At 46.7% G+C, this 57,671-nt stretch carries 51 protein-coding genes and 1 pseudogene (1 of these 52 running past the window's edge); 20 read left to right on the top strand and 32 right to left on the bottom strand.

Annotation, left to right across the window (positions count from 1 at the left end; all coding sequences use genetic code 11):
* Positions 1–109 precede the first annotated feature (109 nt).
* The 9 genes from gnd to H3H32_RS25740 form a co-directional block, all read right to left on the bottom strand.
* Positions 110–1,006, bottom strand: a complete 897-nt coding sequence (gene gnd / locus H3H32_RS25780) for a phosphogluconate dehydrogenase (NAD(+)-dependent, decarboxylating) (RefSeq protein ID WP_182458630.1) — start codon at positions 1,004–1,006, stop codon at positions 110–112.
* Between the two features lie 173 nt (positions 1,007–1,179).
* Complete coding sequence (locus tag H3H32_RS25775) at positions 1,180–1,536, bottom strand: VanZ family protein (protein ID WP_182458629.1); 357 nt, start codon at positions 1,534–1,536, stop codon at positions 1,180–1,182.
* Positions 1,533–2,258, bottom strand: a complete 726-nt coding sequence (gene gldF / locus H3H32_RS25770) for a gliding motility-associated ABC transporter permease subunit GldF (RefSeq protein WP_182458628.1) — start codon at positions 2,256–2,258, stop codon at positions 1,533–1,535. Before gldF ends, H3H32_RS25775 begins: the two co-directional genes overlap by 4 nt.
* A gap of 102 nt (positions 2,259–2,360) precedes the next feature.
* Positions 2,361–2,882: a DUF4199 domain-containing protein gene (locus tag H3H32_RS25765; RefSeq protein ID WP_182458627.1), complete on the bottom strand. Its 522-nt coding sequence runs from the start codon at positions 2,880–2,882 to the stop codon at positions 2,361–2,363.
* A gap of 26 nt (positions 2,883–2,908) precedes the next feature.
* Positions 2,909–3,460: a DUF4199 domain-containing protein gene (locus tag H3H32_RS25760; RefSeq protein WP_182458626.1), complete on the bottom strand. Its 552-nt coding sequence runs from the start codon at positions 3,458–3,460 to the stop codon at positions 2,909–2,911.
* On the bottom strand, positions 3,457–4,779 hold the full coding sequence (locus H3H32_RS25755) for a dihydroorotase (protein ID WP_182458625.1): 1,323 nt from the start codon (positions 4,777–4,779) through the stop codon (positions 3,457–3,459). Before H3H32_RS25755 ends, H3H32_RS25760 begins: the two co-directional genes overlap by 4 nt.
* A 99-nt stretch (positions 4,780–4,878) precedes the next feature.
* A complete protein-coding gene (gene gcvH, locus H3H32_RS25750; RefSeq protein WP_182458624.1) occupies positions 4,879–5,262 on the bottom strand; it encodes a glycine cleavage system protein GcvH in 384 nt (127 codons plus the stop codon).
* A 111-nt stretch (positions 5,263–5,373) separates the two neighbouring features.
* Positions 5,374–6,432 carry an aldo/keto reductase gene (locus H3H32_RS25745; RefSeq protein WP_182458623.1) on the bottom strand — a complete coding sequence of 353 codons (1,059 nt, stop codon included), beginning with the start codon at positions 6,430–6,432 and terminating at the stop codon, positions 5,374–5,376.
* 124 nt (positions 6,433–6,556) lie between these two features.
* Positions 6,557–7,369, bottom strand: a complete 813-nt coding sequence (locus H3H32_RS25740) for an SDR family oxidoreductase (protein WP_182458622.1) — start codon at positions 7,367–7,369, stop codon at positions 6,557–6,559.
* A 36-nt stretch (positions 7,370–7,405) separates the two neighbouring features.
* Between H3H32_RS25740 and H3H32_RS25735 the strand changes: the two genes are divergently transcribed.
* A complete protein-coding gene (locus H3H32_RS25735) occupies positions 7,406–7,795 on the top strand; it encodes a MerR family transcriptional regulator (RefSeq protein WP_240543492.1) in 390 nt (129 codons plus the stop codon).
* 19 nt (positions 7,796–7,814) lie between these two features.
* Here the strand turns inward: H3H32_RS25735 and H3H32_RS38315 are convergent, their stop codons facing one another.
* The 4 genes from H3H32_RS38315 to sov form a co-directional block, all read right to left on the bottom strand.
* Positions 7,815–8,030, bottom strand: a complete 216-nt coding sequence (locus H3H32_RS38315) for a DUF6169 family protein (RefSeq protein WP_374191854.1) — start codon at positions 8,028–8,030, stop codon at positions 7,815–7,817.
* Positions 8,031–8,064: 34 nt separating this feature from the next.
* Positions 8,065–8,316: a hypothetical protein gene (locus tag H3H32_RS25730; protein ID WP_182458621.1), complete on the bottom strand. Its 252-nt coding sequence runs from the start codon at positions 8,314–8,316 to the stop codon at positions 8,065–8,067.
* Entirely contained in the window at positions 8,288–8,497 is a 210-nt protein-coding gene (locus tag H3H32_RS25725; RefSeq protein WP_182458620.1) for a hypothetical protein, read from the bottom strand. The genes H3H32_RS25730 and H3H32_RS25725 overlap by 29 nt, the downstream gene beginning before the upstream one ends.
* Positions 8,498–8,595: 98 nt before the next feature.
* Positions 8,596–16,200: a T9SS outer membrane translocon Sov/SprA gene (gene sov / locus H3H32_RS25720; protein WP_182458619.1), complete on the bottom strand. Its 7,605-nt coding sequence runs from the start codon at positions 16,198–16,200 to the stop codon at positions 8,596–8,598.
* Positions 16,201–16,540: 340 nt separating this feature from the next.
* Here sov and H3H32_RS25715 point away from each other — a divergent pair, with 340 nt between their 5' ends.
* The 3 genes from H3H32_RS25715 to H3H32_RS25705 all read left to right on the top strand — a co-directional run bounded on the left by H3H32_RS25715 (position 16,541) and on the right by H3H32_RS25705 (position 19,574).
* Entirely contained in the window at positions 16,541–17,341 is an 801-nt protein-coding gene (locus H3H32_RS25715; RefSeq protein ID WP_182458618.1) for a Rossmann-like and DUF2520 domain-containing protein, read from the top strand.
* Between the two features lie 60 nt (positions 17,342–17,401).
* A complete protein-coding gene (locus H3H32_RS25710) occupies positions 17,402–18,427 on the top strand; it encodes a WD40/YVTN/BNR-like repeat-containing protein (RefSeq protein ID WP_182458617.1) in 1,026 nt (341 codons plus the stop codon).
* A gap of 85 nt (positions 18,428–18,512) precedes the next feature.
* Positions 18,513–19,574 (top strand): M48 family metalloprotease, encoded by a 1,062-nt coding sequence (locus H3H32_RS25705; RefSeq protein WP_182458616.1) that lies wholly within the window; start codon positions 18,513–18,515, stop codon positions 19,572–19,574.
* Positions 19,575–19,629: 55 nt separating this feature from the next.
* Here the strand turns inward: H3H32_RS25705 and H3H32_RS25700 are convergent, their stop codons facing one another.
* Together H3H32_RS25700 and rocD are read right to left on the bottom strand one after the other, a co-directional pair.
* Positions 19,630–20,202, bottom strand: a complete 573-nt coding sequence (locus H3H32_RS25700) for a hypothetical protein (RefSeq protein WP_182458615.1) — start codon at positions 20,200–20,202, stop codon at positions 19,630–19,632.
* 73 nt (positions 20,203–20,275) lie between these two features.
* Positions 20,276–21,529: an ornithine--oxo-acid transaminase gene (rocD, locus tag H3H32_RS25695; RefSeq protein ID WP_182458614.1), complete on the bottom strand. Its 1,254-nt coding sequence runs from the start codon at positions 21,527–21,529 to the stop codon at positions 20,276–20,278.
* 88 nt (positions 21,530–21,617) lie between these two features.
* On the opposite strand from rocD, the gene H3H32_RS25690 reads away from it, so the two are divergent.
* The 3 genes from H3H32_RS25690 (at position 21,618) to H3H32_RS25680 (ending at position 22,958) form a co-directional block, all read left to right on the top strand.
* Positions 21,618–21,788: a C1orf53 family protein gene (locus H3H32_RS25690; protein ID WP_182458613.1), complete on the top strand. Its 171-nt coding sequence runs from the start codon at positions 21,618–21,620 to the stop codon at positions 21,786–21,788.
* Positions 21,789–21,848: 60 nt separating this feature from the next.
* Positions 21,849–22,088, top strand: coding sequence for a 50S ribosomal protein L28 (gene rpmB, locus H3H32_RS25685; RefSeq protein ID WP_111344536.1), 240 nt, complete (start codon positions 21,849–21,851; stop codon positions 22,086–22,088).
* A 147-nt stretch (positions 22,089–22,235) separates the two neighbouring features.
* A complete protein-coding gene (locus H3H32_RS25680) occupies positions 22,236–22,958 on the top strand; it encodes an RluA family pseudouridine synthase (protein WP_182458612.1) in 723 nt (240 codons plus the stop codon).
* An 88-nt stretch (positions 22,959–23,046) separates the two neighbouring features.
* Here H3H32_RS25680 and H3H32_RS25675 read toward each other — a convergent pair whose 3' ends face one another.
* The 3 genes from H3H32_RS25675 to H3H32_RS25665 all read right to left on the bottom strand — a co-directional run bounded on the left by H3H32_RS25675 (position 23,047) and on the right by H3H32_RS25665 (position 28,701).
* Positions 23,047–26,229, bottom strand: a complete 3,183-nt coding sequence (locus H3H32_RS25675; protein ID WP_182458611.1) for an efflux RND transporter permease subunit — start codon at positions 26,227–26,229, stop codon at positions 23,047–23,049.
* A gap of 140 nt (positions 26,230–26,369) precedes the next feature.
* A complete protein-coding gene (locus tag H3H32_RS25670) occupies positions 26,370–27,326 on the bottom strand; it encodes an efflux RND transporter periplasmic adaptor subunit (RefSeq protein WP_182458610.1) in 957 nt (318 codons plus the stop codon).
* Positions 27,327–27,417: 91 nt separating this feature from the next.
* Positions 27,418–28,701, bottom strand: a complete 1,284-nt coding sequence (locus tag H3H32_RS25665) for a TolC family protein (RefSeq protein WP_182458609.1) — start codon at positions 28,699–28,701, stop codon at positions 27,418–27,420.
* A 258-nt stretch (positions 28,702–28,959) separates the two neighbouring features.
* On the opposite strand from H3H32_RS25665, the gene H3H32_RS25660 reads away from it, so the two are divergent.
* From H3H32_RS25660 to H3H32_RS25650, 3 genes are all read left to right on the top strand, one after another.
* Positions 28,960–29,634 (top strand): peptidoglycan recognition protein family protein, encoded by a 675-nt coding sequence (locus H3H32_RS25660; protein WP_182458608.1) that lies wholly within the window; start codon positions 28,960–28,962, stop codon positions 29,632–29,634.
* Positions 29,635–29,711: 77 nt separating this feature from the next.
* Positions 29,712–30,200: a TlpA family protein disulfide reductase gene (locus tag H3H32_RS25655; RefSeq protein WP_182458607.1), complete on the top strand. Its 489-nt coding sequence runs from the start codon at positions 29,712–29,714 to the stop codon at positions 30,198–30,200.
* A 6-nt stretch (positions 30,201–30,206) separates the two neighbouring features.
* The gene (locus H3H32_RS25650) at positions 30,207–30,827 is read left to right on the top strand and encodes a thioredoxin family protein (RefSeq protein ID WP_182458606.1); all 621 of its coding nucleotides are present in this window, start codon (positions 30,207–30,209) and stop codon (positions 30,825–30,827) included.
* 176 nt (positions 30,828–31,003) lie between these two features.
* On the opposite strand, the pseudogene scpA reads toward H3H32_RS25650, so the two are convergent.
* Together scpA and H3H32_RS25640 are read right to left on the bottom strand one after the other, a co-directional pair.
* A pseudogene (gene scpA, locus H3H32_RS25645) lies at positions 31,004–33,200 on the bottom strand (methylmalonyl-CoA mutase).
* A gap of 12 nt (positions 33,201–33,212) precedes the next feature.
* Positions 33,213–34,556 (bottom strand): methylmalonyl-CoA mutase family protein, encoded by a 1,344-nt coding sequence (locus tag H3H32_RS25640; RefSeq protein WP_182458605.1) that lies wholly within the window; start codon positions 34,554–34,556, stop codon positions 33,213–33,215.
* A gap of 303 nt (positions 34,557–34,859) precedes the next feature.
* Between H3H32_RS25640 and dnaA the strand changes: the two genes are divergently transcribed.
* On the top strand, positions 34,860–36,269 hold the full coding sequence (dnaA, locus tag H3H32_RS25635; RefSeq protein ID WP_182458604.1) for a chromosomal replication initiator protein DnaA: 1,410 nt from the start codon (positions 34,860–34,862) through the stop codon (positions 36,267–36,269).
* Between the two features lie 83 nt (positions 36,270–36,352).
* Positions 36,353–37,342, top strand: a complete 990-nt coding sequence (locus H3H32_RS25630; protein WP_182458603.1) for a GNAT family N-acetyltransferase — start codon at positions 36,353–36,355, stop codon at positions 37,340–37,342.
* 474 nt (positions 37,343–37,816) lie between these two features.
* On the opposite strand, the gene H3H32_RS25625 is transcribed toward H3H32_RS25630, so the two are convergent.
* The gene (locus H3H32_RS25625; protein WP_182458602.1) at positions 37,817–38,608 is read right to left on the bottom strand and encodes a DUF3108 domain-containing protein; all 792 of its coding nucleotides are present in this window, start codon (positions 38,606–38,608) and stop codon (positions 37,817–37,819) included.
* A gap of 30 nt (positions 38,609–38,638) precedes the next feature.
* Positions 38,639–39,685, bottom strand: coding sequence for an aminopeptidase (locus H3H32_RS25620; protein ID WP_182458601.1), 1,047 nt, complete (start codon positions 39,683–39,685; stop codon positions 38,639–38,641).
* 599 nt (positions 39,686–40,284) lie between these two features.
* On the opposite strand from H3H32_RS25620, the gene H3H32_RS25615 reads away from it, so the two are divergent.
* Positions 40,285–40,716, top strand: coding sequence for a hypothetical protein (locus H3H32_RS25615; protein WP_182458600.1), 432 nt, complete (start codon positions 40,285–40,287; stop codon positions 40,714–40,716).
* Positions 40,717–40,843: 127 nt separating this feature from the next.
* Here the strand turns inward: H3H32_RS25615 and H3H32_RS25610 are convergent, their stop codons facing one another.
* From H3H32_RS25610 to H3H32_RS25580, 7 genes are all read right to left on the bottom strand, one after another.
* Positions 40,844–41,485 (bottom strand): cysteine hydrolase family protein, encoded by a 642-nt coding sequence (locus H3H32_RS25610; protein ID WP_182458599.1) that lies wholly within the window; start codon positions 41,483–41,485, stop codon positions 40,844–40,846.
* A gap of 53 nt (positions 41,486–41,538) precedes the next feature.
* On the bottom strand, positions 41,539–42,822 hold the full coding sequence (locus H3H32_RS25605; RefSeq protein ID WP_182458598.1) for a serine hydrolase domain-containing protein: 1,284 nt from the start codon (positions 42,820–42,822) through the stop codon (positions 41,539–41,541).
* Between the two features lie 89 nt (positions 42,823–42,911).
* Positions 42,912–43,472: a GNAT family N-acetyltransferase gene (locus H3H32_RS25600; protein WP_182458597.1), complete on the bottom strand. Its 561-nt coding sequence runs from the start codon at positions 43,470–43,472 to the stop codon at positions 42,912–42,914.
* Positions 43,473–43,553: 81 nt separating this feature from the next.
* Positions 43,554–44,654, bottom strand: a complete 1,101-nt coding sequence (locus H3H32_RS25595; protein ID WP_182458596.1) for a mandelate racemase/muconate lactonizing enzyme family protein — start codon at positions 44,652–44,654, stop codon at positions 43,554–43,556.
* Between the two features lie 96 nt (positions 44,655–44,750).
* The gene (locus tag H3H32_RS25590) at positions 44,751–45,884 is read right to left on the bottom strand and encodes an amidohydrolase family protein (protein ID WP_182458595.1); all 1,134 of its coding nucleotides are present in this window, start codon (positions 45,882–45,884) and stop codon (positions 44,751–44,753) included.
* A 174-nt stretch (positions 45,885–46,058) separates the two neighbouring features.
* Positions 46,059–46,538, bottom strand: a complete 480-nt coding sequence (ispF, locus tag H3H32_RS25585; protein ID WP_182458594.1) for a 2-C-methyl-D-erythritol 2,4-cyclodiphosphate synthase — start codon at positions 46,536–46,538, stop codon at positions 46,059–46,061.
* Positions 46,535–47,770: a M16 family metallopeptidase gene (locus H3H32_RS25580; RefSeq protein ID WP_182458593.1), complete on the bottom strand. Its 1,236-nt coding sequence runs from the start codon at positions 47,768–47,770 to the stop codon at positions 46,535–46,537. Before H3H32_RS25580 ends, ispF begins: the two co-directional genes overlap by 4 nt.
* Positions 47,771–47,914: 144 nt before the next feature.
* Here H3H32_RS25580 and H3H32_RS25575 point away from each other — a divergent pair, with 144 nt between their 5' ends.
* Positions 47,915–48,994, top strand: a complete 1,080-nt coding sequence (locus tag H3H32_RS25575) for a hypothetical protein (RefSeq protein WP_240543491.1) — start codon at positions 47,915–47,917, stop codon at positions 48,992–48,994.
* Positions 48,995–49,072: 78 nt separating this feature from the next.
* Here H3H32_RS25575 and H3H32_RS25570 read toward each other — a convergent pair whose 3' ends face one another.
* Positions 49,073–50,974 carry a DNA polymerase III subunit gamma/tau gene (locus H3H32_RS25570; RefSeq protein WP_182458591.1) on the bottom strand — a complete coding sequence of 634 codons (1,902 nt, stop codon included), beginning with the start codon at positions 50,972–50,974 and terminating at the stop codon, positions 49,073–49,075.
* Positions 50,975–51,108: 134 nt separating this feature from the next.
* Here H3H32_RS25570 and H3H32_RS38310 point away from each other — a divergent pair, with 134 nt between their 5' ends.
* Entirely contained in the window at positions 51,109–51,312 is a 204-nt protein-coding gene (locus H3H32_RS38310; RefSeq protein WP_182458590.1) for a four helix bundle protein, read from the top strand.
* Here H3H32_RS38310 and H3H32_RS25560 read toward each other — a convergent pair.
* The gene (locus H3H32_RS25560) at positions 51,272–52,069 is read right to left on the bottom strand and encodes an ion transporter (protein ID WP_182458589.1); all 798 of its coding nucleotides are present in this window, start codon (positions 52,067–52,069) and stop codon (positions 51,272–51,274) included. The two genes, H3H32_RS38310 and H3H32_RS25560, sit on opposite strands and share 41 nt — an antisense overlap.
* A 451-nt stretch (positions 52,070–52,520) precedes the next feature.
* On the opposite strand from H3H32_RS25560, the gene H3H32_RS25555 reads away from it, so the two are divergent.
* The 4 genes from H3H32_RS25555 (at position 52,521) to H3H32_RS25540 (ending at position 56,440) form a co-directional block, all read left to right on the top strand.
* Positions 52,521–53,231: a GNAT family N-acetyltransferase gene (locus H3H32_RS25555; RefSeq protein WP_182458588.1), complete on the top strand. Its 711-nt coding sequence runs from the start codon at positions 52,521–52,523 to the stop codon at positions 53,229–53,231.
* Between the two features lie 311 nt (positions 53,232–53,542).
* On the top strand, positions 53,543–54,133 hold the full coding sequence (locus tag H3H32_RS25550; RefSeq protein WP_182458587.1) for a GNAT family N-acetyltransferase: 591 nt from the start codon (positions 53,543–53,545) through the stop codon (positions 54,131–54,133).
* Between the two features lie 502 nt (positions 54,134–54,635).
* The gene (locus H3H32_RS25545; RefSeq protein WP_182458586.1) at positions 54,636–54,992 is read left to right on the top strand and encodes a hypothetical protein; all 357 of its coding nucleotides are present in this window, start codon (positions 54,636–54,638) and stop codon (positions 54,990–54,992) included.
* A 131-nt stretch (positions 54,993–55,123) separates the two neighbouring features.
* Positions 55,124–56,440 (top strand): cryptochrome/photolyase family protein, encoded by a 1,317-nt coding sequence (locus H3H32_RS25540; protein WP_182458585.1) that lies wholly within the window; start codon positions 55,124–55,126, stop codon positions 56,438–56,440.
* Positions 56,441–56,491: 51 nt separating this feature from the next.
* Here H3H32_RS25540 and H3H32_RS25535 read toward each other — a convergent pair whose 3' ends face one another.
* Complete coding sequence (locus tag H3H32_RS25535; protein WP_182458584.1) at positions 56,492–57,031, bottom strand: hypothetical protein; 540 nt, start codon at positions 57,029–57,031, stop codon at positions 56,492–56,494.
* Positions 57,032–57,417: 386 nt separating this feature from the next.
* On the opposite strand from H3H32_RS25535, the gene H3H32_RS25530 reads away from it, so the two are divergent.
* On the top strand, positions 57,418–57,671 hold the 5' portion of the coding sequence (locus tag H3H32_RS25530; RefSeq protein ID WP_240543490.1) for a cupin domain-containing protein. 286 nt of this gene lie beyond the right edge of the window; the window shows 254 of its 540 coding nt (coding positions 1–254); its start codon is at positions 57,418–57,420; the stop codon falls past the right edge of the window.

Genomic DNA, 57,671 nt, shown 5'->3' with positions numbered 1-57,671 from the left:
CGGGTCGTTTCAATTATCGTTCATAGCGAAATTGAAACGACCCGAACCTTTGTGTAATACTAACGAAAAAAAACAGAACTTTATTTAACTATTTATCGTTGGGACCTTTTTATTTTTTCTCGACGGCGTGGCCGCCGAACTCATTTCGCAAAGCTGCTACTACTTTCCCGGTGAAGGTATCATCCTGTAAGGAGCGATAACGGGTTAGTAAGGACATCGCGATTACGGGTGTTGGAACCCCCAGATCAAGGGCCGCGTCGAGCGTCCAGCGACCTTCGCCTGATGAGAACATCTTCCCTTTAATCGCATCCAGTTTAGGATCTTTCCGGAACGCGTCTTCCGTCAGTTCCATGAGCCAGCCACGAATCACTGAGCCATGACTCCACATTTTGGCAACGGCTTCAAAATCGAACGGGAATTGGCTTTTCTCTAATACTTCAAAGCCCTCGGCAATGGACTGCATCATGCCATACTCAATGCCGTTATGGACCATTTTGGTGAAGTGGCCACTTCCTGCAGGGCCTGTGTATAGATAGCCGTCTTCAACGGAAATGTCCTTAAAAACACCATGAAGTGGTTCAATTACGTCAGGATCGCCCCCTACCATAGTACAAGCGCCATTCAGGGCACCGCTAATACCGCCACTAGTTCCGCAATCGAGGAAACCAATGCCTTTCTCTTTCAAGTATTCATGCCGCCGGAGCGAATCCTTATAGTGCGAGTTTCCCCCGTCGATAACGACGTCGCCCGATTGCATAACCGCCAGCAATTGCTCAATTACCTTATCAACCAGATCCCCTGCCGGAATCATCAGCCACAAAACGCGTTTCTCGGGCAGCGCATTATAAAGGTCGGCTAACGTGTTAGCACCCTGGGCGCCTACCTTCTTAATCCCTTCAACCAACTCTGGGTTAATATCGAAGCCGACAACAGTGTGTTCATGCCTTACCAAGTTAGTAACGAGGTTGAACCCCATCTTGCCTAATCCTATGAATCCAATATGCATAACAGTTGATGATTTAAGCGGTCAAGTTGGTGATTTTTCCCTTACTCTTCTTTTTCCGCTCCGTTAGAATTCAATTAATCCTATTTTAAATTTCCCCCGGCGTATTATTTCCTATCAACTGGCTATTGCTGAAGGCACTCAATAAATATAAGCAGAAGAGATGCGTTATGATTTTATCCGGCTACGACCCCTGTTTTTTGGACAGCCCAGGCTAAGCCTATCCCAAGAAGGACACCCAATCCATCAGCGGCAAAGTCAATCCAGTCGGCACTACGATTAATCGGTAATATGTATTGTAGAACTTCAATGAGCCCTCCGAGCAGAATGCCCGCGATCAACGTATGACTCATGCGAACCCCAGCCAATATCCACAAGATGGAGAATGGAGCAAAAATGGCTGCATGTAGCATTTTATCGTTAAGCTCCACTAATTCACCAGGCAATTCCTCATGGGGAGTGAGGCACCCGATCAACATAACAATGGTCCAGGCAATGGCTAACCAACGAAATACGGTCGGATTAATTTTCATAGAGTTGATTTCAAGCGATTGGTTGTCAAAAGCAGGAAGAGGATAAGTAAGCTAAGCAGATAAATTACATTTCGGCTATCAATTACACCCCGGCCCAGCGCTCGGTATTGCTCATCCAGCGCCAATGAAGATAGGTAATACGATAAGCCACCCAACGCTGATAAGCCAGCCAGCGCGCTAAGACCCACATAGAGTAAAAAACAAAAAAAAGCACCCAGTACGAAGGCAACCACCTGATTGTCATTAAATGACGACGCCCACAAACCAATAGCCACAAACACACCGGCTAATAAGATCAGGCCAAGGTAAGAACCAAATACCCCCGCCGAATCGATATTCCCAACCGGCGAACCGAGTTTGTAAAGTGTAAAATAATAGATCAATGTGGGCAGCAGGGTTATAATAACCAGTAGCCAACTGGCCAGGAATTTCCCACTGATAATGCCCCATTTACTAACAGGCTTAGTCAGTAGCCATTCGAGGGTACCCGAACGTACTTCATCGGCCAGCGAACGCATGGTAATGGCCGGCACCAGAAATAACAATAAATAGGGCGTTAGATTAAAAAAGGTGCCCATATCGGCGTAGCCATTTTCGAGTAGGCTCGTGTCTGGAAATACCCAGAGCAGCAAGCCCATTGCCGTCAGGAATACGCCCATGATAATATAGGCGATGGGCGAGGAGAAGAATTGATTGATTTCTTTACGGAAAATAGCCAGCACGATGAAGGGGTTTGTAGTTTATAGTTTGAAGTTTATAGTTCCCCTGGTAGCTAACTACAGACGTCGAACCGCCGGGCATCTCCCGCACAAACTATAAACTCGTTATTCAAACGGATTGTCTTTGTTCCTGCGTATGAAAGCGGCTATAATCAGCGAGAAAATGACACCAATGAGTATGGTCATAAAGATACCCACGGCGAATGTTATTCCCGGACTCTGAAATTTCTGCATCATTTCGATACCCTGATCGATCTGTTCATCAGACATAGTCCCCTGATCTTCCATCTGCGTGCGCACCTGCTCGGTGATACGCTCCTGAAAACCTGGATCAATGATCTGGGTATAGAAAACCGTAAACAGCGACGACAGAAAGCCCGCAATAGCTGATACCAAAGTTCCTGTACTCATGCCCTCACCGTAACTCATGTAACCCTCGTTGGCAGTACGGTAGTCACGCATACTTAACACTAAACCCACAATCAGAATCAGGTAAATAACGAGGCTAAGCGAACGATTCGTCGTTTGATCGAGTGTGTACAGAATGATTGAATAGACCACTAAGGTTATGCCAGTTATCAGTCCCCATTTCAGGGCAACACGGGCGGTGGAGGTCTGATTATTCATAATCTTGGGCTAATAATTAGATCGGATTATCGCAAAACACTATAGTCCTGCTTTCGGAAAATAAGCGAAATAATGAGTACGGGCAGTACTGCTAACGCTGTTTTTTTCGTCAACTCATCGGGAAGCAGCACCGAAGGCTGCATATTGACAACTTTACTCCACTGTTCGGCAAAGGTTTCCGGGCCAAACTGATCGGTGAGTTGCTTTTTGCCATCTAATAAGAGCTTTTTAGAATTAACTACATATTCAGCAAACACGCCCGGATCAATTTGAGTAATAAACAGATAAATCAGCCAGCCGGTCACTAAGGCCGCAACTGTGTTCAAGACGTAACCAATGGTTAACCCTTCCCACAAATGCAGCCGACCATGGCCAATATATTTTCGGTAATACCAGACTGTAGCGGCCATCACAATAATATGAATGCCGAAATCCAGCACTCGAATGTTTCCTAACGGGGGAACACCAATGGCATACAGCGCCAGGAAATACAGGAAACACAAAACACCCGTTAGCAATCCAGCCAGAAGCGGGATTTTTAGCAACGGGTGATTAAAGTAATTCAGAATACTTTTCATTTAGCTGGCTTAAATTGGCCGTGATGTACAATACCGACTACGCGTCCGGTGAACGACTGACCTAGAAATGGAGAATTTTTCGACTTGGAGAACGTGCGTTCATAGTGCCACGTGCTAGTCGGATCAAAAAGCGTTAAACAGGACGACTGTCCTTCGGCAATGCTCAACGCAGGAAGTCGCAGAATTTGACGAGGGCGTGTGGTGAGTTTTTCAATGAGTTGTGCCCAGGACAATCTCCCCTGATTATGACTGGCCAAAATGGGGAAAACTGTTTCCAGACCAATTATGCCAAATTCCGCCTGATCGAACTCCAGGTTTTTACTTTCAGCATCCTGAGGAGCGTGATCTGATACAATGGCGTCAATCGTGCCATCGGCCAGACCCGCCCAGAGAGCAGCCACATCCGTTTCTGAACGGAATGGTGGATTCACTTTCAGATTTGTATCAAAACCCGATAAGGCTGTATCATTGAAAACAAGTTGATGAACTGCGACATCGCAACTAACAGGTAATCCCTGCGCCTTCGCCTGCCGAATCAACTCCACCGAACGGGCGGTCGAAATCGTTGAAAAGTGGAGGACTGTTTGTTGTTGACTCGATACAGCATCAGTCCTTTGCCTTTTCCCCTCTGCCCCTTGCTCTAAAACATAATCCAGCAACCGCAAATCGCGCTCTACGATGAGTTCTTCGGCGAGGGCTGGCATGCCTTTCAGACCGAGTAAGGTGCTTTGAATGCCCTCATGCATTTGACCGAACTGAGTCAGCAATTGCTCTTCTGGCCGATTCATGAGTAGTCCATTAACCGGTTGCAGATATTGTAACGTTTTGAGCAATAGATCAGGGTTCTGAAGCGGATGGGTACCATCAGAAAACGCAACAGCGCCTGCATGATGCAGGTCAAGCATTTCCGTAAAATCAACGCCAGCTGCTTTTTTCGTTATAGCAGCAATAACGTGGACATTTACGGGCTGCCCTTCGGCCATGCGTCGGACATAACCAAGCGTTCCTTTGTCGTCGATAACCGGCTGTGTGTTTGGTAGCACCGCAATGTCGGTAAAACCACCAACAGCGGCAGCCTTACAAACACTGTTCAGATCTTCCTTGTGCTCGTAGCCAGGGTCCTGCGCTAAGACCCGCATATCGACCCAGCCGGGTGACACATGCAAATTATCCGACTCGATGACCATGCTGCTGGCATCGGCAGACAAATTTTCGCCAACTTGACGAATCAGGCCGTTGTCAACCAAGATATCAACTACCTGCCCATTCAACGATGAAGCAGCATCAACAACACGGGCAGAACGGATTAGAAATTGCATAGAAAATTCCCCTCTCCCGTTTTTAGAAGAGGGCTGCATATGAAGTAATTATCGAAAAAAAGGCCCCTTTCGGAGCCTCCAATTAATCTATTCAGCGAATTAGGCACCTATCAACTCCCGGTAGGCATCGGCAGATAGTAAACCATCTTTTGCTCCGGCATCGACAGGTTTCAGGCGAATAATCCACCCTTCACCATATGGATCACTATTCAACAGTTCGGGGCTTTTTTCAATGGCAGGATTCAGTTCGAGAACTTCGCCTTCGACTGGTAAAAATAGGTCCGATACCGTTTTTACAGCTTCAACAGCACCAAAAACATCCCCTTTTCCGAGTGATTGACCGACCGTATTAACGTCAATGAAAATAATATCGCCCAATTCATTTTGTGCGAATTCAGTAATGCCAATTACGGCGGTACCATCATCTTCGATTCGAATCCACTCGTGATCCTCCGTATAACTTAGCTCTGCGGGAAAATTCATTGTAAAGGAGTCTTAATTTATACCCGCAAAATACGGCAGATGATGCCGTATTTGCAAACGGTAATACGGTTGGGAAGCCGCACTTTAGTTATAAACGGCTTCCCGACTGCATTACTTTGCCACTGTCGATTGATTGGGTGAGAAATTATAAGCCCCAAGCCGATCACTACTCTGTCGTTGAATCATCCATTGTGGATAGGGCTTCGTGGTTGAACTGACCTGATCGAGCTGCTCAAGTTGCTCGCTGGTCAGGCTTACTTCTACTGCTTTAATATTATCGGCAAGCTGGTCGGTGTTTTTGGCGCCAATAATAACGCTTGTCACACCAGGTTTGGCCAATACCCAAGCCAACGCAATCCGGGCGACCGAAACGCCGTGTGCTTCAGCAATGGTTTGCATTACCTCAATAATGTCGTAAGCACGCTCCTGATTGACAGGGGGAAAGTCGAACGCCAATCGACGCGAATCGCCTTCGGGTTTGTTTTCACGGGTATATTTTCCAGATAAGAAACCACCCGCCAATGGACTCCAGGGTAAAATAGCCATCTGCTGATCCTGTACCATTGGCACGATTTCATTTTCGAGATCACGACCAGCGATGGAATAATAATTCTGGGTCGACACAAACTTTGTCCAACCGTTTTTCTCCGCAATGCCATTGGCTTTCATCACTTGCCAGGCGGCCAGATTTGAGCAGCCAATGTAGCGCACTTTACCACTTCTGACCACATCTTCCAGTCCCCGCATGGTTTCTTCAAGCGGTGTTATTGGGTCAAATCCGTGAATCTGATACAGGTCGACATGATCAACCTGAAGGCGTTTCAGACTACCTTCAATCTGCTGCATGATTTGCAGACGACCTAGGCCAACTTGGTTCTTGCCTTCGCCCATACGTCCACGAACTTTCGTGGCAATCACCAGTTCATCGCGCGACACCCCAAGCGTTTTCAACGACTGCCCCAGCAATCGTTCCGATTCGCCGAAGGAGTAAACGTTGGCGGTATCAATGAAATTAATGCCACTATCCAGTGCGGCTTTTACAATATCGTTGACGGCATTCTGCTGAAGCTCGCCCATTGCTTTCCAATAGCCATTCCCTCCGAAGGTCATGGTACCCAGGCAGATTTCGGAAACTAATACGCCGGTATTTCCGAGATGGTTGTATTTCATACGTTCGTTTATTGGGGTTTGTTAAGTCAACCGGGATACTAGGCCGATTGTTGATCGAGACGCCCGGTATCAAGGTTACTAAATTGTGATGCAACGAATAGATAAGGCAGTAGCCTGTACGGCTTTACTCATTAAAAAACCGATCATCAACGGCTTTCCTGAATACTTCGTCGCCCACTTGTAAGCGTTGCGCATATAATGCTTTGGCATCTGCACCAGCCACGTACCGCAATTGATTTTTGCCATCCGTAGCCGCTTCATACACAACTTCAGCTATTTTTTCGGCAGTTGAGTAATTGGCACGGCGAGCCGGATCACTAAAGGCGGCAACTACTTTATTTAGTTGATCCGTGTAAGCCTCGTGCGATGTTCGCACAATGGAACGACCTGAAAAATCAGTTGTGATACCGCCCGGAGAAACTGTTTTGATACCAATACCAAACTTGGATAGCTCGAACGACATGCTTTCACTCCATCCTTCCAAGGCCCATTTGGTAGCATGATATACCGAGTTGAATGGGAAGGCCACTAAACCGCCAATTGACGTAGTGCTAATAAACAAACCGGCTTGTTTTGCTCTGAAATGTGGGATAAATGCCTGCGTAACCCGAATGACACCCAGCAGATTTGTTTCCAGCTGTTTCACAATCTGCACGTCGGTTGTGCCTTCTAAAGGGCCAACCAAACCGTAGCCAGCATTGTTGAATACTACATCTACCTCACTTGAGTCAATCACTTGCTGCACAGTAGATTGTATCTGTTCGAGGTTTGTGACGTCGAGCGGCAGGAGCTTAATGGCAGAGATTTGGGTAAGTTCCGTTTCATTTTCGGGATTGCGCATCGTGGCAATCACGTTCCAGCCCTTGTTCGCAAACAGAATCGCAGCAGCTTTGCCAAGACCACTGGACGCACCAGTGATGAAAATTGTTTTTGTCATTGTTGAGAATGGTTTCATATTCGTATAGCGAACAAATTGGAGTTAACTCCAGAATTCCCACAACGCTCATTTTTTTACGAAATGCACATCGGTGAACTAGCCAATCGAACAGGGGTAACGCCCGACACCATCCGATTTTACGAGAAGTTGAATTTACTACAAGGCAATCGCCATAGCCGACGGGGACATCGCCAATACGACGAATCGCACGTAGCGGGATTGCTGCAAATTAAGTTTATTAAAGCAATGGGCTTCACACTCAAGGATATACAGGAAAAGTTCGTCGACTGGCGAGCGGGCAAACTGACGAACTTAGAAAAACGAGCCATTCTGGAAGCCCAACTCCAGAAAATAGACGAAGCCGCTGCAGAAATTGAACAGGTCAGAGCGTATTTACGCAAAAAGATTGGCCTGTTTCCTGATTGATTGATTGTCAGAAAAGGAATTATTTCTCGCCGTTTGCTAAGTCCTCAAAAGCGGCAATGATAGCGTGACGGAAGGGGTTGTCGTATCGAAAAAATATTGACGCAAAGTATTGCTCAGGCCCACTAATTACTGACGGAAGGTCATATTTCTCAAACGGATGATTCCTGCTTCGGTTAAACCAGTTATCAAATTTACGCTTGCGAGCTAATTCGCGAGAGTCAGAGTCATCGCAGATATACAGAATAACCCGTTCGTGAACGGTGAAAAAATCAGAAATGATGGGCTACAATCGTTGGAAAAATGGCACGATCTGCAGGAATATGAGTAGGGTCAGGAGCAGATGCAACTTCAACAACTAGCTCATAAAAGTTATCCCGCCAGTATTCTCCGGGTAATACATAGTCCGCTCCAGGTTTAAATCGAACGCTATAAGAAATCTCATTAACGGTTTTAAAATTGTATCGGTTATCAAATCCTCCGGCAAAATCAAAATCATATGAACGGTGTTCCTCGTTCTGCATTTCTTTCTTTTAATCGTTTCATCGATTCTTTGTATTCTTCCGTCTTTGCATACTCGCGCATTTCGGCTTGTGTTTCGCGTTTGCGCTGCATTGCCTTCCGATAAAAAGCCAGCCATTTTTCCCGTTGTTCGGGCGTTAAATCCTCCGCTCGGATAGCTTTAACTTCTTTCTGCTTTTCCATGGTTTTTACTATTTAGTATACAAACGTAGCGATTCTCAGAAGTATAAACAATTAACGAACTGACTTGAGTTCTGTAAACCCTCGTTCTGACGAGCCTTCTACTCTGCCAGATTAAATTTCACCTGTACACCACCAGCGGTAGTCGCTCGCTTGAACGAGTTCGAAACGAGTGGGTCGTTGAACGTGCGGTCGAAGTAGAGGTTGAAATTCAGACGCTTGCTAACAATATAGCTAATCTGCGGACGCAACTGGAAGTTGACATTACCAGCGGTCACAATCTGCTCAGCATCTAATTTTCGCTGAATAGTTCGGGTATCCCGGAATGTCAACGCACAGGAGAACGTTAGGTCGTTTTTGAGTTTCTTATACGCTCCATTGATCCGGAATGGAATCCGGAAGTTCTGTCGCGTAAAGCCCATAGAGGCCGTTATGTCCTTATTGCTTAGCTCAGCAACCTGGGCATTCGACAAACTTAGCGCCACATCCCGACTCTGATTGAAGGCCAATTGTCCACTAATACGATTCTTCGTCTGGAACTGGACACCAATTAAAGGCGCAAATTTCTCCGACATCGTAATGGTACTCATCGCCACAATAGGCACAAATTGCCCTAACTGATTCGTCACCTGATCTACCCTTGGACCAAAGTCCTGTACCGCCAGGTTTACGTAAGCGGCTGTATAATCCAGATTCGAAATGAAGTTACCGACGCTGTAAGTCGATGAATAACTATGATTTAACGTAAATGAGGAGAATTTCTTTCGAATAAATCCTAGCCCCGACATACCGTTATAAGCGATCTGCCAGTTCGGTAATGGGAAATTATAGAACGGCGAGAACTTCGCTTTCTCTTTTTTCTGCCCACTATACGCGGCAAAGAATGAAGGAATCAGTACGTCTTGCGAATTGACATCATAGGTTCCCGCCCGATTTGCCTCGCCTGCTTTTTTATTCAATACGCCAGCAAAATAGGATCGATATTGCTCAAGACTATCAAATAAAACCGAACTATTGTCGGAGCGCAACCCTTTAAACGCCGTTCGGAACGACCAGAAAGACATGCTAAACTGGCCACTTCGCACGGGCGTCTGGGTTTCAAATGGGCCACCCTGCGAGCCGGGTCGATAGTATTCCTGATAAGCGTCGGTTCGATCGAGTCGCCAGTTGATCTGCATTCGGAAGTCTTTAAATGGCTCCAGCGTTGTACTAGCCGTAAACTTCTTGGTAATATTTTGCTGGAAGGCTGTATTCTGAACCGTACTGGGCGATAACCAGCCTTTCTGGGCAGCTTTATAGGCAATGCTATGGTCCTGGCTTCCCAACACGAAGCCCAAACCTGGTGCGTTTTCGGCACTTAGGCCAAAAAATTTCGGAGTTGGCAGGAAGCCGGGCAAAATCGTAGATTCCTGCAAGTTGTAGGAAAAGTTAATCCCGCGCACGGTCAATAAGGCGCGTGTAAAGTTTTTCAGGATTTTACTTTCTCCGCGCACAATATCTTCAATATCACCAGGGTTACGGGCAAAGTTTTTCCGTATTGGCGCGGGTGTATTGGCGAAGCGCAGGTAGCGAATTTTATTGTACAATCGAATTAAATCGACCCGGCCTGTAATACCCCGTTCGCGGTTGTTACGTAGGATGTTACCAAACGGTACCCCAAGCGAATCGACAATACCGAAGGAGTTGGCCTGGAACTGATAGCCTACTGCATAGCTGGCATCAGCGGCAATCCAGTCGAGTAGCGGAATCTTGTCTAGCGGCAGTCGATAGGTGGCCTTAATGTCCTGAACGAAGTTTTTCATCCGACCCAAATGCTTGATGCTGTTGATAATCGAGTCGCGTTTGGCTTGCGTATTGATATCACCTGCCGGTTCGTCGATAATTGCATTGGCCTGGGCGTGATAGGTCAAAATCAGGCTGCGCGTCAGATTCCAGGTCAGATCATAATAGCGATTGAACAGGAAATATTTCTCGAATTGCGGCAGAATCCCGTTCGTGGTCAGGTCAGATGATCGGAGTTGGGTTTTAATGAAACTCCGGTCCATATCGGTTCGAATCGAGACCAGCGACGGCAACAGCGTCAGGTTAAAATCTTTGAGCCAGCGCAGATACGGAGCCTCAAACGAAGCCACATTCCGGAACGGTTCAAACGGTTTGGGCTGTGCGCTATACGTATAGGAAATACCGCCCCGATTCTGCCGTTGTAGGTATTCCTGCGTCAGAATGTTCGTGCGCTTCATATCATTGAAGGCATAGGTAAACGCAAAGTTTTCGAAATCCCAGAAGTGAGATTTTGAATTTGGGGCGGTTTTTACCTTCCTCACATTCGAGAAATTGTAGCCTCGGCGTGTCGTATTATCCTGGACCAACTGACGATAACTGTCGCGCTCGGACTCCGGTTTGGTCGACAACGAGGTTTGGAGTGGCGTATCGGGGTCGAGCGGGTCGAAATGAGGGTCAACATTCCGATGGTCGTAATTGACGTAAAGCGGAATTTTCATGCCCCAACTGGCTGGCAAAAATTTATCGATTGCGAGTGCCGACGAGACGCCAAACTCAGTCGTTGTTTCGAGGGCTCGTTCGCCAATACGCGTCTGCACGCCACCGAACCCAAAGGTCGTAATTCGGCCTGATGCCGTAAGTGTACCCAGATCGGCGAGTTTCATGTTCAATGCACCAACGGCAGCCACCCCTGCATGTTGGTCATAACCGCTTGCCCGCAACTCATCGACCCAGATGGTAAAGGTCTTAGGCTGTTCTCCATCACCAAGCATTTTAGGGTTTCGCATCCCAATCATGATCGACTGCACTGAGCTCAAATCTGGGTTACCCACCACCGTAAGCAGGTAGTGTTTATCAGCCGATGGCTGTGTAAACGGCAGCGACGTTTTGCGGCCAAATTCCCGGTTCCGGTTCGCCTTGAGAGTAATCAGTTCGTTAAGCGCTATATCCAACGCATTGCCGTCGGGCCAGACTACCTCTGGCGCCTGATTACCAGCTGGCGTGGCGATCAGGCCAGGAATTTCAATTTCGTAATAGTTGTCTGTATAATCGGTACCAAGCCGAACAAAAGCAGACACTTTACCACTTTCCGTTTCATTGTTGTGCATGTGCACAAACATTTTGAGCCGCTCCCGGAACAACAGATTGTAATTCGTATTCTTAAATGCCCCCCGCGAATCACCATCTCGTAAACCCGTTACGCTCAACCGCATCGACTGCTCGTTTAGTTCAACGATGTTGGGTTGGGTATAGTCGCGGTCCCGAACATAGCCCGGCGGCACTGTATACTGATATTTGTCTCCTCCCGCCGTGGTGGTTTGGGTGCTGCTGTTTTCTTCAATGTTAACCGTCGATACCGTAAAGTTTGCATCGTAAGGTTCAGGCACTTCCTGCAAGCCATGCTGCGTCAGATCGCCCGTGTATTTACGATACTGGTTGGCCTCCATTTGCAACTCGGCAAACCGAAGCACAACAGGATCTGCAAAACCAGTTAGGTACATCCGCATAAACCGGATCGACTTATACCCGTTGATGTCGCCTACTTTTCGTAGAGGTTCCCGCACCGGAATCCGGAATTGATACCAGTTTACCGGCCCTCCTGGTGTACTGACGGTTACTTTATCGACAATATATTTCGTCTGACCAACTTCCAGTTTATCAGGCTGCAAGTCCATTTCGTACTCGTAATACGCTTCGTTATCGTTGATGGTATTGTCGATATTTAAATCTTCAATATCGGGCAAGGTTGTCGATGCAGGTGTCAGATACTGATTCGCGCTGGTATTTTCGGGCGAGTTATTCTCCATGCCCATGTATTTCTTATACCGGGCAATAATGTACTTCTGCTGATCGGCATCATCGCCCAGATAGAATTTAAAGTCATCGCCCGAAGGGTCCCCTTCAATCTCGTTATATGCATCGGCACTAATTTTCGGGCGGATGGCATTTAGGTAATTCTTGAAGAAATCCTTTTCAGCAGTAACGCCACTCGGAATGTTTGGCTGGCTACTTAAACCATCAAGACCAATATCCTGTTGCGCCCGTGAACCACTCTGGAAAGCATTCGTCACGAATTGCCGGGTTGGAGCCTTTCCCCAGGCTGTTGTTTCGGTACCAGGATTCCGCGTGCTTATGGCAGAATCGAGTGGGAAACCATTTTCGAATTCGTAACGACTATCCTTCACTACATCTTCCGAAACGTCGCCCAGGTTAAATACTAATTTCCCCCCACTTTTGCGAGTGCCTCCTTTTAAAACCTGATTGGCACCGGGTCCATACCGAATATCCCCGGCATCTCCTTTCACAAATGGGTCCATCAGCCAGAATGTGATGTTCTCCACGTTGGCATTGTCGAAATCAATGTCTGAGGCAATAGCCCGAGTTACCGCACCAAAGTTCTGAGTAGGGTTTGGCAGGAGCCCATTTGCATCCAGATTTGGGTTGTAGTTATACATGCCCCGTTCTGACGGGAAATACGCTACGTCCAGAATGTTTTCGGGCAACTGCACTGGCCTTGCCGACCGCCCTGGAAATAATTCCTGTGGTAAGAAAGGTCGTTCATACATGTGCTTGTTTGCATCCTCAACATCAATGTTCGACGATACACCCAGCAAACCCGTTGAACCAAAAATACTGGGATCGACCGTATAGACCGAAACCCGGGCACGGTTATAAGCAAACGGTAGCGGATCGGCAAACGACCCTTGTGGAAACTGTTGTGGTGTAGAGCCAAGCCGCCAGCGTGTGGGTTGACGCGTCAGGTCAAAAATTGTTCGAGCCGCTTCAAAATCATCCAGGTAACTTTCGTTTCTGGCCTTCTGGTTTGTACCTGGAAAGAGTTGCGCGACTTCACCATTGAACTGAACCGTCGACATTTCTTTGGTTTGTACGCCTGGCAAGGCGTCTAGTAACCGCGTAAGACCAGGCGCATCTTTGCGAATATTGGCGTTGATACCCAGAATCGTGTTATTGACAGGTTCGTTACCCAGCGCTACACGAGTCAGGAAACCGGCGGGGGTCTCTTTCATGTGCATGGCGGTTAAGCCAATGCTAACGTCCTTATTAACAACATAATCCAGGTGTGTACCAATAAGTGTTCGAATCTGGTTCTGGAACAGATCGGGTTGTTCGTAGCTAATCCGAATCTCACGGCCCGAATTGGTTACACTTTCGTTGATGATGCGCAGCTTACCAATCTGGGCCTCTAGTACGTAATCCGAGCCAGCTACCAGTGGCACACCACCCGCTGTTACCGTAACCGACTGTTCATTAACGCCGTATGGCAGTTGCACCTCGGCCCCGTTGCCCGATTGGAACGAGCCTTTCAGGTAAAATTTATCTTTGGCAGCAATCTGTTTTGCATCAGCCTGGGTTCCCCGGTATAGCTCACCAAAGACATATTTCGCCTTTAAATTGTCTTCGTCAGCATCGAATTGTTTCTCCAGATACGCCCCGAAAGGCTCCAGAACCGGGAATATGATTTTTCCATACCGGCTATCGATGGTGTAACTCTCAACGTAATCGAAATTACCATCGGGCTGGGCGTCTAGCTGCTGATTAAGCCGGTCCATGCCAAACAATTGCACCAGTGGGCGGTTCTGTGTCCGGCGTCCCTCCTGCAGGTTAGGGTTATCCATACCCGTCAGGTCATCTTTATAAATGACCCGTAGTTGGAAGCCCTGCCGGGTGATCTGCGATGAGTTCAGTCCGTAGATGTTCTTCATCATCAGGTTCCACATCGGTAACTGAAGGTTGTTGCGTATCGTGGACGATTTCAACAACTTCAGCACAATCACCTCGTCTCCTTTACGAGCCTGGTAATCTTCGGTCAATTCGCCCACTTTGTAGCGACGACCCTGATAGGTGTACTCGTAGGCAACGGCCAGAATTTCGTCGTTCCGCAGGGGAGTTACGAGCGAAATATAACCCAGATCGGCCTGAAGCCGGTACTCCCGATCGGTCAGGCGTTTGGCACCCCGAAGCAAGTCAAAATCACTCCCCTTCGTCAATTGAAAAGAGGTCGTCAACTGATCATTCGTCTGATCTACCTGCCGAAATCCACTTGTTGGATTCGCGGTTAGTTTGCTAAAAAGACCGTTAGAGGCATTGGCTGTAGGCGTCAGATTATTTTTTGTATTAGGCGACAAGTTCGGATTCGCCAGATTATAGGGGTTTCCTTCGCCCAAATCCTGAAAACCGGCAATATTCCGAAGCGATTCGGTGGTATTGGTTCGGTTCGTCACGTACACCTCAATCCGCGTTATGTTCACGCCCGACGTTACCTGTGGCATTGTTTTCAGCGAGGCTTCGTAGTTAGCCCGGAAAAATTGCGACAGGAAAAAGTGCTGGTTTTCGTCGTAACTATCTGCCCGGATCTCAAACGGTCGGTTCGATGTACCACCACGAAGTACAATTTCACTCTTGCGGGATCGCTGCTGAGAAGCCACCAAGGTAGCGTTCAACCGTCCGAAACGCAGCTGTGTTTTAATCCCAAATAGATTCTGTACACCCGGAATCAACTGGCTGTTGACCGCCCAACTAATATTACCGACTTCGAGTCCCTGCAAAATACTCTCGTTCTGAGGAGTGAATGCCGGTGCTCCGGGTGCGCTCATACCCGGTAGCGTAGGCGCTCCTGGTAACGTGGGGGCTTTCGGTAAGCCGGGTAACCCCTGGCCTGTACCAAAAGCAGGTAATCCGCCACCTGGCTTGTAGTTAAGTTTCAGCGCATTCTCAAAATTAAAACTGGCTTTGGTATCGAAGTTGGCGAGTACGCCTAGTTTCTCCCCAATTTTACCATTGAAGTTAATACTGATCTGCTCGTTGAAGAGAAAGTTCCCGCTACGACGCTGCCGAATCGGATAAGCCGGGTTGTCATTAAACTGATAGAGATACCCAAAATCGAGCGTTACAAATCCATTAGGCTTAAAATCGACCTGACTACCCCCAAAAAGTCGGTCAATAACGGGGGGTAATTCGAGTTTTGGAACCAAACCACGACCACTTAGTGCACTCTGCCCATCGCGTTTAGCCCCATATTCGCGCCAAACGCTTTGTTCTACACGCTGATTCTGAAGCTGATTATAGGTCGAATACGGAATTGTTTCGGCTGGTCGGTAGGGCAAGCCAAATTGTGAGGGAGGCAATATCGGGCTCGTAGCCGCGGGGGCACTTGTGCCCGCTGTAGGCGCACTCGTTTGGCCCTGCACTGAGTTGGGCGTAGGAGCGCCTGATAAGGAAACGCCTGTTCGAACGCGTTCGGTAACGCCAATACGCCCCTCGGGGTCCAGCCGGAAATCGGTCGAAACGCCTTTGGGATCGCGAAGAATAAAGGGCGACTTTGACGGTCGTTCCGAGAAACGCGTAGCTCGTCGGTCAGGCCAGTTTACGGTTGGTCGCCGATTTGCACTTCGTAACGCTCGAATACTATCGTTTCGATCTTGAATGGCCTGTTTAGCCGAGTCGGCTCGCATAATAGCTCGCCGACGTGCGTTGGCTCGTGCAGAATCGGCAGCAGCTTGTTGACGTCGTCCGGCAGCACCTTTCTTGGCGGGTGCTGGCTGGTTCTGGCCGAAGCTGATACCCAGCCCTAATAGCAGCCAACATCCCACTATGAGCCACCCGTTCGGAATGAACAAAAGTCTGCTAACGGGAATAATAACGTGACTGGCAACAGAACTGTGAACAAAGTAGTGGTTCACCATCGGGGGTACTTTCGGGTTCAGAATTAAGGAGCGAGGATACTTTCTTCTATCAAACGGCCAAAATTAGGCCATTCGTCTAATACAGCAATAGATTTTTTATAAGGCTCTTTTCTTTCATTTTAGTATAAGTAGGGGATAAAAATACACATTAAATCATCTTCATACGAATAAATAATAGTTCATTTCCTTATAGATAGGACGCCAAGCGACCTTACTGGAAGCCGTTCTACAATTACCGGGCCATATTTTCAGCGAATTAGATAATACGAGTCGCCACTAAATAAGAAGTCATACTTTATTTTATGGGTAACGATTCAAGTAAAATGTTTTATACTTGGCTATGGAAATTTCGTTTATCGGTGCCGGAAATCTCGCCTGGCACTTAGCGCCAGCGCTGGAGAATGCAGGGCACCACATTAATGAAGTGTACAGTCGTCAGCTTCAACACTCCCGCCAATTAGTCAGTAATTTGTACGATGCTCGTACGCATTCTGAATTAAATTTTGCCGACAGTCCTTCCCGACTGTTTGTTCTGGCAGTGTCCGATCAGGCACTTGAAGAGGTCTGTTCACGTCTGGTGCTTCCCGAAAATGCGATAGTTGTCCATACGTCTGGCGGGCAGTCGCTTCATTCATTAGCACATTGGCTGAGCATTTATAGCGATGTGCCCGTTCAAACAGGTGTTTTCTATGCGTTGCAAACTTTCACCAAGGGTCAGCCCTTTTTAGCCTTTGACGAAATTCCGCTGTGTATAGAAGCTTCTGATCCGACAACGGAAGAAATATTGGTTCAGCTAGGGCAGGAGATTAGTGATATCGTCTATTTAATAACCTCCGAAGAACGGCGAACCCTACATATTGGCGCTGTGCTAGCGTGTAATTTCACCAATCACCTGATAGCACTAGCCCATGACCTGACAACGCAGGAGGGGTTAGAATTCGATTTACTCCGGCCAATTATTGCCGAAACATTCCGAAAAGGATTGGCGGCCCGAAATCCAGCCGATGTGCAAACCGGCCCGGCCCGACGGAATGATCTGACAACGATTGACGCCCATTTAGCCTATCTTAGCAATCAGCCGCGTGTATCTGAGGTATATCAGGTCCTAACGGAAAGTATTCAGCGGTATTATAAAAAGTAATAAACCGTACCGCTGCATAAAGTCAAACTTCATCATCCTGATTAACAAAGAGCTAAATCTATGAATCGATTAGTCTGCCTGTTCATACTAACTATATTAACCTCCCGTAGCGGTTTTGCTCAGTGGCGACTTCAAAACGTCGGTACCGATGCCAGTTTCCGGGCGGTGAGCGTTGCCAGTCCTGATGTTGCCTGGATTGGCGGTACCAAAGGCACATTTGTGCGAACGGCCGATGGGGGGAAAACCTGGCAAACAGGCACTGTACCCGACGCTCAGGCTTGTGATTTCCGCGATGTGCATGCTGTGAACGCGCAAACCGCCTATCTGATGAGCGCCGGACCAGCCGAAAAAGGGCAAGCCAGGATTTATAAAACGAACGATGCTGGCCAAACCTGGACGCTACTCTATCAAACGCAACAACAAGGCGTATTTTTCGATGGAATCGATTTTTGGGATGACCAACATGGAATCGTATTCAGTGATCCTATTGACAATAAGTGGGTTATCCTGACTACCGACGATGGCGGAAAAACCTGGCAACCGATTCCTCCGGCTGCGTTACCTCTTATGGAACCGAACGAAGCCGCGTTTGCTGCCAGTGGTACTAGTCTGGTTGTGCATGGAAAGCGAAACGTTTGGATTGCGTCTGGAGGTGGACGATATGGTCGTGTATTCCGTTCCAGCGATCGTGGGAAGACCTGGAATGTAACGAACACACCCTTACCAGCGGGAGAAGCAACCGGCCTGTTTGGTATGCATTTTTTCAGCGATAAAAATGGGATGGTTGTCGGTGGTAATTACAAACAGGAACAACAGGCTGGACCGAATGCGGCTATTACGCGAGATGGTGGGCAAAGCTGGCAGCTTGTGACCCAAACCAATCCTCCCGGCCTGAAAGAAGCTGTTGCCCTGCTTCCTGGTGATCGCCTGCTTACCGTCGGTCCATCGGGTACAAGCTTATCAGCCGATCAGGGACAAACCTGGCAGCAACTCGATACGGAGGGCTTTCACTCAATGGGTTGTGTCAAAGGCACCTGTTATGCTGTTGGGGCCAAAGGAAGGGTAGCGGTGCAGCAGTTTAAATAAAGCGGAAAAACTTTACGATAGACCAAAATAGCAACTTAATTCTGTTCGTTATTCAGCCGTGTTGAACGATTAACCCGATTCGGTTATGCCTGTGAGAGCGGCTTTATCCTCATGTATTCTTTCTTTATCTGCAGCCATTGTTAGCCCACTATTGGCCCAGATCCCCAGTAGTCCCGGCACGTTTATTTGTAGTTACACAGGTGGTAATGTTGCCCCTGATGTTATTTGTGCACAAACAACCGCATCCAATGGTCATGCGGAAAAGGTTGTCGATCGGATTCTAAAGCCGATCGGCCTGCAGCGCAATTTTAAGGTTATTGAGTGTTCCAACACAGATAACTGTTTTGCAACTGTTCTGAAAGGTCAGCGTTTTATTGTTTATGATGGTGCGTTCATGACGCAAATTGAAGAAGATACTGAAACCGACTGGTCGGCTATCAGTATCATGGCGCACGAGATTGGGCATCATCTGCAGGGACACACCATTGACGGACGTGGTGGGCAACCGATCAAAGAGATTGAAGCCGATAAGTTTTCGGGCTTTGTATTGCACCAGTTAGGGGCATCACTGGAAGAAGCGACTGTTGCAGTAAAAGCACTTGGTAATGAGCATGCCACATCGACTCACCCAGCTAAACCTGCTCGTATCGAGGCCATTCGAAAGGGTTGGTTAGAAGCCGAAGCTATGTATCCCAAAAGTCGGACGGCGGTAAAAACGCCAACGGCTATGGCGCCGAAACCCATGGCAACCAATACTAACCTGGCCACTACATCTGCCCGCCCCGTTGTTGCCCCCAAAGCACCCGCTCAACGCTCCAGCGTTCGAGCAACTATAGGTTGTGTTTCAGGTGATTGCCAGGATGGAACGGGTGTATTTGTTTACCCAACGCTTGAACGCTATGCCGGCGAATTTGAAGAAGGTGATAAACACGGCGAAGGCACTGAGTATTACCCTGATGGTAAAGTAAAATATAAGGGCAATTTCCGGGATAACCTCCGCTCCGACTACGGCGTATATTATTATCGTAATGGGGATAGATATGCGGGCTGGTTCAAGAACAATGTTCCCAACGGAAAAGGAACGTACTATTTCGCAGATGGCGATAAAATAGCGGCCACGTTCAGGAATGGGCAGCCAGTGCAGTAATCATAACGGGCTGAATGGGAAAACCATTCAGCCCGTTTGTTTTTTTGACAAGAGTTTATCTCCATCGATCCTGAATAAGCGTAACGAGTTGGTCGAATCGTTGATTCATTTCTAATCGTAGGTTATCAACCTTGCCATCAACACTAGTAATCTCTCGGCGAAGAGAATTTTCAACCTTAGATATTTCTTGGCGTAGGCTACCTTCAACACCATCTATTTTAGTATTCACGCCACTAATCTCTTGACGAAGGTTAGACTCAATGCTATCAATTTTTGCGTTAACGCCAGCAATCTCTTGACGAAGATTAGATTCAACGTTATCGATTTTAGTGGTCACCTCATCTACTTTAGCGTTAACGCCAGTAATCTCCTGACGGAGGCTAGATTCGACGCTATCGATTTTAGTGTGCACGCCACTGATGTCTTTACGAACGCTGGCGAACCCTTCTTGGGTATCAACAGTTAACTCAGCCAAGCCATTAGCAATTACGTCGACTTTTTTCTCCAGACCAGGTATTTTAGATACCTCGTTAATAATCTTGCCGTTGCCTTCAATTAAGCGGTCAACCTTCTGAAGTACATCGGCTACTACTGGCTCTAATTGGTTAAGGCGTCTATCTGGTGTCATGAAGACAAATGTAATTATATTTTTCTTAAAGTATACAAATGTCTCGTGCGTTTCAAATCAATCGTTGACTATTCTAAAACTCCAGGATTGTTTTCTCAATAATATCGCAGGCCTCGTGCATTTGTTCCTCTGTAATGACAAGCGGAGGAGCAAAGCGGATTTTATCACCGTGGGTTGGTTTGGTTAGCAAACCGTTGTCTTTTAGTTTTAGGCAGATTTCCCAGGCGGTTTCTTCCCCTAAATCAGAGCGTTCTGTTATGACAATAGCGTTAAGCAATCCTCTACCTCGTACCGATTTTACGAGTTCTGTTTTCTGACTCAAAGCGGTCATTCGGGCTCGGAAAATCTCACCCATTGCCGCTGCGTTCTCGGTTAGCTTCTCATCGTCAACCACTTGAAGCGCTTCCATCGTAACAACGCAGGCGAGCGGGTTGCCACCGTAGGTTGACCCGTGTTCACCGGGTTTAATGGTCAGCATTACTTCGTCGGAAGTGAGAACGGCCGAGACTGGCATGGTGCCCCCCGAAAGGGCTTTTCCTAGTATAAGCAGATCAGGCTTAACGCCTTCATGATCACAGGCTACGCGCTTGCCTGTGCGTCCAATGCCCGTTTGTACCTCATCGGCAATGAACAGTACATTGTATTTAGTACATAAGTCTCGAACACCGCTTAGATAGCCTTCGTGGGGCACTACTACACCCGCTTCGCCCTGAATCGGCTCAACCATAAACCCGGCAATGTTCGGATCGCTTTTGAACGTATCTTCCAAGGCGCCGAGGTCGTCGTAAGGAATGACAATATAGCCGGGTAATAGCGGCCCAAAATCGTTCGTGCTACTGGGGTCTGTTGAGGATGAAATAGCGGCCAATGTTCGACCCCAGAAATTTCCGGCAGCAAATACTACTTTAGCCTGATTCTGCGGGATGCCTTTAACTTTATAAGCCCACTTTCGTGTCAGCTTGAGTGCGGTTTCGCCCCCTTCGGCCCCTGAATTCATGATTAGGGCCTTATCGAAGCCGAAGTATTCGCAAAGGAATTTCTCGCAAAGGCCCGTTTTGTCGTTATAAAATGCGCGTGAGGTCAACGTTAGCCGTTGGGCCTGCTGAATCATCGCGTTAATAATTCGCGGATGGCAATGGCCCTGACTTACAGCACTGTAAGCCGATAGAAAATCAAAATACCGTTTATTATCTACGTCCCAAACGAAGACACCTTCGCCCCGGGTTAGTACCGCCGGAATGGGATGATAATTGTGAGCACCGTAATGCCATTCCAATTCCATTGCCTTATCGGCAGCAGAGAGGGATTTTGTTGGTTCGATTATCATAGTAAAAAGCGGTTTAAATCTGCAACCAATCAGCCAGGCCGACCGTTTGTTTCCAAAAATACAGTTTCTTAGACAGACGCCCAAAAGCATGCAATCGCAACCGTCAGGAAAAAAAATAGCCGGATTAGCGGATGATGATTACTACTACACACCTGAAGGCTATGTAGTTTTTACGGCCAACTATCACCTCAAACGGGGGTATTGTTGCCAGAATGGATGCCGTCATTGCCCCTATGGATTCAAAAAAAAGAAGGAATGACTTGCAGATTATGAATTATTTAGCGAATTTTGCGCCCTCATACGGAAAACGAGTACGGTAATGGCCAGAGTTTGTCAAATCACAGGAAAACGCACACGCACGGGAAACAACGTTTCTCACGCTAATAATAAAACAAAACGTAAATTCTTCCCGAACCTGCAAAAGAAGCGGTTCTTTGTTGAATCAACCGGCGAATGGATTACGTTGAAAGTGGCTACATCGGCCATTAAAACCATCAACAAAAACGGTCTGGAAGCTACGCTTCAGAAGGCTTACGAGCGCGGTACACTGTCGCTCTAGTCTTTCCTAAGATAGTTCATCGAGCCTCTTCCGGTAAGGAGGAGGCTTTTTGTGTTTAATTTATAGTTTGAGGTTTGAAGTTCGTGGTTTGAAGTTCCCTCCTATATCTATGAATCACTACGAACTTCAAACCTCAAACTATAAACTGTGAAACTAACTTTTGAAGACCTCATTGTTTTCGAGAATGAGGATTATATACTGATCAACAAGCCACCTCACGTAGCCTCGCTTGATGAGCGGACAGCTGACCGAGGGGGACAGAGTATTGTTCGGATGGCCAAAGCCTATCATCCTGATGCTCAGCTTGGTCACCGACTGGATAAAGAAACGTCAGGTATTTTAGCCATTGCCAAAAATCCGGAGGCTTACCGACATTTAGCCATGCAGTTTGAACACCGTGAAGTTGCCAAGCGGTATCATGCTGTCACGAATGGCGTGCATAATTTCGAAGGTATTTCAGTCTATTTGCCAATTTCACCAATTAAGGACGGAACAGCGGTTCGCATTGATCGCGAAAAAGGGAAAGTTGCTGAAACGATTTTCAATACGCTGGCAGCTTACCGGACAACGACGCTGGTGGAGTGCATGCCTATTACGGGGAGAATGCACCAGATTCGTGTCCATTTGATGTGTTTAAAAGCACCTATCGTCAATGATGCAACCTATGGCGGAAAACCCGTCTATCTGTCGGAAGTGAAGCGTAAATTCAACTTAAAAGAAGGTACGGAAGAACTCCCGCTGATTCAACGGGTTGCGCTTCATGCCTACTCATTGACGTTTACATTACTGGATGGTGAAGAACAAACATTTGTAGCTCCCTACCCTAAGGATTTCGGTGTATTGGTAAAGCAACTGGAGAAGTTTGCCTGAAGTTTAATGTAAAATGAATAATGGTTAATGTATAATGAAAAGCCTGGCCTGCATTATATATTAACCATTATTCATTTTACATTATTCACTAAATCTCCGTTCCTTCCTCAATTGGCTCGGGTATGTGGTGACCAGTCGAATCCAATGGGGTTGGGCGTGGGCGACGTCGATTGACGATGTAAAATAAGGGTGGAATAATCAGCGGAGCAAAAAATAGCGTTGTGGTCAAACCACCGATGATAACCGTAGCCAATGGGCGCTGAACGTCGGAACCAATACCGCTCGAGATAGCGGCTGGCACAAGGCCAATAATCGCAACGACCATAATGGCCATAATGGCCCGAAATTGCTCCTGAGCTGTTCCAATGGTAATCTCCAGCAACGATTTTGGATTATTGACCAGATTTCGGTTCAATGCTGATACCAGCAAGACACCCGCCATTACCGAAATCCCAAAGATCGATACGAAGCCTACCCCGGCCGATACGTTGAAGTTGTATCCTCGCAGTAGTAAAGCACCAATTCCTCCCGCCAGAGCGAATAACAAGCAGGTCAGCGTGAGCAGCGTATCCCGAACGTTGCCATAAAGCATAAACAGGAACAGGAATACGACCACAATAGTCAATGGAATTGAGACGGCTAATTGGCCGCCAGCCCGTTCAAGATTCTCGTACTGCCCTCCGTAGATAACACTATACCCTTCTGGGATTTTTATGTGCTGACGCACTTTCTCGCTGATTTCTTTCACGAAACCGCCCTGATCGCGCCCGCGAATATTTGTTCGGACCGTCACCATGCGCTTGCCATTGATACGATAGATGTTCGTCTGTCCCTGCACGTAGCGAATGTCGGCCAGCTCATTCATTGGAATCAGGGCTCCCGTTGCCGAAGGCACCTGTAATAAGCGAATGGCATCGATACTACCCCGGCTTTCGGGTGTGAAGCGAACAACAATGTCATAGCGTTTTGCTTCGTCATAAATAGAGCCAATAGCTTTACCACCAATGGCTGCTTCAATCATGTTCTCGATCTCAGCGACATTGATGCCGTAACGGGCAGCTGCTGGGCGATTGATTTTTATAGCTAACTGATCCTGAGGACCTTCCTGCTCAATATTAACGGAGACCGCGCCGTTCATCGCTCGCACGAGTGTTGCAATGCTATCGGCTTTGGAGCGCATCAGCGTTAGATCGTTACCCACTACAGAAATGGCTAAATCGGCGGCACTTCCCGTCACGATTTCCATTACCTGGTCAATAATGGGTTGACCCGACGAGAAGAAAGCGCCCGGAAACGCTTCCTGCAACTCAGCCTGCATCGATCGAACAATCTCTTTTTTCGAAATCGTATCTGACCAGGTGCTGTAATCTTTCAATCCGATCAGGATTTCGGTACGATCGGTTGGGAATGGATCGGTTCCATCGTCGTTACGACCCGTCTGGGTAATCACGAAACTGACCGGTTTGTATTCGCTAATGATGTCCCGAATTTTGGGCGAAATCTTCGCGTTTTCCTGAATCGTAATCCCCGATGGCATAAACGCCCGCATAAAAATAGAGCCTTCATCCAGCTCGGGCAGGAACTCGGTACCTAGTTTTATTCCGAAGCCAATCATAACCAGCACAACCGCCATCCCGACGCCCACCACCATGCCAGGCACCTTCATTAAAGTAGATTTGAGGAGCCATTGATAGCCGCTCTCCAATGGAGACAGTAGAAAGTTTTTATGTTCTTTCAGCGGCTTACCATCGGGAGCCAGCACTTTACGGAAGGCAAACGAAATCAATACCGGAATAACAGTTAAGGCGCAGATCAATGAGCCAATAACGGCAAAGGATAGCGTGAGCGCCATTGGACTAAATAACTTGCCTTCAACACGTTGCATTAACAGAATGGGCATGTAAGCCAGAATGATGATGGTAACGGAGAAGAAAATCTCGCGCGCCACTTCACCTGCCGAACGAGCCGTAACATTCACAATGCCCTGATTTCGATCGGCAGGGCCAGATGATCGATACCGCCTTATAAGGTGTTCGGCCATAACACTGGCTCCATCCACGATAATCCCGAAGTCAATAGCGCCTAGCGAGAGCAGGTTAGCCGGAATGCCGACGAGCTTCATCAGAATGAAGGCGAACAGCAGGGAAAACGGAATTGTAACCGTAACGACCAAAGCCGCCCGCAAACTGCCCAGAAACAGCACGAGTAAGATGGCCACAATAGAAATGCCTTCAATAAGCGTATGGGCAACCGTTTCGAGCGAGTGATCAATCAGAAAGCCCCTGTCGTAAAGTATCCGTAAATGCACGCCTTTGGGTAACTCACGCGCTTCAAGATCCGCAATTTTCTCTTTCAGCAATTCGAGCACTTCGCTGGGGTTTTCGCCCCGACGCAACAGGACGATTCCTTCCGTTGCGCCAATCACATCCAGATTTTCATCGGGGATTCGATAGCCCAAAATACCCGATGGCGATGGTGGGTTGATTTCAACACTGGCAACATCACGCAGCAATACAGGCACGCCTTCGTTCGCTTTCAGAACGATATGCTGCACATCGTCGGGCGTTTTAAGTGCTCCTAACCCTCGAACAGCAAAACCTTGGCCGCCCCGCGCAATGACGTTACCTCCCGTATTCTGGTTGTTCTTCTGAACAGCCTCAATTACATCCTGCAACGTGAGATCGTATTTACGAAGCTTAGCCGGATCGGGGATTACTTGAAATTGCTTGATTGGCCCACCAAAGGTTGTCACATCGGCCAGGCCGGGTACCTGCAACAATTGAGGAATAATAACCCAGTCCTGCAAATCGCGCAGTTGCATGGGTGTCATGCTCGCAGGAGCTTCAATTACATAGCGGTAAATCTCGCCCACAGCCGTAGTAAGCGGGGCTAGTTCGGGTGAAACGCCGTCGGGTAGTTGTGCCCCTGTAAGCCGCTCGATTACCTGCTGACGGGCGAAGTAATCGGTAACGGTCTCATCGAAGTTCAGTTGCACAACCGACAGACCGAAAATGGTCCTCGAACGTCGGTCTGTTACGTGGGGAACGCTATTGAGTACTCGCTCAAGGGGTATTGTAACCTGCTGTTCAACTTCTTCGGCAGCCCGTCCATCATATTTAGCAATGACAATAACGTTGGTATCGGCAATGTCTGGATAAGCTTCAATCTTCAACAGTTTGAAGCACCAAAGCCCTAAGCCCATCACCGCCACTGCCAATCCGACGATGATCCAGCGATTTTTGAGCGAAAATGTTATTAGTTTCTGAATCATAATTTTAAAGGAGGAAGGGGAAGAAAGGGAGTAAAGGGAAGAGAGGAAGAAGGAAGATGAGAAGGATTAGCAGTGCCAACTTTCCCCCTTTTTTCCCTATCATCCCTTTCCTCCCTCTCATCCCCTTTCTCCCTCCCTTATTAATACCCAAAACTTAACCCCTTTAATTGCAGCACATTAGCTGTTACAACCCGGTCGTTTACCTTCAAACCACTTTGTACAACGACCTGGTCTTCCCGTTGTTGACCAAGTTGAACTGCCCGACGTTCAATGGTTTGGGGGGCAGTTTGCACAAATACATAATCGCGGCCTTGTACCGTTACGACAGCATCGCGTGAGGTTGTCATGAAATTCCCTTCTGTAACACCAAACGCCACGGTCGCAAACATTCCCGCTTTGAGTCGTCCATCGGGGTTAGCTACCGAAATACGGAGTTTAATCTGGCGCGTGGTATTATCCACATAATCATTCACGTTGTCGATCCGGCCAGAAAACTGTTCGTTCGGGAAGGCGGTAAAATTGAGGGTACAGCTTAACCCTTGCCGAATACTACCAAACTGATTTTCAGGGATTTCGCAAACAACCAGAATTGTATTCGGAAGAGCCGTTCGCAAAGCCTTTGGATCAAATCCGGCCAGTTTAAGCGTGGCTTCATCTGAGATAATAGCCGCTTCCTCGTTGGCCAGCTGAGTCTGTGCTTCAATGACTTCCTTACCCGATGCAGCCCCATGCGCCTGCAAATCTTTCACACGCTCCAGATTCCCTTTCTGAGTTTGGATATTGATTCGGTGCTGCAAAATGGCCGTGTAGTTATCCGATAAACCAGGATCATCGAACAGAACCAGTCGTTCAGATGGTGTTTCTACTGAACGAAGAACCATAGCCGCTACGTGGCCCGGAGCCGAAAAATCAGTACGAACAGCCCCAACCCGAGCGAGTTGCGTTGTAAATGGTCGCATCATTACCGAATCAGGAAAGGTAATCTGGCTACCATCGGTGCTTATGGTTGGACGTGGTATTGATTTGACCACCGTTTTTGGTTTTTCATGACAAGCCAGTGCCAGAAATACCAGCGGAAGTATCGCGTAAAATTTCATGTCTTCTTTTGTAATGAATACTGGACAATCGATAATGTCATAAATCAGGCAAGTCTTACTGCATCACCCATTATTCATTGTCCCTTATTCATTAATATGAGTTAATCTGCCCGGTTGCATATAACAACCGAACATAGTTTTGACGGTAGGTATAAAGAGTTTGGTAATAAGCAGTTTGGGTATCGAACCAGGAGCTTTCGGCCTGAAGCAGATCAATCAGCGTAGTGGCTCCCCGCAGATAGGCATAACGCACCGACGCTAATACGCGGTCGGCATCCTGCCGAATTGCGGCATAGCGATCGATATTCTGCCGGCTGGTCATAAACGAGCGGTAAGCTGTTTCCACTTCTGATCGAATCCGGGCCTGAACCAAGGCAGCCGCTTGCCCAGCCTGATCTTCAAGTACCTTCGATTTCTGGATTTCACCCTGATTACGGCTATAGAAGGGTAACTCGATGGTCAGAAATATACCGGCATAGGGAACCGCGTTTTGGGGGTTCCAGATAAATCCAGCCTCGTTTCGTGGTTTAGCCAATACCTGCTGCAAGTCGATGTTCCGGCGGGCCGATTCAATATTGGCTTCAGCTACCTTTACATCTGTTCGGCTAGTCGATGCTAGGTGAAGTAAACTATCTTCCGACGCATTCAACGTTATGTAAAAGCGGGATGGCAACGTGAAATTCGGCTGAATAATCGAATCATTCATAGCGACGGTAATACTATCGCTCGTTCCGATTACCAGACGCAATTCATTCAACCGATTACTCAAATCTTGTTGGGCCGTACGGGTTTGAATGTCATATTGGTCTGAAATCAGCTGGGTTCGGGTAAGATCAGTGCTGGTAATAACCAGATTCTTAAGCCGTACCTGATTCAATTTCACCAACGTGTCGACATTTGCCTTGGCGCGTTGCAGAAGTGCTAATTGAATACGGGCATACCAGGCATCGATAAACCGATTGGCGGCTTCAAAAAGTAAACCACGTTCGGTTTCGGCCACGCTCCGAACCGCCAGATTGGTATTAGCTTCGGCGAATCGATTACGATAGGTACGCTTGTTATAAATATCAAACTCTTTGGTTGCCTGTATCCAGAATTGCCGCCGTTGCCGATTCATTAATCCAATGGCTTCAGCTCCAGGCGTGGGGGTTAGCTGAAGCAGCGTCTGATTATTAATAACGGGATTTGGTCTCAAATTCGCAGTAGTCTGATCCGCCTGTGCTGCGTTGATATTTAACCGTTCAACTCGGAGAGCTGGGCTATTCGTACGAACTTGTTGAAGAGTCTGCCGTAAGGTTAATGGCGCCTGTGCCAACGCAGGCAAACGGAACAAACTAAAGAACAATAGAGAATATGAGGCAATTTTTAATGTCATCCGCTTGTAAAAACGCAACAAAGTAACAATTCTTCCGCTCCAATACCGAAAAAGCACAATTAAAAGATAGTTAAATATACTTAACGCAATCTGCAAAAATGTTCAAAATTGAGCGAACACCCCAACTATGTGAAAAGATAATTAGTGAATAATACTTACTGTTCTATTAGATAACACTGAGCAATTTCGACACAATTTTATCATTTATTTTATTGAAATTCTTCTACCTAATTAAATAAATACTTGTACTTACCACCTATGAAATGTCTTCTTTCTTCCCTATCGCTGGTTATTCTGCTACTGTCCAAATCGTATGCTCAACCAGCCTTCCGATTCGTTGATAAGCCTATTATTTTCGATGAAGAACGTAAGCAACTCTCCCTTGAATACCTGGCCAAACGACACGGTATTCAGCAACAGGAACCTTACATTAAACCCCTAATGATTGTATTGCATTGGACAGCCGTGCCAACGCTTGAGGCCACGTTCGATATTTTCAACCCGTCTGTCTTACCGGGTCGACCTGATCTTCAGAAGGCCAGCCGATTAAATACCTCGGTTCCATTTCTGGTTGATCGAGATGGTACCATTTTTCGGCTGCTACCCGATACGGCCTTTGCCCGGCATTGCATTGGGCTAAATTATTGTGCTATTGGGATCGAAAATATCGGTAACAACGACCTGACGAAAGCGCAGATGAAAGCCAATGTGCAACTAGTCCGCTACCTGAAACGGCAGTATAAAAGCATCGAATACTTGATTGGGCATTACGAGTACAAAGATTTTATTGGCACCCCAATCTGGAAAGAAACTGATCCTACGTACCTAACGGGCAAAATCGATCCGGGCAAATCGTTCATGCGGAAAGTCAGAAATCGAGTAAAAGATTTGCACTTAAAGGGCAGCCCAGGTGTGAGTAGTGAATCGATTTAGGGCAATAAAGGCAATAGAAGTCCGTGCTGTTTTCGTTTTCTAATTGTTAGCAGACTATCTGTAAATTAGTTGCGTGGATGAAATCGGTCTTGGGCATTTTCCTTATCACGCTATTACTGGCTAGTTCGGCTATCCGGGGCCAGTCTGTTCCTGTAATCAAATTTGAGCAGTTGAAGCAGCTGATTAGTCGTCCGAATGATACGCTTTACGTGGTGAATTTCTGGGCTACCTGGTGTGCACCTTGCGTGAAAGAGCTGCCTCAGTTTGAAGCCATTCGGCAAACCTATGCCAAGAAGCCAGTTCATGTTCTGCTAGTCAATATGGATAATGGGAAAACCCTGAACACGAAAGTTACCCCCTTCGTTAAAAATAGGAAAATTAAATCACGAGTAGTTTTACTTAATGAACCCGATCTGAACACCTGGATTGATAAACTAGCCCCTGAATGGTCTGGTGCTTTGCCAATGACACTGATTATCAATTCAAAACGAAACATTCGTCAGTTTATCGACAGGCCTGTAAAAGAAGGAGAACTTGAGTCAATGATTAACCAATATAAACTATAACCAACTATGAAAAAGGCTGCTTTGCTCGCCACGATCGCTCTCGTGATTACCGTGGTATTGATGAACGCGCGCAGTGCCTCAACCGGGTATAAAGTAGGCGATGTGGTACAGGATTTTAAACTGAAAAATGTTGATGGGAAAATGGTTTCGCTGGCTGATAAGCCGGATGTGAAAGGCTACATCATTGCCTTTACCTGCAATACGTGCCCAGTTGCGAAAGCATACGAAGGGCGGATTATGGCCTTGAACGAGCAATTTGCAGCAAAAGGGTATCCGGTTGTCGCTATTCAGGCCAACGACGCTGAGCGGTCGCCGGGAGATTCATACACTGCGATGCAACAGAGAGCTAAGGCCAAAAATTACGCATTCCCCTATTTATACGATGAAAGCCAGGCTGTAGCCCGTACATTTGGTGCCACAAACACACCGCATATGTTTGTTGTAAAACGGGATGGTGCCCAATTTAAGGTGGCCTACATTGGGGCTATTGACAACAATCACTATGATGTGGCAACCGCCGACAAAAAATACGTTGAAAGTGCTGTTAATGAATTACTGGAAGGTAAGGCCGTAACAACCCCTTCGGCAAGAGCGGTTGGTTGTGGGATTAAATGGAAAGACGCTTGATACAAACTTAAAAAGCCTATAGAAACTTAGTAACTAAGCTATCGTTTGTACTGCCGTATTGCCCAGCGGACCATGGCTCCCCCAAAAAACAAACTGGTGGATAACACAATTATTTGCCAAATAATGAGCCCCCAATCAGGCGATAGTAAATTCATTTAGTGTCTTAATTAGTAAGTCTACTCTTCTATTAATTCCGCTAAAATTTTCTGAGCGGCTACCGAAATCACCGTGCCCGGTCCGAAAACACCTTTGACACCAGCGTCGTACAGAAACTGGTAATCCTGCGCTGGAATCACCCCTCCGGCAATAACTAAAATATCGCCACGTCCGATTTTCTTTAATTCCTCAATCAGTTGTGGCACAAGTGTTTTGTGACCCGCTGCCAGACTCGATACACCCACGACATGAACATCGTTTTCTGCCGCCTGTCGGGCTACTTCGGCGGGTGTCTGGAAGAGTGGCCCCATATCGACATCGAAGCCCAAGTCAGCAAAGCTCGTTGCAATTACTTTGGCACCCCGGTCGTGTCCGTCTTGCCCCATTTTGGCAACCAGAATCCGTGGGCGACGACCGTCCAGTTCGGCAAAACGGTCACTCATTTCGCGGGCTAACCGGAAGTTTTCATCGTCGGATACTTCGGCAGAGTAAATACCCGACACCGCCCGAATCGTGGCTTTATGTCGGCCAAAGGCTTTTTCCATAGCGTCAGAAATTTCACCAAGTGTAGCCCGATGGCGAGCCGCTTCAACAGCAAGCGCGAGGAGGTTTTTAGCAGGGTTTCCCCCCTCTCCTTGTTTAAGGGGAGGGGCCGGGGGGTGGGGTAAACTGGGTTAAAGCCGCTTCCGTCAATGCAGCCAGCGCTAAATCCACACTCTCCTGATTTCGACTTTTCTTTACCTCGTTCAAGCGTTTTAACTGGCTTTCCCGGACGGCCTGATTGTCAATATCGAGCAGTTCAATCTGGGTTTCAGTTTCAGGTTTATAGCGATTGACGCCGACGATAACATCTTTTCCGGCATCAATACGGGCCTGCTTGCGGGCAGCCGCTTCTTCAATTCGAAGTTTGGGTAGTCCTGTTTCAATGGCTTTGGTCATGCCGCCTAGTTGCTCCACTTCTTCTATCAGCGCCCACGCTTTTTCAACCAATTCTTTCGTTAAATACTCAACGTAATAAGAGCCACCCCAGGGATCAACAGCGCGAGTAATATCGGTTTCGTGCTGTAAATACAACTGCGTATTGCGGGCGATGCGGGCCGAAAAATCAGTAGGCAAAGCTATGGCTTCATCCAATGAGTTTGTGTGCAGACTTTGTGTGCCACCTAACACAGCCGCAAGCGCTTCGATAACCGTCCGGGCGACATTGTTAAACGGGTCCTGCTCCGTTAAACTATAACCAGACGTCTGACAGTGGGTTCGTAAAGCCAGCGACTTCGGATTTTTCGGATCAAACTGCTTCACAATTTTCGACCAAAGCAATCGACCTGCCCGCAGTTTGGCAATCTCCATGAAGTGATTCATGCCAATGCCCCAGAAGAACGATAAACGAGGAGCGAATTCGTCGATACCCATACCGGCCCGCAAGCCTGTACGAATGTATTCAAGTCCATCGGCCAGCGTATAGGCTAGTTCGAGCTGGGCAGGGGCACCTGCTTCGTGCATGTGGTAGCCGCTGATGCTAATGGAATTGAATTTGGGCATATGCTGACTAGTGTAGGCGAAAATATCGCCAACGATGCGCATAGAGGGTTCGGGCGGATAGATGTAGGTATTCCGCACCATGAATTCCTTCAGAATGTCATTCTGAATCGTTCCTGAAAGCTTTTCGGGTGGGACGCCCTGCTCTTCGGCGGCTACAATGAAAAAAGCCATAATCGGCAACACGGCTCCGTTCATGGTCATCGATACCGACATCTGATCAAGCGGAATCTGATCGAAGAGAATTTTCATGTCTTCGACCGAGTCAATTGCTACACCAGCCTTACCAACATCGCCAACTACGCGCGGATGGTCGGAATCGTAACCCCGGTGGGTAGCTAAATCAAAGGCAACAGATAAACCTTTTTGCCCGGCAGCGAGATTACGTCGGTAGAAAGCATTCGACTCTTCAGCCGTCGAAAAGCCCGCGTACTGCCGGATAGTCCACGGCTGTCGGACGTACATACTGGCGTAGGGGCCCCGCAAAAAAGGTGGAATACCAGCCGCATAGTCCAAATGATCAGCATTAGCCACATCGGCGACTGTAAAATGCGGCTTTACGTTGATGCCCTCAGCGGTGGTATAGGCTGTTTGGCGCTGGGCGCTGGGCGTTGTGTTTGCCAATGCCTGGCTGCTTTCCGACAATGAATCTGGTATCGTGTTGAAATCGGGTCTCATGGCTTGTCGGGATTATTCAAACGCTTGGGCCAGGCGCCGGTCGGGTAATGAACCTGTACTTGAGTTGGCAGTGACGCTTTCTAAAGTTGTAGTGGCTTGGGTACCTGGCTCATCAAACCGGAACTTTGTAACGCCAACCAGCACCTTTCCACCACGAACCGCATCGACTTTTGCCTGATACGATTGATCGATTTCGCTGGCAATAAACCCAGCCGCAAATGCCTTCGCAAAGCCGCCCTGTTTTTCGACGTCTAGAAACAGGGTCCAGGCTGCTTCAGCTAATTGATGGGTCATCGTTTCGATGTAATACGATCCAGCTGATGGATCGGCAACCTTTGCCAAGTAACTCTCGTCTTTTAGTAGCAGCGACACGTTGCGGGCAATTCGCTCGGTAAACTCCTGGTTATCCGATTGCGCTAAAACGGTATTGTAGGGATGCACTGTCAATGCATCGCAACCGCCCATAACAGCGGCCATTGCTTCGGTAGTACCTCGCAGTAAATTGGTATAAGGGGTGGCTGTCGAATTGAAGAAGGTGGATGTTTGGGCGTGGATGAATAATTGATAATGACTAATGGATAATGAATAATGACTGACAAAGCGACTGTAAAGTACTCGTAGTGCACGGAGTTTGGCGATTTCCTGGAAATAGCTCGTGCCGACAGAAACGGAGAGGATTGTTTTAGGGACAAGTTGATCGATCGTCAACCCAGCATCTGTCAGTCGATCATAACTGTCAGCCAGCGAAGCCAGTGTAAAGGCTAACTCCTGAGTAGCAGTAGCGCCAGCATTGTGAAAGGCATGGCTACTGGCACAGATTGTTCGAAATTGGGGTGAGTCGGCGGTCAGGCGAGTTACCTCGGCCGTGGCATCGTTAGTGTCTATCAGTAAACCTCCTTTTAGTTGATAAGGAGCGATCATTTTCAAGGCATTTACTAGCTCAATGGTATTAAGATCTATTGTAGTGGCATTAAGACGGAAAAAGACGGGCGTTTCGCTTAGTTTTATTCCCTTGAGAAGTTGGGCAAAATCTGGTTTTTTAGACAGCGCAAGAACGAGCGAGTCTGCTCCACGATTAAGGTCGTCGCAGAGAACTGTATTATCAGCTTTTTCATTCGAAATCAATCGTTCGGGTGCATTGAGCCAGCCCGGAACCTGCTTCTGCGTTTCCTGAATCGAGGCTAATGGCAGATGGGTAAGTGCGTCACTAGTGTAGTAAGGTTCCTGGATAAACCCTTCGGCTGTGTGCCAGCGAAGACTCTCATAAGCCCCCTCATCTTTCAGCTCTTTCTGAACTTGTTTCAGCCAGGCAGATTGATCGGCAGGAGGAAATAACGATGAAAAAAGAGAGTCCATCAGATGCGTTGCGATGATTGAGAGTAAAAGTACATTTTTTATCTTTTCCAGGGAAAATTGTGCCCACTACCGCTTAATAAGTGTCTTCATTGCATTATTCAAAGGGATTTAAATCGCGCCTTGACGTTCCAACTGAATCGCGTAATTTTAGCTTAACATTGGGAGGGAAGACAGCGGTGCTCAAAAAAACCTGACATGGTCTGTATGGCCGGGTCAGATATTTTCCTGATATTTGTCTCCCTTTTTTGCGACCCCAACCGTAATACGAAATGTCTTCCCGTGAATATAACTACTCAGACCGGCATGCAGCGTGAAATAACGACGGTGTGGAATCGCTGTCTGGCTGTTATTCGGGATATTGTACCCGAGCAAAGCTTCAATACTTGGTTTGAACCCATTGTGCCTCTGCGGCTTAATGGGCATGTATTGACGATACAGGTACCCAGCGAGTTTTTTTACGAATGGCTTGAGGAGAACTTTGTGCACGCCCTGCGTAAAGCGCTTGACACGGCCATTGGACCTAACGGGCAGCTAGAATATTCGATTATCGTCGATAAGGGCAACGAACAAAACCGCCCGCTTACGGTAAACATACCAACAACGAAGTCGACACAAACGTCAAAACCTGATAATGTTAATCCTGATCTGATCAAAAGTCCGTTTGTTTTTAAAGATCTTGATTCATTAACGCTCGACTCCTACCTGAATCCGACCTATACGTTCGATAATTATGTGGAAGGCGATTGCAATCGGCTGGCGCGTTCGGCCGGTTATGCAGTTGCGGAACGACCAGGGGTTACTTCCTTCAATCCACTGATGATCTATGGGGGTGTTGGTTTGGGCAAAACGCACCTGGTGCAGGCAATTGGTAACTACATCAAGAATAACAACCAGAATAAGTTTGTTCTGTATGTTACTTCCGAGAAATTTACCAACCAGTTTCTGAATGCCGTTCGGAGTGACGGTATTCGGGATTTTACCTCGTTTTACATGCAGGTAGATGTGCTGGTGATCGACGATGTACAGTTTTTACAGAAAAAGGAAAAAACGCAGGAGATTTTCTTCCATATTTTTAACCACCTCCATCAGTCGGGCAAGCAAATCATTATGACTTCCGACCGCGCCCCGCGGGCACTGGACGGATTGGAAGACCGCTTACTGTCCCGTTTCAAATGGGGGCTTTCGGCCGATTTACAAACGCCCGATCTGGAAACGCGGATTGCCATTATTCAGAAGAAACTCCAGGCCGAAGGCATTTATATCGAGAACACGGTAATTGAGTACCTCGCTCATAGCGTCAACACAAACGTGCGCGAGCTGGAAGGCGTTATTGTCTCGCTGATGGCACAGGCGTCGCTGAACCGGCGCGACATCGACCTTGAATTGGCTAAACAAACCCTCCGCAATATCGTGGTCGACTCGGACCGGGAGGTTACCATCGATTCGGTACAGGAAGCCGTTGCCGATTATTTCAACGTGACCATTGCCGATCTGAAAGCCAAAAGCCGGAAGCGCGAACTGGTACACCCGCGGCAAATTGCGATGTATCTGGCCAAAGAGAAAACCGATCTATCGCTCAAATCCATTGGCTATCATTTTGGCGGCCGTGACCATAGCACGGTTATTCATGCGGTGCAAACCATCAGCGATCTTGTGGCCAAGCACGCCGAAACGCGCCACGCAATTGAAAAACTGAAAGCTCAGTTTAAATAGGGTTTTTGTCATGCTGACGCAGGAAGCATCTTAATGTATCCCAATTGATTCTTCAGAAAGTTTAAGATGCTTCCTGCGTCAGCATGACAAAAACGCTGAAAATCATTCCCCGCCACCAACTTAACGCTACGGCCTGGGATGCCTGTGTGGCCGCTTCTCCCCAGCGAATTTTATATGGCTATTCCTGGTATCTGGATGCCGTGTTACTATCTCCCGACTGGAAATGGGTTGGCCTTGTTTCGATAGATGAAGCTGGGCGTTACCGGGCCGTTATGCCTGTTCCATTGCGCCGGAAGCGTGTAGCCGGAATTGTTTCCCAATGGGTCGTCCATCAGCCATTCTTCTGCCAGTTTCTGGACGTTTTCAGTCTTGATGAATCCGTTGACTCAACCCCGTTTTTTCAATTGATGATTGAGACGTTTCGGTATGGCTCCGTTTACTGTACGCGCCAGCAATTCGATAAGCAACCCAATTCTACTTCTATTCGGAAGCTCACTACCCATACGCTCAACCTATCTTCTGGTTACTCGGCAATCTATCAAAACTACTCGCCCAACCGAAAAGCAAACCACCGTCGGGCGCAGCGTGAGTTTAGGGATAATCCAAACTGGGAAATGCTGGATTCGATAGACCCAGAACCACTCATAACCTTATTTCGAGAAAATCACGCGGGTACCATCGACGGAAGCGTGGCCGACTGGGCTTATGACATGTTTAGTATGCTCCTACGTGAATTGACTAAGCGCGGTTTAGCTACTTTACGTTATGCCCTGCATAATGGGCAGATTGAAGCTGGAGCCTTGTTTGTGCAGGAGGGCAATCGAATTATATACCTGTTCAATGCGGCTTCTGAGATTGGACGAAAAGCAAACGTCCGCACATTGTTGATCGATCAATTGATTCAGGAAAAAGCTGGTGAAACCTTCGTACTGGACTTTGAAAGCCCTACTAAATCATCAATTCGGGATTTCTATCAGAGTTTTGGTGCCATTGAAGAACCGTTCTGGACAATGCGCTGGAACCGGCTGACAGCTCTTGAGCGGGGACTTCTGAGGCTCAAAAAACGATTTTGATTACATTTTAGAAGCTAAAAGCCCCTAGTTTGTCATTCCGAGCGTAGAGAGGAATTTCAAGCTTGATTAACGTAAATTATTGCCGATTTACAAATAGCATAATACTAGTTTTTTGTCATCCCTCCTGGTGTCGGGATGACAAAAAACAATACTATAAATAGCTAACTATTAGTTAATAAACCCAGATTTTATCCATAATTCACGTTGAACCTGTTTAAACTTTTTACTTAACAGCGTTTTTGTCATCCCGACGCAGGAGGGATCTTTGGGTAAGCCTGTGAAATGACCCTCACCCGAAGATCCCTCCTGCGTCGGGATGACAAAAAACTCCAATTATGACTCGGCTACAGAAAGTTTAAACAGGTTCGTTAAATAATATGAAACTTGAGATTCCTCTCTGCGTTCGGAATGACAAAAAATAAAAAGGCGTGCCATGGTTTAAAACCGTGGCACGCCTTTTTTAGAAATAAAAGCTTAAAAAAACTTCAGCGGCTGTTTCAGGCCCGAGTTCTGTTTTAAATCCATAGCCATCGAGCCGATCCATAAATCGACTTCAACCTTAATTGGAATTTTATTCGCATCATCCGAAACGAAAATCCGGATCGATTCTTCTTCCTTAAACATGGCATTGCCCGGTGGTAACACGGGGTTCAGCTTGATCACGTTGATCTTACCACCTTTTGCCTTAATAACATCCTTACCCCGATACCGAACCTTCATATTATAGATGGTATCGTCGTAGAAGGCAGGCACTTCGATTATTTGGCCGCTACTAAGTTTGTTAAAATCGATCGTTCGTAGGAAGTAATAGCCGCTGATAAGATCATGAACGTTATCGGGCACTTTAAACACATCTTTCTCCGTGCGTTCTTCGGCTTTAACCGTATTCGCTTCGTGATTGAACGTGATGTTTTCTTCCTTCCGATATTTATTTTCCTGAAGGTTCGTATAAAACTTTTGGGGAAGAATGGCCGATGTGTCGATGTATGAGCGCCAGGTGTCGCGAACGCGAGTTACGAGATCAAAGGCCCCCACGGTACGGCCATCCACATTGACTCGATAGCAAGGGCGGTCGTTTACTTTATATAACGTTGGACTAACATCTACGACTGCTTCGGCCGCATTTATAAAGCCATAGTGAACCCGATATTCAATGTGTTCACCTGGTCCGAAACTGTTGTTAACCACGCGTCGATAGGTGTTCATAGCCATAAAACCCGTGCTAAGAACAGATAAAATACCGATGCCAATCAATAACTTCTTCATACTTCCAACTACCCGTTGACCGGGTTTTGTTTACAACGATGGATAGGTCTGTTTAAGGTATGTTAGATATTTTTTGAAATCTCCGCCAAACTGTTTCTCAAACTCCTGCCGAAAACGATTCTGTTGTTTCCGGTAAGTCAGGTACCCAATAAAATACGCATTATTGGGTAGGTTCAGTTTTGCAGGTTGCCGTTTTTTTACTGAACGTGTACTTGCTTTGCTTCGCTGATCGGTTAATGTATCTGATGAATCAACAATTTGACGAATAGTTTTCCACTTCAATGAATCTTTGACTACGACAGGCGTTGCCGGTTTAAACGACTTATACAAACTATCGAGCATTCGGGTTCCGCGCAAAATGTGTTCATCATAACGTTCATAAAACGCTTTAGTAGCCAGATAGTTCTGATACTGAACCGATGTCTTGCCATACTTCTGCGCCAGGAAGCGCAAAGCGCCGTATTCGCCGACAAAGTCGGCCAGATTTTCGTTATACTCCAGGCTGTTTTTCACAAACAACGTGCCATGCGTGAGTTCATGAATAATCAACTCGGCCAGACTACCTTCCGGCCTGTCCAGAAAGCTGGACAGAATCGGGTCATCTAAAAATCCTAATGTCGACCAGGCCGATACTTCACCAGTACGCGTATCCAATCCTTCCCGTTTCAAGTCTGCTACTGTCGAATCGGCTCGGTCTTTTTCAAAAAATCCTTTGTACGAAAACGTACCGAGAATTGGAAAGTGCCATTGTCTGGCAATGAGTTGGTACGGTTGAGCTGCCGTTACCACCCATAAAATAGGCTTTCCCTGCTGATCGTAAAACGATTCGTAACTTCCTGATTGATCCAAACCAAGCGAGTCTAAGGCAAAACGCTTGATTTCACGGATAAGTTCTATTTTCTTTTTCAACGAATCTGGGTACGCTGGGTTGGCCAATACATCGGCAACGGGTTGGGTATTCCATAGAATATGCAACTGGCCCTTTGCCTGCATCCAGCCGTAACTAACTAGCTCCCACTGCCAGACAATCAAAATAACCAAAACCCCTACAATGACAAGACCAATTTTTTTGAGCATAGGTTGGAAGCATTCACTAGAAATATTCGCAGCAAAAATAACGAACGATCTGCCTCGAATAAAGATAAAGTGCTATTGGCCGATACACTGTGAGGTAAAACGGAGCGTGGTTGGTTAGGTTGGCTTTGTTCTTACCAAATTACCGTCCAGATAGAGCGGGCTTATTGGTGTTTTCTTTGGCTGTTTTCTTGAGAAGAAGATCGACCACAATCAGCAAGACTTCTAAGGCGATATCCATGGCTTTTAGTATAGATTGAAAAGTTAACTAGATGAACGGGTCTATGTTTGTCAACCAAAGCTTCAACTTAAAATAGCCTACTTAACTAAGATGGTTCTAATATCAGAGGTTGTTTGGGAATTATCAATGCAAATAGATTTTGCGTTGACCGAAATCTAAGTAGCATACCATAGAGTCGTGCTTGCCATAACACGATCCTTAAGTTCTACTAGTTGCATTGTACTTAGCACCCTAACAGACCGAGGCACGATACTGTTATATGCTTGACTATAAGACATTTTAACAATAGAGCCTCTTTTTTACATGAATTAATTGAGGCTTTAGTTAATATTGCCGTCAGAATCGAATACAAATCAATCCTATGTCTGCCCGTAAAACCGTTTGCCTTTTAGCCCTACTACTTTCTATTCCCTTTTTAGCTTTGGCGCAAAAAGTAGCCAACTCAGAATTGGCCACCAAAGTAATCGACCTTTCTAATAAGACATTTCTTATTGGGGAGGAAGGTGATACCAGTAACGCCGGAAATGACTTACACCTTTTATTTCTTTTTTATAAAGACGGTGCTGCTACATTCCGAACAAAAAGAGGAGATAGAATCATTAAAGACAGCCCAATTAATTGGCGATTTATAGGAGACTCACTCTGTTTGCTACCTAGCTCAATTTCACTTCAAGCGGAAGGAAAAACGCAACTGATTGACCGTGAGTCAATGAAATATTCTATTGTAAAAACACCAAGCGGTTATATACTAAAAGGTAAAGACGATCAGATGTTTTTGGTAGAACAGAAATAAAGTTGTTTGATTAATCTGTTAAGTAGAGTTGCTTGTCAACCGATGCCCGAAAATTTACTGAATAGCCTAAGCTCGTTCGGTAACAAACGGGCTTAGGCTATTCAGTAAATCAGGTCTTGAGTTGCCTCTACGCTGAATACCCCCGCGTTTCGACTTCCTGAACGGCCTCACCCGTCAAATCATCCAAGAATTGACTGTGGGTCATTGGTTTCGAAAACATGGGGAAGTTTTTGGCGCAGGCAAATGCCTGTTCTTCTTCGCTCAAAGTGGCTGTGCAGTCGGTTAGGGTAATTACCTCGAAGCCTTTTTCGTAGCCGGAGCGCATGGTCGATTCCACACAGCAATTGGTCAGAAACCCACCCAGGGCAATGGTTTCGATCCCTTTGCTTCGTAAAATAAAGTCGAGGTTAGTGCTGGCGAAGGCGTCTAAACCACGCTTGCCTTCCAAAACAATATCACCAGACTGAGGGGCCAATGAGTCGATAATATCAACACCCCACGAGCCCTTTCGGAACGACTTGCTATCCACAACACCTTTCAGAATGCCGTACGGATGTTTCGTAATCTCAAAATACCCTTCCTGAAAACTAATGGGCGAGTGAATGATAATGGCACCCGCTTCGCGTGCTTTGGCAACAAGATCAAGCGTGTTGGCCAGCATGTTCGTTGAGTCCATAACACCTTTAACGGCATCGTGGAGGCTACCTCCTGGCGACGTAAAATCGTTCTGATATTCGATCAGGACAAGGGCGGTTTTTTGCGGATTCATAACAGTTCGTTTTTAGTGACAGACTGATAACGAAAGGAGCAGAAATCCCGTGTTTACTCCAACGCCTGATAGACCGCAATTCGGAATTTCTTTACAAAATCGCCGTAGTAGGCGTAAGGGTGCACATTGGTGAAAATCAGTAAAATAAGTTCTTCTTTCGGGTCGATGGTGAATTCGGAGCAATACATGCCTCCCCAATTATAGGACCCTGGCGAAGCTTGATCACCATATCGGGAGTTTTCGGTTATCAGCATAAAGCCAAGTCCGAACTTATCTTTTCGATCCCAGACTTCGGCGGCTCCAATCTGATTCCGAAGCATCATCTCGATCGTTTTACGGCCCAAAATTCGCTTATTGTTGAAGCTGCCGCCATTGAGCAGCATTTGGCACAATTTGGCATAATCTTCTACAGAACTAACCAAACCGGCTCCACCCGAGAAGAAGGTTTTCGCGCCCGACACGGCAAAGTTTCGATAAGCCTCGTTGCTATGTAGTGTCAAGGGCTTGTCCATACTCGACTTGCTGTATAACTCAACCAACCGATTGGCTTTGCTATCGGGTAAATAGAAGTAGGTGTCGGTCATACCGAGTGGGTCGAGCACTCGTTCGCGCATGGCTACATCAAAGGGTTTGCCTGACAGGATTTCAACCAATCGCCCGAGAATATCGACGTTAAGCCCATAGGTAAAACCCGCACCCGTTGAATCCGTACCGGGATCACGGAGAAGTGGACGGGTAGCCAGTTTGTTGATAACGTCTTCGAGTTTGTCGGGTGCAGTGGAGTTGAAAAACGGAACCTTGAACTCGGGCCGTTGATCGAGTGGGTGTTCGTAGGGCAGACCGGCGTTATGACTCAATAATTGCCGAATCGTGATTTCACTTTTTGCCGGACGCGTTTCGTACTTCCCACCAACGGGGTCTTTTTTGTCGTAACTGACCAGCACTTTCGGATTCTTAAAAGCCGGAATGTACTTCGAGATGGGATCATCCAACAGAAACTTCTCTTCTTCGTACAGCGTCATCAACGTTACGGTCGTGATGGCTTTCGACTGCGAAGCAATGCGGTATAAATCATCCCGTTTTAGGGGCGTTTTCTTGGCCAGATTACTGTACCCGAATGCTTTGTAATGAACAATCTTGCCGCGATGGGCCACGAATGTTACGGCATTAGGGGCAATATCTTTGTCGATTAGGTCTTGCAGCCAGGTGTCCAGCCGTTTCAATCGGTCGGCAGAAAAGCCAGCGTCGGCGGGTGATTTGGCGGGTGTAAACGTTTGGGGAAGAGGCTGCGCGAAGAGCGAAGTAGAGACAAGGAGGAAAAGTAAGAGTAGGCGCATGTGGCTTCAAGTTTAGGCTGGGCCAAGCTCTGGCTTGGCCCGTTTTACTATTCACTTTCTTCGGCCAAGCCAGAGCTTGGCCCAGACAGTCACTTCTGAAAATCCCAGGATACGACTACCCAGGTTTCGCCAATGGTGGGGTCGAAAAACTCGTGGAGTGATTCGAATCCAACCCGATTGTGCGCCCGTAATGAGCGGGTGTTGTTCGCCGAAATATCAGTGATCAATAATTGATAGCGATCGCCATAAACTTCCCGATGGTGTTGAAACATGCGATCGAAAATGCGCTGACCCCGATAGCCATCTGCCACACAAACCTGCCCCATTACATACCAGGGATAATCCTGTATGGGTTTTTCGTTGTAAGTCAGCGTATTGACAAGCGCAAAAAGTGGCAATAACTCTGGCACATCGGTGCCAAATTCAGGGAGCATGGTGAGAGCATAACCGACAACGGTATCACCATCTTTGGCAATGATACTCGGAGCAGCCTGATTCATTCGGGTGAGTACCTGCGGATCATGCTCAACCGTTACAAACCCCTGATCGACTTGCACATCAAGGGGTACGTTTTTGCGCAAATTGGCTTGTTGAAGGGATAAAATTCCCTGCACATCGGCAACTGACTGAACGGTGGTAATCGAAATCATGAAAAATCAATTGATAATGAATAATGGATAATGGGTGTCGAAAGACATTATCCATTCTACCGCACGGGCGGCCCCGATTATTCATTGTACATTAATCACACTACATTTCTTGAGAAAAGCGGAATCTACTTCGGCACCAATGCCGGGTGTTTCGGGGAGTTCAATCTGGTAGCCGTTATAGGTGATTCCCCCGTATACAGGGTCTTCTGCATGTTCAAAACAGGCATCCAGATCGTAGAAACGCACATTTTGTCGAGCTGACGCAAAATGAGCATTGGCCGTTAAGGCTAACCGCGACTCCGACATACAGCCAATCATACAGGGAATCTCGGCGGCTTCGCCAATAGCGTTAATTTTAAGGGCTTCAAAAATCCCTCCGCTTTTTGAGAGTTTGATGTTGAAATAATCAACTGCTTCCTCTCGCACAAGCCGTATGGCATCGGGGGCGTCGAACAGACTTTCATCGGCCATGATAGGGACGGTTGTTTTCTGCCGAATTTGACGTAAGCCCGCAATGTTGTGCTTTTTAATGGGCTGCTCGCAATACTGGACATTCCAATCACCGATGGCGCGCAACACACCCGTAGCTGTTACAACGTCCCACCCCTGGTTGGCATCGGTACGAATGGGAGTGGCATCACCAATCGCTTTCCGAATGGCTTCTACACGAGCAATATCGTCGCGTAAGTTGGTGCCAAGTTTTACCTTAATGGCTTCGGCACCTTTCACCTGAATCCGTAAGGCATCCTCAACCATACGCTCGGGCGTATTGATGTAAATGGTTTCGTCGGTTACGAGCGTCCGTTTTTCACCACCAAGAAATTGGTAAAGTGGCATTCGGGCTGCTTTGGCCGCAATGTCATACAAGGCCATGTCGAAGGCCGAGCGGGTAGTAGGGTGGGCGGGTAGGTAGCGCGTTAAGCTATTGAGACACCCCTCAATATTGAGCGGATCAGCGCCAACCAGCAAACGGGCCATATCATTCGCAGCCGCTAGTCCTGATGCCTGCGTTTCACCCGCAATCATCCACAAATGCGATCCTTCGCCCCAACCCGTAATGCTTTCATCAGTCTGAATCTCGACCAATATGTTGCGGGCATTGTCAATCGTACCGAGCGAAATGGCAATAGGTGCTTTGAGCGGAATGTCGTAGCGATAGAGGTTGATTTGAGTAATTTTCATTGGGATTTAAACACAGAGGAAACGGAGTTTTCACGGAGTTAACGGAGGATCTCTGTATTCTCCATGAGATCTCCGTTAACTCCGTGTTTAAGAACGCTAATTTGGGAATTGGCTCTTATCCAGGCCGGGAATAATGCGGAGGGCGTTTTTATAATACACCTTCTTCAGCACTTCATCGGGTAAGCCCATGCCATACATCCGCCAGAACGCGTGATACTTTTTGTGGTACGGAAAATACTCGTCATCGGTTTCAAGGACGCGGAAATAGGTGGCATATTCCGATGGAACCCAGCTATCTTTTCCAAATAGAATTCGATCCTGATACTTCTCAAAAAACTTCCGGCTGGCGCGTGGCTGACGGCCCAATTCGGCAATTACTGCCCCAATCTCAACATTCATGTTCGGAAACACTTTCATCAAACTGTCGAGCTTGGTCAGATCATTCGGATACCAACCCATGTGGGCAGCAATGAATACTGTTTTTGGGTGCTTGCGGAATACATTGTGTTGCTCGGCGATGAGTTGCTCCCAGGGGACAGGATCATTTGGTGAGCGTTTGCGACCCGCATGAAGTTTTAGCTCTAGCCAGCGTTCGTTGTAGCGATCCATTGGGTCCCAGAACGATTTTGGATCGGCCGTGTGAATCAGAACGGGAATGCCCAATTCGCCACACTTCGCCCAGACGGGATCAAGGCGCGGATCATCGACCCGGACGCGATTGCCTTTATCATCTTTGACATTAAGCCCCAGGTTTTTATAAATCTTCAGGCCTTTGGCACCCTTCTTTACGTCTTCTTCGAGCATTTTCACCGCCTGCGCTGTCCAGCCTTTATCATTCACATCCGAAAAATTAAGGTTTGTAAACAGGGCTATTCGCTTGGGATAGTTTTTCTGGACGTTCGCCAAAGCACTTGTGAAAAACTTAGTGCTTTCAGTTTCGCTACTACTGAAGCCACGTCCGCTGAGGTTAATCATCATCCCCATGTTCAGGACGTCCATTTGAGCAACGAGCTTGCTTAAATCCTCATTATCCATCTGATACTGATGATTGTGCACATCGATAAATGGATATTTTGAACGCGTCAGTTTGTGCTCTGGCACCTTTAGGGTCGAAACTGGATCATATTCCTCAAAACCCAACGGTTCGGCGGGTTGATTCGGCTTGGCGGGCTGGCCACAGGCAACGACTCCTAGTAAAAGGAAGGCTGGAAGGTAAAGCAGGTTTTTCATAAAGAGGCTGTATTAAACAATGGAACGCAGATTGTTATGATGCCAATGATTGATTAAGATTTTTGAAATTGAAAATGATCAAAATTGACTATTTCTTGGCAGTGATAGCACCTATTCATTAGTGAGCTAGCATTAAATCATAACCTAACCCTATGGATCATAAAAATCTACGGTCTAATCCTTAAATATAAGCGCTACGCAGTGAGCGGCAATACCTTCGCCCCGGCCAACAAAGCCAATGTGCTCCGATGTGGTGGCTTTTATCGAAATATCGTCTTCTGGAATGGCCATTACCTCCGCCAGACAGGTCTTCATAGCCGGAATGTGCGGGTTCAGTTTGGGTTCCTGTAAGACTACCGTTACGTCTACATTGGAGATTTCATAGCCCGCGCCCCGCACCATTCGGAGTACTTCCGCCAGCAAAAGCTTACTGTCTACACCTTTCCAGCGTGGGTCCTTGTCCGAAAAATGATAGCCGATATTGCGCATGTTTGCGGCCCCCAACAGAGCGTCGCACAAAACATGGCAAACTACATCGGCATCGGAGTGGCCTACTGGCCCGAACGTACTTGGAATCTGAATGCCACCCAACCAGAACGGCCGGCCTTCCTCAAGCCGGTGAACATCGTACCCTTGTCCTACGCGAATTTTCATGCCGTTCGATAATACAAAGTCGAACAATTATCCTTCCGAAGTACCTGCTGGGCCACCGCCTGAATGTCATCCGATGTGACAGCCTGAATTTGGGCGGCTTCCTGGTTGACTAAGTCTGGGTTGCCAGAATTAGCGGCATAAGCCAGATTCATAGCCCGGTTTAGAAGTTCAACTTCCGAGAAAGCGTGCGTAGCTTCTCCCTGATTTTTTACTTTGGTTAGTTCCTCGTCGAGTACCGGCTGACTGATGAACTCCTCTACAACAGCTTCTACAGCAGCATCCGCTTCTTCGAGCGAAACGCCTTTGTTAAGATTCCCCTGTACAATTAGCAAACCGGGATCAATGGAAGCGGTTACGTAGGCATTTACACTGCTAAACAAGGGGTTCCCTCGTAAGAGCTGCTGGTACAGTCGCGACGATTTACTCCGGCCCAGTATGTCGCTCATTAGGTCGACCGTGTGAAAGCCAGCATCAAAACGTCCGGGCATATGGTAGGCTTTGTATAACCCGTTAAGCGGTACTTTCGCTGAAGTTTCCTCCTTGCGGGCTTCCGTTTGCCTGGGCTCTACAGGGAGTTGACGGATGTAAGGAGCACCAGCCGGAATAGGGGCGAACCACTTGGCACACAGCTGTTTTACCTGCTCCACTGTGACGTTGCCAGCCACGACCAGAATAGCATTGTTGGGCAGGTAATATTTAAAGAAAAACGATTTTACATCGTCCAGCGTCGCGTCTTCAATATGGCTGATGTCTTTTCCAATCGTTGCCCAACGATAGGGGTGTTGTTTATAAGCCAACGGACGAAGCTTGAGCCATACATCGCCATAAGGCTGATTCAGGTATCGCTGCTTAAACTCTTCAATCACCACTTTCTGCTGCACATCCAACACCGTTGGGTCGAAGGAAAGGCTGAGCATCCGGTCTGATTCGAGCCAGAAGGCAGTCTCCAGATTGGCGGCAGGCAAGGTGATATAATAGTTGGTAATATCGGGGCTGGTAAAGGCGTTATTCTCGCCACCAACTTTCTGCAAGGGTTCGTCGTAGCTGGGAATATTGCGCGAGCCACCGAACATCAAATGCTCAAATAAGTGGGCAAAGCCTGTTTTGTTGGGGTCTTCATCGCGTGAACCAACATTATACAGAATATTAACGGCGGCCATTGGCGTAGATGCGTCTTCGTGAACGAATACCCGCAGGCCATTATCTAAAACAAACTGTTCGTAATGAATCATTAGTAGAAGTAAGAATCTTTTGCGTAAAGCCCTTGTTAGATAATACGCATCAAACAAAAGTACAGTTCCGGCTGTATAGAATCAAACAACGTTCTTGCGTCTACCACTTTGTCCATTCTGAAAAATATCTTCCTGAGTTTAATCTTGCTCTGTTTACCAATATTGGCCTCGGCGCAGGTTATCAATGATCCCGTTGTCCAGCAAGCCATTGTGAAAACGCTCGATCACATCTATAATCTTGAGTTTGCGGATGCCGATGCGCTGATTCGGCAACTTCAGTCTAAGTATCCCCAACACCCGATTGCTCTGATTTTACGAGCTACGCAACTGGATATTCAAAACTTGCCTTTAGCTGAAAATAAAGTGGCTACCGCTCAGTTTGAGCAATCGGTTGATCAGGCATTACGGTTGTCGAAAAAGATGCTTGCCAAAAATGAAGAAGACCCTGAGGCCGTCTTTTTTATGCTGACCTGTCATAGTTATCTGGCAGCGCTCTATCATAATCAGGGGGAATCGCTAAAGGCCGTTGGGGAATCGAAAAAGGCGTATAATTATTTGCGGGATGGGATGAAATTGATGGATAAAAACCCAGATTTCTACTTCACAACCGGGCTTTACAATTACTACGTTGAGCGTTATCCGATTGACCATCCAATCGTTAAGCCGTTCATGTTTTTCTTTGCTGATGGCGACATTGCCCTGGGAATCAAGCAAATGGATATATCGACTCGTAAAGCTGTATTTATGCGTCCGGTATCCAATTACTATCTGGCTCACCTGTTGATGAAGCACGAAACGAAGCCAGCACAGGCCGCGATTTACGGGAAATATCTGGTCGAGAAATACCCCAACAATCCACTGTTTGCCATGACCTATGCTGAATCGCTGTTGCTGTCAGGTCGTTACGTTGAAGCTCGACCTTATGTGCAACGACTGAAGCAGATGCCCAACAAATTAGTCCCGCTGGCCTTTCACACCTTTAGTGGGATGCTGGCCGAACTGGCGGATAAAGACGATAAAGAGGCCGCTGAATCGTATGAGACGGCCCTTAAATATCCAGCGAATGAGGCTTATACGAAGGAGTATCGCGCGTTTGCCTATGCTGGTTTAGCGCGTATCGCTGCTCGCGCCAATAATCATAATCAGGCCCGCGCCTACTATAAAAAAGCGCTTTCCGAAGGAGAATATAAATCGTTGATTAAAGAAGCGAAGGCGTATAAATGATAAATGATGTAGGGTGTATGATATAGGATGTATGATGTATTTCGCGTTAGTCATACATCATACATCCTATATCATACATCAATAATCCACTTCCAGATTCAACACTTTTCTCAACTCGTGCAGGGCTGGGTTTTTCTCGGCGAGGTAGTTGTATTTGTCCTGTGAGCTGTAGATCATTTTCTTCACTTCCTGGATAACTACCTCATGTTCAATCTTAATCTGACTGTTCTGGAGTTCACTACGGAGGTAGCCCAATAGTTCAGGTTTCAATTCGGTTAGGAAATCGACCTGTAGCGTATTGTCGAGTTTGAGGTGGATGGTTGTGCCGTCGAGAACCAGATCACGATTCAATACAACCTGCTCGGTCGTAATATCACTTTTCTCACGCCGAATTCTGGCAAATGCGATCCAGGCTTCTTGCAACTCTTCAAATTCAAACTTCTTATCGGGGCGATTCTGCGTTTGGACAACTGGTCCTTCGTCCACATCAGCCACTGGCTGAACAGGCCCCGACGTCAGGGCAACTGTTGTGCGTAGGCGACTGCTAGCTGGCCGTGTTGGTAGAATTGGCTTCGGTTTGGGCGCGGGTTCCGATTGCCCAATTGTACTTACGGGTGCCATTGCCGTTGCTACGCCGTTTGTGCCTGTTGCCTGCCCAGTTGATTTGACAGTTCCGTTCGTTGCTGCTCCGTTGGTAGGGGCCGTAGTTTGATAGCCATTCACGGGTTCGCTCGTGATGGGATGGCTTTCGGTTAGCTGGTTGTTTTCAGGCGGTGACTGGGGACTGGCGTTTTTTTTTTCAGCGATCAGTTGACCGACTGTACTCGTTTCTCCACTGTGTGTGCCATTGAGCGATAACTCAGGAAGCGCTTCCCAGTTAAGCAGGTTCCGCAGATTAGCCAGCTTCATCAACCACAGTTCTGTGTGTAGCCGCTGATCTTTCGCCTGCTTATAATTCATATCGCACTGACCACCAAGGCTCAAGGCCGACAATAAAAACGACATCGGCGCACGAGACGACTGGTCGAGGTATTGCCGACGGACGTTTTCGGTTACCTGTAGCAACTGAACTGTAGCGGCATCTTTGCACACCAACAAATCGCGGAAGTGTCGGCATAAGCCAACCACAAACTGATGGCCGTCGAAACCCTTTCTCAGAATTTCATCGACGGTCAGCAAGCTCTGAGGGAGATTGCCTGCGAGTAATAGATCGGTTAGTTTGAAATAATAGTCGTAGTCGAGAATGTGCAGGTTGTCCAGCACTTCCTTATACCGAATGATCCGGTCGGCGGCAAAGGTTACGTTCAGGTCGAACATCGACAAGGCATCGCGTAAACCACCGTCGGCTTTTTGGGCAATCAGGTCGAGCGCTTCCGTTTCGGCAGTGATTCCTTCTTTCTCCGCAATCTTCGCGAGGTGATTGGCAATGTGCCCCGGCTGAATCCGGTTGAAGTCAAAGATCTGACAGCGCGACAGAATCGTTGGCAGAATTTTATGCTTCTCCGTGGTAGCCAGAATAAAAATGGCATAGGAGGGAGGCTCTTCCAGCGTTTTCAGGAATGCGTTGAAAGCCGCCGACGAGAGCATGTGCACCTCGTCAATAATATAGATCTTGTATTTACCCGATTGGGGTGGGTAGCGAACCTGATCGATCAGATTACGGATATCTTCAACCGAGTTATTCGATGCCGCATCCAGCTCATGGATGTTAAATGAAGCATTCTGACTGAAGCTCACACACGATTCGCACTGGTCGCAGGCTTCGCCTTCGGCCGTCAGGTTTTGACAGTTGATTGTCTTGGCCAGAATCCGGGCACAAGTTGTTTTACCAACCCCCCGCGGTCCGCAAAACAGGAATGCCGACGCTAAGTGGTTGGTTTTGATTGCATTCTTAAGTGTGGTAGTAATGTGCTCCTGACCCACGACGGTATCGAAGGTAGCGGGACGGTACTTGCGGGCCGAGACCACGAAATTTTCCATATCCAAAGTTAGCACGACTAGGGCGGAAAGGCAAAAGGTATTTAGTGAAGTGGGTGGAGTAAGTGGAGTAGATCTAATGGGTGGAGTAGGTGAAATAAGTTATTTGCTTACTCTTCTCTTATACTTCATGGAACGTGAAAATAGCAGCGGTTTTTGAAGAATTGATTGTCTGGCAGGAAGCCCGAAAATTTAGACAGACTATTGATTTACTCGTAAAATCATTCCCTGCTGATGAACGCTACCGTTTGGTAGATCAACTTATTCGAGCTATCACTGACTCCACCAACACCTACTCCACTAAATCTCTTTCCCGCAATGTGGACATACTTTCCGCCTAGGAGTTTTGTGCTCGCGGATGTGCTCATTGAAGCCGGATACCAGAATACCCGTTGGCAAGGCAAACAGACCAATGCCTACAATCGCGGTGACGCCACCCAGTAGTTTTCCTAAAGGCGTGATTGGGTGAATGTCGCCGTAACCAACGGTTGTCATGGCCGTGACGCCCCACCACATGGTTGCCGGAATACTCGAAAACTTATCAGGCTGGGCCGGATGCTCGACGTAATACATCACACTCGACACAATAATGAGCATGAAAATAACCAGCATCGTGCTGAGTACCAGTTCTTCCTTCTTTTCCTGAACTACATTCTGAATCAGGCGGAACGCATGCGAGTAACGTGAAATTCGGAACAGCCGGAAAATTCGGAACAAACGTAAAATCCGAACGATGGCCAGATCGGTTGCGAACAGCGAGAAGTAGAACGGAAAAATGGCCAGCATATCAATCAGGGCGCTGGTCGAAAAGATATAGCGTAACCGTCCCCAGAACCAATGATGGTATTTTTCATTCTCAACACTTACCCAGACGCGCAGCAGGTATTCAATGGTAAAGAAACCTACGGAGAACAATTCGAAGTCGGTGAATAATTTGGCAAACCGCTGGTTATATTCAGGTACTGTATGAAGAACGATGGCAATAGCATTCAACGTAATAATGGTAATCAAAATCAGGTTAAATGCCAGACTTAGACCCCGGCGTTTACCTGCCGAAGTTTCGAGGATACGGTAGAGCGATTTACGGAAGTGTAGCATGTTTAAGTACGGTCGGTAGGAGTGCAAGCTACTCGCTAAAATCGGAACTTGCCATTAAGACGTTAATAAAGCCGATTAGGTAATTATGGATGCCTCCGTTATCGTGACTGCCTGATTTTTAGCGATGTAACGATATTGCATTTAACGATTAATAAATATGTTTTGACCACTGACGAACTATCCTGAAAAAAATCCGTTATTTTATTGCAAGACCCGGATAATCTCTCTAACATTGTCCGCGTTTTCGCACAAACCAATGGCAAAGCTCGTCTACATACCGACCTTCTTCCATACTACGCCATTTCGGTTTAGGTCCGAAAGGACTATATCTATTTGTTTGCCTATGCGGTAAACTTTTTCCGTCTTTTTTCTCGTTTTATTTACTCACAACAAACCAGCTCGGATTACGCTGTCTCCGTTTTCGCGGCTTCACAACCGCCAATAAACGACAATGATCACCCCAGAAATAGTTAACGATCAATACATTATTCAGGTGGCTAACGAAGACCACCTGCGGTTAGCAGAAACCATCTGCCGCGAAATGGAAGAGAGTGCGAAAGCCCGGGGAACCGGTATCGCTAAGCGTTCGCCCATTTATGTGATGGAGAAAATGCTCGAAGGCAAAGCTATTATTGCAATGACTTTGTCGGGCGAATGGGTAGGGTTCTGCTACATCGAAACGTGGGAACACGGAAAGTTTGTGGCAAACTCAGGCCTAATTGTCCATCCCAGTTATCGTAAAAGCGGCATTGCTACGCATATTAAAGCCAAGGCATTTGAGTTGTCTCGGACGATGTTCCCAACGGCCAAAATTATTGGAATCACTACCAGTCTGGCGGTGATGAAAATTAACTCCGATCTGGGCTATCAACCTGTTACCCTTAGCGAACTGCCAGGTGATGAGTCATTCTGGAAAGGATGCCAGACCTGTGCTAACTTCGATATCCTGACGCGTACCAACCGGAAGCATTGCCTCTGCACGGGTATGCTATACGATCCCGAAGAGCATAAAAAGGAAGAGAAAGACGAGAAGTGGAATTTCCTGAAAGAATCAAAACTCTACGAGCGTTGGATGCGGATTAAAAAGCGTATTCTGCTCCGCATTCAGCCATCCGATCGGTCCCGTTCTCGCAAAGGTGATCGGGAATTAGAGATTGCTTGATTAGTCCTATAGAACTAAAACAAGAAAAGTCCGGAAATAGCTTCCGGACTTTTCTTGTTTTAATGCATCTCTAATATTTCGGCACATGAGGCTATGAATGGCAATAAGAAACTTATACACTGAATATGAATCTAGCTTCGATATGAGATTCAGGCTATTATAGCTGAAGATTTTTTGATAAGGGTATTTTATTGATATTTACGTTTACAATTGATAACTGCTTAAAGTAGCCATCATCACGTAATTTGCATTACTTTTAATTTAGTGTCGATTGTTGTAATAGGTTCATAATAATCGATATATCACTTAAAATGCTGAATACCACAACAGATTACATATTGGAAAATGAACGCGTTTGCTTACGTCCATTACGAGCAACTGACTTTACGAACTTACTTCCCTTCTCATTAAACGAGCCCCAAATCTGGACTTACTCTCTTATTTCAGCGGCCTCCGCCGAAAAGCTACGCTTTTACATTGATTTGGCAATTCAACAACGAACAGCTCAGACGCAATATCCCTTCATTGTTTTTGATAAACTAGCGAACGAGTATGCGGGCTGTACCCGCTTTTATGACATTAATAATAGCGCCAAAACCGCTCTGTTAGGTTATACCTGGTATGGAACGGCTTATCAGGGAACGGGGTTAAATCAGGCTTGTAAGGCCCTTCTGCTGGAATTTGGCTTTGAGCAATGTGAATTTGAGCGCATTGAATTTCGGGCAGATGCACAAAATGAGCGAAGTGTACGCGCCTTACAAAAGATTGGGTGTCAAATAGAAGGCACCCTTCGAAATCATTTGCCTAGCCCGCTAGGCGGTAGGCGAGATACTATTGTTTTGTCGATCCTAAAACATGAATGGTTTAATGGCATTAAACAACTCAATTGGCCGATAAAGTGAAAGTCTAGTGGAAAAATAAAGTAACGAGTTCTCGTAGAACTTTGGGAAGTCCGAACTACGAGAGTCCTATAGAACTAAAACAAGAAAAGTCCGGAAGCTATTTCCGGACTTTTCTTGTTTTATACCCTCTTGTTGTAGGTGATTTTTGAGAAATCATTATTTAAAGCCTCTCCATTTTGCTTTCACAGACTACCGAAAACTAAAAATTACTAGTTTGTTAACATTTGGTTAATATTGGAGTGGGCAAATAATATTCTGATTATTGATTTTCTACTATTAAATGATAATATACTTTTATCGAAAAAATCTATAAAGACGAAATATAATTATTTATTTACTAGAATTGATGAAAAACTTTGATTGTGAAGTGATTAAGTAGAACTAAAAAATGATAACACAAATTTAATATTGACATAATATTTGCTTAATATTAGTTATTGAATGCTCCCGGGTAATTTGAGTCGAGAGCGCGTTGTTCTATCACTTAACTCATTTTGAAGTCATGAAAAAGAATTTTGCTCTTCTCATGCTGGTAGGCTTCCTGGCAACGCAAGCCTACGCTGCGCCGATCACTACGCACAGACCTAAAGCCGCTAAAGCGACTTTAGAACAACAACTGTCGAAGTATATCTCTTACCCGGATGCACTCAAGGCGACTCAACAGGCGGGTATTGTTGTCGTTCAATTCCGGATAAATTCGGCGAATGAACTTTGTCATGTTGAAGTATTTAGCCAGAATGAACAACTTAATAATGAATTGCTGCGTCAGCTAACCGGCGTTAAGTTGAAAGGTTATCAGAACGATTTGAGCGAATTTACCCAACAGGTACATACTGTTCGGCTTCGGTTTAAACCTTAGCCATATACGTTTTAGACAGATCGTCAGCGATTGCCAGAGAACTTTTATAATCTGGCAATCGCTGACTTTTTTTGTGCCTTAACTTTTTCCCTCCACAGCTGGTTAGCCGATAAACAAACTTCTCTAAACCTATGTCTGAACCACTTTCGTTGGTTTGGCTCCGGCGCGACTTGCGTCTGCACGACAACGCTGCGGTATACCATGCACTCAAAAGTGGTCGGCCAGTTATACCGGTGTTTATTTTTGACCGTACAATTCTGGATGACCTGGATGATCGACAGGATCGTCGGGTTGAATTTCTGCTTCAGGAGGTCAATCGATTGCAGGATGAACTAGCCAAAATGGGATCGACGTTGCTCGTCCGATATGGTAAGCCCATTGATGTATGGAAAGAGCTGATTTCGCAATACAGCATAGCCGATGTATTTACCAATCATGACTATGAAGTGTATGCCAAAGAGCGTGATAAGACCATTGGTAAGCTGCTGGCCGAGCAGGACATTGGGTTCCATACGAGTAAAGACCAGGTGATTTTTGAGCGAGATGAGGTACTGACTGGAAAAAAAACACCCTACACAGTCTTCACTCCGTATAGTCGTAACTGGAAAGAGAAACTGACCAGTTTTTATTTGAAGTCATACCCAACTGAAAACTATTTCAATCACTTCTGGAAAACCAGCCCTGAAAAAGCCCTGACATTGCAGTCAATGGATTTTAAGCCAGTAGGGGAGTCGTTCCCAGCTAGAACGGCGTCTGATACATTACTTGATCATTACAACCAAACCCGTGATTTTCCTGCCTTACCACATGGCACCAGCCAATTGGGGATGCATCTCCGATTCGGTACAATTAGCATTCGTGATTTAGCGCGTCAGGCGAAAGCTGCCGAGGATACGACGTTCTTAAACGAACTCTGCTGGCGTGATTTTTATTTTCAGGTGCTCGATCATTTTCCGCACGTGGAAAAGCATTCCTTTCGGCGCGAATATGATGAAATTAACTGGCGCAACAACGAAGATGAGTTCGGGAAGTGGTGCGAGGGTAAAACTGGCTATCCAATTGTGGATGCTGGAATGCGTCAACTGAACACCATTGGCTGGATGCACAATCGTGTTCGGATGATTACGGCGAGTTTTCTGTGTAAACACCTGCTCATTGACTGGCGCTGGGGTGAAGCCTATTTCGCGAAGAAACTTCGGGATTACGACCTGTCGGCCAATAATGGCGGCTGGCAATGGGCAGCAGGCTCTGGGACTGATGCAGCCCCTTATTTCAGAGTGTTCAATCCAGCCCTACAGGCAAAGAAGTTCGATCCGAAAGGAGAGTATATTCGCCAGTGGGTTCCTGAAGTTGATCGTCCTAATTATCCGAAACCCATTGTTGAACATACAACGGCCAGACAACGCGCCATCGATACCTACCGCAAAGCACTTAGGAAGGGAAAGTAGGGTAGTTCTGTGAGAAATTTAAATAAACAGGATTAGGAAAACGCCATTTACTTAGCAACCACCTTTGCGAGGGGCACGTTTGTAAATTAGTTTACTATCACGTTCTACATAGTCACCCGATACTATTGGATATGAATACTTGGGCGCGTGCGATACGTTATGGCTTCTTATAATTAGTTTGTCGTTAACCTTCAGGCCATGCAATTGCTGAAATTCCTTATTGTCCGACCCAAAACTAAGGATATAATCGTCACCATTAATCCTGACCATCACTCCGAAACCTAATCGTGAGCCTGGCGGAAGAGAAAGAGAGGTTACAACAGCTTCCATATTGGTAAAAGCACTTATATGCTTCCTTATTTTAGCTTCACCGGCATACACTTTTTTACCTTCGGGAGACGCTTCCCATTTTTTGTACTTTATACCATCGGGGGTAGCCTCCCACTTTTTCAATGCAGCTTTCCTTTCAACAGCAGAGATTGGCTTTAAGGTTGACTTTTTAGAAGCTTCATTTTTGATTTCACGATTAGCAAACACTAGTCCGCTTATTACAACCAGCGGTAAGATTAGTGTATAAATAATTTTTTTCATGTTTTTGAAGGTTTAATCGAAGTAAGTCTATATCCTGCTAAATCAGATCCGTTTAAGGCATTCGTTCATTTTCAAGGATTTGAACAAAGCTAAAAGTTTCTATTCTGTCGTCTGTTAATGACCTGTAAAAGAATGTTAACGAAACGTAAAAGCTGCTTATACAAGCAGTTATAAGTTTTGGCCTCTAAGTAGTTAGATATACTTTACAAGGATGTTGCCTATACAACTGTCTTATAAAAACGCTCTTTTTCAGAATTACTTTCCACTAACTCAATAACTTTCCCTATTAGTGGTAAATGCGGCTATACTCACTTCTTGAATCTACATTTCATCGATAAATAACCAACATGATGAAGCGCACTAGTTTCCTCAAAGTCTGTTTAACCATGGCCACTTCCCTGGTTTCACCTTTCTTGTGGGCTGCCCAAACCATCCGAAAAGTCCGAATAGAGAAAGGCTTCAAGGTGGAAGCTGGTAAAGACAGGTTTAATCAACCTATTTCCCTGTTTGATGGTGATACATTCATGACAAAAGTATCTACCAAAGATACTAACGGAGATTTATACGTTTATGAATCCCGACGGGTTAAGGAAGGGGGGCCTGCTCTGCATGTTCATTTCGATCAAGATGAACTATGGTA

The sequence above is a fragment of the Spirosoma foliorum genome (assembly GCF_014117325.1).
GTDB lineage: Bacteria > Bacteroidota > Bacteroidia > Cytophagales > Spirosomataceae > Spirosoma > Spirosoma foliorum.
This window is presented reverse-complemented; position numbering and strand designations above follow the sequence as displayed.

Bases quoted from the DNA above. Each gene is read 5' to 3' on its own strand.
- gnd (WP_182458630.1), bottom strand. From the start codon at position 1,006: ATGCATATTGGATTCATAGGATTAGGCAAGATGGGGTTCAACCTCGTT.
- H3H32_RS25775 (WP_182458629.1), bottom strand. From the start codon at position 1,536: ATGAAAATTAATCCGACCGTATTTCGTTGGTTAGCCATTGCCTGGACC.
- H3H32_RS25765 (WP_182458627.1), bottom strand. From the start codon at position 2,882: ATGAATAATCAGACCTCCACCGCCCGTGTTGCCCTGAAATGGGGACTG.
- H3H32_RS25760 (WP_182458626.1), bottom strand. From the start codon at position 3,460: ATGAAAAGTATTCTGAATTACTTTAATCACCCGTTGCTAAAAATCCCG.
- H3H32_RS25755 (WP_182458625.1), bottom strand. From the start codon at position 4,779: ATGCAATTTCTAATCCGTTCTGCCCGTGTTGTTGATGCTGCTTCATCG.
- gcvH (WP_182458624.1), bottom strand. From the start codon at position 5,262: ATGAATTTTCCCGCAGAGCTAAGTTATACGGAGGATCACGAGTGGATT.
- H3H32_RS25745 (WP_182458623.1), bottom strand. From the start codon at position 6,432: ATGAAATACAACCATCTCGGAAATACCGGCGTATTAGTTTCCGAAATC.
- H3H32_RS25740 (WP_182458622.1), bottom strand. From the start codon at position 7,369: ATGACAAAAACAATTTTCATCACTGGTGCGTCCAGTGGTCTTGGCAAA.
- H3H32_RS25730 (WP_182458621.1), bottom strand. From the start codon at position 8,316: ATGCAGAACGAGGAACACCGTTCATATGATTTTGATTTTGCCGGAGGA.
- H3H32_RS25725 (WP_182458620.1), bottom strand. From the start codon at position 8,497: ATGGAAAAGCAGAAAGAAGTTAAAGCTATCCGAGCGGAGGATTTAACG.
- sov (WP_182458619.1), bottom strand. From the start codon at position 16,200: ATGGTGAACCACTACTTTGTTCACAGTTCTGTTGCCAGTCACGTTATT.
- H3H32_RS25715 (WP_182458618.1), top strand. From the start codon at position 16,541: ATGGAAATTTCGTTTATCGGTGCCGGAAATCTCGCCTGGCACTTAGCG.
- H3H32_RS25710 (WP_182458617.1), top strand. From the start codon at position 17,402: ATGAATCGATTAGTCTGCCTGTTCATACTAACTATATTAACCTCCCGT.
- H3H32_RS25705 (WP_182458616.1), top strand. From the start codon at position 18,513: ATGCCTGTGAGAGCGGCTTTATCCTCATGTATTCTTTCTTTATCTGCA.
- H3H32_RS25700 (WP_182458615.1), bottom strand. From the start codon at position 20,202: ATGACACCAGATAGACGCCTTAACCAATTAGAGCCAGTAGTAGCCGAT.
- rocD (WP_182458614.1), bottom strand. From the start codon at position 21,529: ATGATAATCGAACCAACAAAATCCCTCTCTGCTGCCGATAAGGCAATG.
- H3H32_RS25690 (WP_182458613.1), top strand. From the start codon at position 21,618: ATGCAATCGCAACCGTCAGGAAAAAAAATAGCCGGATTAGCGGATGAT.
- rpmB (WP_111344536.1), top strand. From the start codon at position 21,849: ATGGCCAGAGTTTGTCAAATCACAGGAAAACGCACACGCACGGGAAAC.
- H3H32_RS25675 (WP_182458611.1), bottom strand. From the start codon at position 26,229: ATGATTCAGAAACTAATAACATTTTCGCTCAAAAATCGCTGGATCATC.
- H3H32_RS25670 (WP_182458610.1), bottom strand. From the start codon at position 27,326: ATGAAATTTTACGCGATACTTCCGCTGGTATTTCTGGCACTGGCTTGT.
- H3H32_RS25665 (WP_182458609.1), bottom strand. From the start codon at position 28,701: ATGACATTAAAAATTGCCTCATATTCTCTATTGTTCTTTAGTTTGTTC.
- H3H32_RS25660 (WP_182458608.1), top strand. From the start codon at position 28,960: ATGAAATGTCTTCTTTCTTCCCTATCGCTGGTTATTCTGCTACTGTCC.
- H3H32_RS25655 (WP_182458607.1), top strand. From the start codon at position 29,712: ATGAAATCGGTCTTGGGCATTTTCCTTATCACGCTATTACTGGCTAGT.
- H3H32_RS25650 (WP_182458606.1), top strand. From the start codon at position 30,207: ATGAAAAAGGCTGCTTTGCTCGCCACGATCGCTCTCGTGATTACCGTG.
- H3H32_RS25640 (WP_182458605.1), bottom strand. From the start codon at position 34,556: ATGGACTCTCTTTTTTCATCGTTATTTCCTCCTGCCGATCAATCTGCC.
- dnaA (WP_182458604.1), top strand. From the start codon at position 34,860: ATGCAGCGTGAAATAACGACGGTGTGGAATCGCTGTCTGGCTGTTATT.
- H3H32_RS25630 (WP_182458603.1), top strand. From the start codon at position 36,353: ATGACAAAAACGCTGAAAATCATTCCCCGCCACCAACTTAACGCTACG.
- H3H32_RS25625 (WP_182458602.1), bottom strand. From the start codon at position 38,608: ATGAAGAAGTTATTGATTGGCATCGGTATTTTATCTGTTCTTAGCACG.
- H3H32_RS25620 (WP_182458601.1), bottom strand. From the start codon at position 39,685: ATGCTCAAAAAAATTGGTCTTGTCATTGTAGGGGTTTTGGTTATTTTG.
- H3H32_RS25615 (WP_182458600.1), top strand. From the start codon at position 40,285: ATGTCTGCCCGTAAAACCGTTTGCCTTTTAGCCCTACTACTTTCTATT.
- H3H32_RS25610 (WP_182458599.1), bottom strand. From the start codon at position 41,485: ATGAATCCGCAAAAAACCGCCCTTGTCCTGATCGAATATCAGAACGAT.
- H3H32_RS25605 (WP_182458598.1), bottom strand. From the start codon at position 42,822: ATGCGCCTACTCTTACTTTTCCTCCTTGTCTCTACTTCGCTCTTCGCG.
- H3H32_RS25600 (WP_182458597.1), bottom strand. From the start codon at position 43,472: ATGATTTCGATTACCACCGTTCAGTCAGTTGCCGATGTGCAGGGAATT.
- H3H32_RS25595 (WP_182458596.1), bottom strand. From the start codon at position 44,654: ATGAAAATTACTCAAATCAACCTCTATCGCTACGACATTCCGCTCAAA.
- H3H32_RS25590 (WP_182458595.1), bottom strand. From the start codon at position 45,884: ATGAAAAACCTGCTTTACCTTCCAGCCTTCCTTTTACTAGGAGTCGTT.
- ispF (WP_182458594.1), bottom strand. From the start codon at position 46,538: ATGAAAATTCGCGTAGGACAAGGGTACGATGTTCACCGGCTTGAGGAA.
- H3H32_RS25580 (WP_182458593.1), bottom strand. From the start codon at position 47,770: ATGATTCATTACGAACAGTTTGTTTTAGATAATGGCCTGCGGGTATTC.
- H3H32_RS25570 (WP_182458591.1), bottom strand. From the start codon at position 50,974: ATGGAAAATTTCGTGGTCTCGGCCCGCAAGTACCGTCCCGCTACCTTC.
- H3H32_RS25560 (WP_182458589.1), bottom strand. From the start codon at position 52,069: ATGCTACACTTCCGTAAATCGCTCTACCGTATCCTCGAAACTTCGGCA.
- H3H32_RS25555 (WP_182458588.1), top strand. From the start codon at position 52,521: ATGATCACCCCAGAAATAGTTAACGATCAATACATTATTCAGGTGGCT.
- H3H32_RS25550 (WP_182458587.1), top strand. From the start codon at position 53,543: ATGCTGAATACCACAACAGATTACATATTGGAAAATGAACGCGTTTGC.
- H3H32_RS25545 (WP_182458586.1), top strand. From the start codon at position 54,636: ATGAAAAAGAATTTTGCTCTTCTCATGCTGGTAGGCTTCCTGGCAACG.
- H3H32_RS25540 (WP_182458585.1), top strand. From the start codon at position 55,124: ATGTCTGAACCACTTTCGTTGGTTTGGCTCCGGCGCGACTTGCGTCTG.
- H3H32_RS25535 (WP_182458584.1), bottom strand. From the start codon at position 57,031: ATGAAAAAAATTATTTATACACTAATCTTACCGCTGGTTGTAATAAGC.